The 53,736-nt window shown below is 71.3% G+C and carries 56 protein-coding genes and 1 pseudogene (1 of these 57 only partly in view); 33 read left to right on the top strand and 24 right to left on the bottom strand.

The features are described 5' to 3' along the window. The 3 genes and pseudogenes from JMJ56_RS13110 to JMJ56_RS13120 all read left to right on the top strand — a co-directional run. Positions 1–209 (top strand): annotated as a pseudogene (locus JMJ56_RS13110) (hypothetical protein); the annotation flags it as partial. A gap of 130 nt (positions 210–339) precedes the next feature. Continuing rightward, positions 340–2,850, top strand: a complete 2,511-nt coding sequence (locus JMJ56_RS13115; protein ID WP_202832226.1) for an FtsK/SpoIIIE family DNA translocase — start codon at positions 340–342, stop codon at positions 2,848–2,850. After that, complete coding sequence (locus JMJ56_RS13120) at positions 2,850–3,446, top strand: DUF4412 domain-containing protein (RefSeq protein WP_202832227.1); 597 nt, start codon at positions 2,850–2,852, stop codon at positions 3,444–3,446. The genes JMJ56_RS13115 and JMJ56_RS13120 overlap by 1 nt, the downstream gene beginning before the upstream one ends. A 15-nt stretch (positions 3,447–3,461) precedes the next feature. On the opposite strand, the gene JMJ56_RS13125 is transcribed toward JMJ56_RS13120, so the two are convergent. Both JMJ56_RS13125 and JMJ56_RS13130 read right to left on the bottom strand, forming a co-directional pair. Next, positions 3,462–3,722 carry a hypothetical protein gene (locus tag JMJ56_RS13125; protein ID WP_202832228.1) on the bottom strand — a complete coding sequence of 87 codons (261 nt, stop codon included), beginning with the start codon at positions 3,720–3,722 and terminating at the stop codon, positions 3,462–3,464. A gap of 6 nt (positions 3,723–3,728) precedes the next feature. Beyond that, on the bottom strand, positions 3,729–4,748 hold the full coding sequence (locus JMJ56_RS13130) for a 1-aminocyclopropane-1-carboxylate deaminase (RefSeq protein WP_202832229.1): 1,020 nt from the start codon (positions 4,746–4,748) through the stop codon (positions 3,729–3,731). Positions 4,749–4,888: 140 nt separating this feature from the next. On the opposite strand from JMJ56_RS13130, the gene JMJ56_RS13135 reads away from it, so the two are divergent. Continuing rightward, positions 4,889–5,368, top strand: coding sequence for an Lrp/AsnC family transcriptional regulator (locus JMJ56_RS13135; RefSeq protein ID WP_202832230.1), 480 nt, complete (start codon positions 4,889–4,891; stop codon positions 5,366–5,368). Here the strand turns inward: JMJ56_RS13135 and JMJ56_RS13140 are convergent. After that, entirely contained in the window at positions 5,328–6,323 is a 996-nt protein-coding gene (locus JMJ56_RS13140) for a hypothetical protein (protein WP_202832231.1), read from the bottom strand. The genes JMJ56_RS13135 and JMJ56_RS13140 overlap by 41 nt on opposite strands. Before the next feature lie 132 nt (positions 6,324–6,455). On the opposite strand from JMJ56_RS13140, the gene JMJ56_RS13145 reads away from it, so the two are divergent. From JMJ56_RS13145 to JMJ56_RS13170, 6 genes are all read left to right on the top strand, one after another. Beyond that, on the top strand, positions 6,456–7,097 hold the full coding sequence (locus tag JMJ56_RS13145; RefSeq protein ID WP_202832464.1) for a LolA family protein: 642 nt from the start codon (positions 6,456–6,458) through the stop codon (positions 7,095–7,097). A gap of 69 nt (positions 7,098–7,166) precedes the next feature. Then, on the top strand, positions 7,167–7,940 hold the full coding sequence (locus tag JMJ56_RS13150; protein WP_202832232.1) for a gamma-glutamyl-gamma-aminobutyrate hydrolase family protein: 774 nt from the start codon (positions 7,167–7,169) through the stop codon (positions 7,938–7,940). Positions 7,941–8,296: 356 nt separating this feature from the next. Beyond that, complete coding sequence (locus JMJ56_RS13155; RefSeq protein WP_202832233.1) at positions 8,297–8,983, top strand: fumarylacetoacetate hydrolase family protein; 687 nt, start codon at positions 8,297–8,299, stop codon at positions 8,981–8,983. A gap of 93 nt (positions 8,984–9,076) precedes the next feature. Continuing rightward, positions 9,077–9,904: an exodeoxyribonuclease III gene (locus tag JMJ56_RS13160; RefSeq protein WP_202832465.1), complete on the top strand. Its 828-nt coding sequence runs from the start codon at positions 9,077–9,079 to the stop codon at positions 9,902–9,904. A 1-nt stretch (position 9,905) separates the two neighbouring features. After that, the gene (gene tsaB, locus JMJ56_RS13165; RefSeq protein WP_202832234.1) at positions 9,906–10,562 is read left to right on the top strand and encodes a tRNA (adenosine(37)-N6)-threonylcarbamoyltransferase complex dimerization subunit type 1 TsaB; all 657 of its coding nucleotides are present in this window, start codon (positions 9,906–9,908) and stop codon (positions 10,560–10,562) included. Further along, positions 10,559–10,987 (top strand): GNAT family N-acetyltransferase, encoded by a 429-nt coding sequence (locus JMJ56_RS13170; protein WP_202832235.1) that lies wholly within the window; start codon positions 10,559–10,561, stop codon positions 10,985–10,987. The genes tsaB and JMJ56_RS13170 overlap by 4 nt, the downstream gene beginning before the upstream one ends. On the opposite strand, the gene JMJ56_RS13175 is transcribed toward JMJ56_RS13170, so the two are convergent. Beyond that, entirely contained in the window at positions 10,974–11,249 is a 276-nt protein-coding gene (locus JMJ56_RS13175; protein WP_202832236.1) for a sulfurtransferase TusA family protein, read from the bottom strand. The genes JMJ56_RS13170 and JMJ56_RS13175 overlap by 14 nt on opposite strands. Positions 11,250–11,319: 70 nt before the next feature. On the opposite strand from JMJ56_RS13175, the gene JMJ56_RS13180 reads away from it, so the two are divergent. From JMJ56_RS13180 to JMJ56_RS13190, 3 genes are all read left to right on the top strand, one after another. Beyond that, positions 11,320–11,790, top strand: a complete 471-nt coding sequence (locus JMJ56_RS13180; RefSeq protein ID WP_202832237.1) for a MucR family transcriptional regulator — start codon at positions 11,320–11,322, stop codon at positions 11,788–11,790. Positions 11,791–11,945: 155 nt separating this feature from the next. Beyond that, entirely contained in the window at positions 11,946–12,440 is a 495-nt protein-coding gene (locus JMJ56_RS13185) for a Fur family transcriptional regulator (RefSeq protein WP_202832238.1), read from the top strand. Further along, positions 12,437–13,276: a GNAT family N-acetyltransferase gene (locus JMJ56_RS13190; RefSeq protein ID WP_202832239.1), complete on the top strand. Its 840-nt coding sequence runs from the start codon at positions 12,437–12,439 to the stop codon at positions 13,274–13,276. Before JMJ56_RS13185 ends, JMJ56_RS13190 begins: the two co-directional genes overlap by 4 nt. 40 nt (positions 13,277–13,316) lie before the next feature. Here JMJ56_RS13190 and JMJ56_RS13195 read toward each other — a convergent pair whose 3' ends face one another. From JMJ56_RS13195 to JMJ56_RS13235, 9 genes are all read right to left on the bottom strand, one after another. Continuing rightward, on the bottom strand, positions 13,317–14,633 hold the full coding sequence (locus tag JMJ56_RS13195; RefSeq protein ID WP_202832240.1) for an ABC transporter substrate-binding protein: 1,317 nt from the start codon (positions 14,631–14,633) through the stop codon (positions 13,317–13,319). A 112-nt stretch (positions 14,634–14,745) separates the two neighbouring features. Further along, positions 14,746–14,958, bottom strand: coding sequence for a hypothetical protein (locus JMJ56_RS13200; protein ID WP_202832241.1), 213 nt, complete (start codon positions 14,956–14,958; stop codon positions 14,746–14,748). 59 nt (positions 14,959–15,017) lie between these two features. Beyond that, positions 15,018–15,791 (bottom strand): ABC transporter ATP-binding protein, encoded by a 774-nt coding sequence (locus tag JMJ56_RS13205; protein ID WP_202832466.1) that lies wholly within the window; start codon positions 15,789–15,791, stop codon positions 15,018–15,020. A gap of 65 nt (positions 15,792–15,856) precedes the next feature. Beyond that, complete coding sequence (locus JMJ56_RS13210; protein ID WP_202832242.1) at positions 15,857–16,645, bottom strand: MlaE family ABC transporter permease; 789 nt, start codon at positions 16,643–16,645, stop codon at positions 15,857–15,859. Next, a complete protein-coding gene (gene alr / locus JMJ56_RS13215; RefSeq protein WP_202832243.1) occupies positions 16,645–17,721 on the bottom strand; it encodes an alanine racemase in 1,077 nt (358 codons plus the stop codon). Before alr ends, JMJ56_RS13210 begins: the two co-directional genes overlap by 1 nt. After that, positions 17,708–19,234, bottom strand: a complete 1,527-nt coding sequence (locus JMJ56_RS13220) for a replicative DNA helicase (RefSeq protein ID WP_202832244.1) — start codon at positions 19,232–19,234, stop codon at positions 17,708–17,710. Before JMJ56_RS13220 ends, alr begins: the two co-directional genes overlap by 14 nt. Before the next feature lie 104 nt (positions 19,235–19,338). After that, on the bottom strand, positions 19,339–19,899 hold the full coding sequence (locus tag JMJ56_RS13225; RefSeq protein ID WP_202832245.1) for a family 16 glycosylhydrolase: 561 nt from the start codon (positions 19,897–19,899) through the stop codon (positions 19,339–19,341). Between the two features lie 195 nt (positions 19,900–20,094). Further along, positions 20,095–21,333 carry an SAM-dependent methyltransferase gene (locus JMJ56_RS13230; RefSeq protein ID WP_202832246.1) on the bottom strand — a complete coding sequence of 413 codons (1,239 nt, stop codon included), beginning with the start codon at positions 21,331–21,333 and terminating at the stop codon, positions 20,095–20,097. Between the two features lie 80 nt (positions 21,334–21,413). Beyond that, positions 21,414–22,547 (bottom strand): MFS transporter, encoded by a 1,134-nt coding sequence (locus JMJ56_RS13235; RefSeq protein WP_202832247.1) that lies wholly within the window; start codon positions 22,545–22,547, stop codon positions 21,414–21,416. A 120-nt stretch (positions 22,548–22,667) separates the two neighbouring features. Here JMJ56_RS13235 and JMJ56_RS13240 point away from each other — a divergent pair, with 120 nt between their 5' ends. From JMJ56_RS13240 to JMJ56_RS13260, 5 genes are all read left to right on the top strand, one after another. Further along, positions 22,668–25,571, top strand: coding sequence for a helicase-related protein (locus tag JMJ56_RS13240; protein WP_202832248.1), 2,904 nt, complete (start codon positions 22,668–22,670; stop codon positions 25,569–25,571). A 3-nt stretch (positions 25,572–25,574) separates the two neighbouring features. Continuing rightward, positions 25,575–25,877 carry an RNA-binding S4 domain-containing protein gene (locus tag JMJ56_RS13245; RefSeq protein WP_043361097.1) on the top strand — a complete coding sequence of 101 codons (303 nt, stop codon included), beginning with the start codon at positions 25,575–25,577 and terminating at the stop codon, positions 25,875–25,877. Positions 25,878–26,054: 177 nt separating this feature from the next. Further along, a complete protein-coding gene (fdxA, locus tag JMJ56_RS13250; RefSeq protein ID WP_043361096.1) occupies positions 26,055–26,387 on the top strand; it encodes a ferredoxin FdxA in 333 nt (110 codons plus the stop codon). Between the two features lie 274 nt (positions 26,388–26,661). Then, positions 26,662–27,471: a CarD family transcriptional regulator gene (locus JMJ56_RS13255; RefSeq protein ID WP_202832249.1), complete on the top strand. Its 810-nt coding sequence runs from the start codon at positions 26,662–26,664 to the stop codon at positions 27,469–27,471. Beyond that, complete coding sequence (locus tag JMJ56_RS13260) at positions 27,471–28,412, top strand: ketopantoate reductase family protein (RefSeq protein ID WP_202832250.1); 942 nt, start codon at positions 27,471–27,473, stop codon at positions 28,410–28,412. Before JMJ56_RS13255 ends, JMJ56_RS13260 begins: the two co-directional genes overlap by 1 nt. Here the strand turns inward: JMJ56_RS13260 and JMJ56_RS13265 are convergent. The 4 genes from JMJ56_RS13265 to JMJ56_RS13280 form a co-directional block, all read right to left on the bottom strand. Beyond that, positions 28,392–29,588 (bottom strand): MFS transporter, encoded by a 1,197-nt coding sequence (locus JMJ56_RS13265; RefSeq protein ID WP_202832251.1) that lies wholly within the window; start codon positions 29,586–29,588, stop codon positions 28,392–28,394. The genes JMJ56_RS13260 and JMJ56_RS13265 overlap by 21 nt on opposite strands. 43 nt (positions 29,589–29,631) lie before the next feature. Continuing rightward, positions 29,632–30,321, bottom strand: a complete 690-nt coding sequence (locus JMJ56_RS13270) for a DJ-1/PfpI family protein (RefSeq protein WP_202832252.1) — start codon at positions 30,319–30,321, stop codon at positions 29,632–29,634. A 114-nt stretch (positions 30,322–30,435) separates the two neighbouring features. Then, positions 30,436–30,999: a TIGR04282 family arsenosugar biosynthesis glycosyltransferase gene (locus JMJ56_RS13275; protein ID WP_202832253.1), complete on the bottom strand. Its 564-nt coding sequence runs from the start codon at positions 30,997–30,999 to the stop codon at positions 30,436–30,438. After that, positions 30,996–31,661, bottom strand: a complete 666-nt coding sequence (locus JMJ56_RS13280; protein ID WP_328702372.1) for a TIGR04283 family arsenosugar biosynthesis glycosyltransferase — start codon at positions 31,659–31,661, stop codon at positions 30,996–30,998. The genes JMJ56_RS13275 and JMJ56_RS13280 overlap by 4 nt, the downstream gene beginning before the upstream one ends. Positions 31,662–31,744: 83 nt before the next feature. Between JMJ56_RS13280 and JMJ56_RS13285 the strand changes: the two genes are divergently transcribed. Continuing rightward, positions 31,745–32,863: a PA0069 family radical SAM protein gene (locus tag JMJ56_RS13285; RefSeq protein ID WP_202832255.1), complete on the top strand. Its 1,119-nt coding sequence runs from the start codon at positions 31,745–31,747 to the stop codon at positions 32,861–32,863. A gap of 42 nt (positions 32,864–32,905) precedes the next feature. Here the strand turns inward: JMJ56_RS13285 and JMJ56_RS13290 are convergent, their stop codons facing one another. Further along, positions 32,906–33,292 carry a cupin domain-containing protein gene (locus JMJ56_RS13290; RefSeq protein WP_202832256.1) on the bottom strand — a complete coding sequence of 129 codons (387 nt, stop codon included), beginning with the start codon at positions 33,290–33,292 and terminating at the stop codon, positions 32,906–32,908. A gap of 87 nt (positions 33,293–33,379) precedes the next feature. Here JMJ56_RS13290 and JMJ56_RS13295 point away from each other — a divergent pair, with 87 nt between their 5' ends. From JMJ56_RS13295 to JMJ56_RS13305, 3 genes are all read left to right on the top strand, one after another. After that, complete coding sequence (locus JMJ56_RS13295; protein WP_202832257.1) at positions 33,380–33,775, top strand: cupin domain-containing protein; 396 nt, start codon at positions 33,380–33,382, stop codon at positions 33,773–33,775. Next, entirely contained in the window at positions 33,726–34,391 is a 666-nt protein-coding gene (locus tag JMJ56_RS13300) for a ribonuclease HII (RefSeq protein WP_407927911.1), read from the top strand. Before JMJ56_RS13295 ends, JMJ56_RS13300 begins: the two co-directional genes overlap by 50 nt. Positions 34,392–34,474: 83 nt before the next feature. Then, positions 34,475–35,563, top strand: coding sequence for a site-specific DNA-methyltransferase (locus JMJ56_RS13305; protein ID WP_328702373.1), 1,089 nt, complete (start codon positions 34,475–34,477; stop codon positions 35,561–35,563). 13 nt (positions 35,564–35,576) lie between these two features. Here JMJ56_RS13305 and JMJ56_RS33835 read toward each other — a convergent pair whose 3' ends face one another. Further along, positions 35,577–35,759 (bottom strand): hypothetical protein, encoded by a 183-nt coding sequence (locus JMJ56_RS33835; RefSeq protein ID WP_236037732.1) that lies wholly within the window; start codon positions 35,757–35,759, stop codon positions 35,577–35,579. Between the two features lie 30 nt (positions 35,760–35,789). Further along, positions 35,790–36,080 carry a methyl-accepting chemotaxis protein gene (locus JMJ56_RS33840; protein WP_328702374.1) on the bottom strand — a complete coding sequence of 97 codons (291 nt, stop codon included), beginning with the start codon at positions 36,078–36,080 and terminating at the stop codon, positions 35,790–35,792. A 77-nt stretch (positions 36,081–36,157) separates the two neighbouring features. On the opposite strand from JMJ56_RS33840, the gene JMJ56_RS13315 reads away from it, so the two are divergent. Continuing rightward, complete coding sequence (locus tag JMJ56_RS13315; protein WP_202832259.1) at positions 36,158–37,384, top strand: M20/M25/M40 family metallo-hydrolase; 1,227 nt, start codon at positions 36,158–36,160, stop codon at positions 37,382–37,384. 7 nt (positions 37,385–37,391) lie between these two features. Here the strand turns inward: JMJ56_RS13315 and JMJ56_RS13320 are convergent, their stop codons facing one another. Then, positions 37,392–38,450, bottom strand: a complete 1,059-nt coding sequence (locus tag JMJ56_RS13320) for an A/G-specific adenine glycosylase (protein ID WP_202832260.1) — start codon at positions 38,448–38,450, stop codon at positions 37,392–37,394. Between JMJ56_RS13320 and JMJ56_RS13325 the strand changes: the two genes are divergently transcribed. The 3 genes from JMJ56_RS13325 to JMJ56_RS13335 all read left to right on the top strand — a co-directional run bounded on the left by JMJ56_RS13325 (position 38,451) and on the right by JMJ56_RS13335 (position 44,159). Further along, positions 38,451–38,915, top strand: a complete 465-nt coding sequence (locus JMJ56_RS13325) for a DUF721 domain-containing protein (protein ID WP_202832261.1) — start codon at positions 38,451–38,453, stop codon at positions 38,913–38,915. It begins immediately after the preceding gene. A gap of 19 nt (positions 38,916–38,934) precedes the next feature. After that, complete coding sequence (locus JMJ56_RS13330; protein ID WP_202832262.1) at positions 38,935–39,543, top strand: DsbA family protein; 609 nt, start codon at positions 38,935–38,937, stop codon at positions 39,541–39,543. An 86-nt stretch (positions 39,544–39,629) separates the two neighbouring features. Further along, a complete protein-coding gene (locus JMJ56_RS13335) occupies positions 39,630–44,159 on the top strand; it encodes an AAA family ATPase (RefSeq protein WP_456318790.1) in 4,530 nt (1,509 codons plus the stop codon). Positions 44,160–44,163: 4 nt separating this feature from the next. Here the strand turns inward: JMJ56_RS13335 and JMJ56_RS13340 are convergent, their stop codons facing one another. Further along, complete coding sequence (locus JMJ56_RS13340) at positions 44,164–45,240, bottom strand: sensor histidine kinase (RefSeq protein WP_202832264.1); 1,077 nt, start codon at positions 45,238–45,240, stop codon at positions 44,164–44,166. A 118-nt stretch (positions 45,241–45,358) separates the two neighbouring features. Between JMJ56_RS13340 and JMJ56_RS13345 the strand changes: the two genes are divergently transcribed. The 7 genes from JMJ56_RS13345 to JMJ56_RS13375 all read left to right on the top strand — a co-directional run bounded on the left by JMJ56_RS13345 (position 45,359) and on the right by JMJ56_RS13375 (position 51,573). Further along, positions 45,359–47,224, top strand: a complete 1,866-nt coding sequence (locus JMJ56_RS13345) for an ABC transporter ATP-binding protein (RefSeq protein ID WP_202832265.1) — start codon at positions 45,359–45,361, stop codon at positions 47,222–47,224. A gap of 134 nt (positions 47,225–47,358) precedes the next feature. Further along, positions 47,359–47,655 carry an AtpZ/AtpI family protein gene (locus JMJ56_RS13350; protein WP_043338289.1) on the top strand — a complete coding sequence of 99 codons (297 nt, stop codon included), beginning with the start codon at positions 47,359–47,361 and terminating at the stop codon, positions 47,653–47,655. 19 nt (positions 47,656–47,674) lie between these two features. Beyond that, positions 47,675–48,433 (top strand): F0F1 ATP synthase subunit A, encoded by a 759-nt coding sequence (locus JMJ56_RS13355; protein WP_043361064.1) that lies wholly within the window; start codon positions 47,675–47,677, stop codon positions 48,431–48,433. A gap of 53 nt (positions 48,434–48,486) precedes the next feature. Continuing rightward, positions 48,487–48,711 carry an ATP synthase subunit C family protein gene (locus tag JMJ56_RS13360; protein WP_043338292.1) on the top strand — a complete coding sequence of 75 codons (225 nt, stop codon included), beginning with the start codon at positions 48,487–48,489 and terminating at the stop codon, positions 48,709–48,711. 59 nt (positions 48,712–48,770) lie between these two features. Further along, a complete protein-coding gene (locus tag JMJ56_RS13365) occupies positions 48,771–49,373 on the top strand; it encodes a F0F1 ATP synthase subunit B family protein (RefSeq protein ID WP_202832266.1) in 603 nt (200 codons plus the stop codon). Then, positions 49,373–49,879 carry a F0F1 ATP synthase subunit B family protein gene (locus JMJ56_RS13370; RefSeq protein WP_202832267.1) on the top strand — a complete coding sequence of 169 codons (507 nt, stop codon included), beginning with the start codon at positions 49,373–49,375 and terminating at the stop codon, positions 49,877–49,879. The genes JMJ56_RS13365 and JMJ56_RS13370 overlap by 1 nt, the downstream gene beginning before the upstream one ends. A gap of 119 nt (positions 49,880–49,998) precedes the next feature. After that, a complete protein-coding gene (locus JMJ56_RS13375; RefSeq protein WP_202832268.1) occupies positions 49,999–51,573 on the top strand; it encodes an ABC transporter substrate-binding protein in 1,575 nt (524 codons plus the stop codon). Between the two features lie 41 nt (positions 51,574–51,614). On the opposite strand, the gene JMJ56_RS13380 is transcribed toward JMJ56_RS13375, so the two are convergent. Continuing rightward, positions 51,615–52,691, bottom strand: a complete 1,077-nt coding sequence (locus JMJ56_RS13380) for a TRAP transporter substrate-binding protein (RefSeq protein WP_202832269.1) — start codon at positions 52,689–52,691, stop codon at positions 51,615–51,617. Positions 52,692–52,834: 143 nt separating this feature from the next. After that, positions 52,835–53,736 carry the 3' portion of a TRAP transporter substrate-binding protein gene (locus JMJ56_RS13385; protein WP_202832270.1) on the bottom strand. Its footprint extends 190 nt past the window's final position, so only the last 902 of its 1,092 coding nucleotides appear in the window; its start codon lies beyond the right edge, outside the window; it ends in the stop codon at positions 52,835–52,837.

Genomic DNA, 53,736 nt, shown 5'->3' on the forward strand with positions numbered 1-53,736 from the left:
TCGAGCGCAACCCGCTTTTCGGCACGCCCGACTACCTCTGGTACTCGATCGGCGTGTCGCGCGAGATCTATGCCGGCTTGACCGCCTCGGTCGCCTGGTACGGCACGGATATCAGCAAGCGCGACTGCATCCCCGTCGCCGACCGCGCCTCCGGCGGCCAGCGTGCCTGCGACGGCCGGGTGCTCTTCACCCTCAGCCGGGTCTTCTGATCCCGGGCTGAACGGGGACAGACAGGGGCGCCGGCCGCAGGGTCGGCGCCCTTTGTCGTGGATTCCGTGGCCGGGCAAGCATTTGCACGCTATCCTTGGGTCTCGTTCTGAAAACCGGACCCCGCGACCTATGCCCGCGCCCCGCATCTCCGCTGCCGACCGCCCCGCCCCTTCCGCCCGCCTCCGCCGCTTCGCCTCGCCGGCGGTGAAGGCGGCGATGCGTCGTCGCCTCTTCGAACTGCTGGCCCTGGTTGCCGCCCTGGCCGGGCTCGGCCTGCTGGTGGCGCTGGCGAGCTACGACCCGGCCGACCCCTCCCTCTCAACCGCCACCACGCGGGTGCCGACCAACCTGGCCGGTCCGGCCGGCGCCACGGTGTCGGACCTGCTGATGCAGGGCTTCGGCTGGGCCGGGGCGCTGCCGGGCCTCGCCCTGCTCGGCTGGGCCTGGCGGCTCGGCAGCCATCGCGGCCTCGGCCTCTTCCCGGCGCGGCTGGCGGCGCTGCTGGCCGCCATGCCGCTGCTCGCGGCCCTGCTGACGCTGGCGCCCTTCCCCGCCGGCATTCCGGTCGAATCCGGGGCCGGCGGGGCGGCAGGCGCCATGGTCCACGGCGCCGTCACCCACCACGCCGCCGCCCTGTTCGGGCCGTTCGGCGGGGTGATCGGCGATGTCGCGCTCGTCGCCCTGGCGCTCGCCCTCTCCGCCGCCGCCCTTGGTCTCTCGCCGGGCGAATGGGTGGGCCTCGGGCGCGCAGCGCGGACCGGCGCGGGCGGCGTCGCCCGATTCGGCGCGGCCGGCCTCTCCCGCGCGGGCGGGGCCGGGGCGCGGCAGGCGCGTAGCCTGCTCGGCCGGATCGGCGGCGGCATCGTCAGCCTCTTTCGCTTCCGCCGGCGCCGTCCAGCCGTCTCGCCGCCGGACGACCTGGCCCGCGTCCTCCGCGCCGCCGATGCCGCGGCCGAGGCGCCGCGCGCCCCCCGCCGCGAGCCGCGCCTGGCCGAAGACCGGGCCGAGCCCATGGCCGGCCCGCCGCCCGTCGTCAGCAAGCCGCCCAAGGTCGCTGCCCCGCCCGCGCCGCCGAAGCGCAACGAGGCGGTGCGCCAGCCCCAGCTCGACCTGCAGGACAGCCCCTGGCGCCTGCCGCCGCTCTCCCTGTTGCAGGAGCCGCCCGCCAAGCGCACCGGCCGCCCCTCGGAGGAAGCACTGCAGGCCAATGCCCGCCTGCTGGAGCAGGTGCTGGAGGATTACGGCGTGCGCGGGCGCATCGCCGCCATCAATCCCGGCCCGGTCGTCACGCTCTACGAGCTGGAGCCGGCGCCGGGCACCAAGTCCGCCCGCGTCATCGGCCTCGCCGACGATATCGCCCGCAACATGCATGTCACGGCCGTCCGCATCGCCACCGTCCCCGGCCGCAACGTCATCGGCATCGAGCTGCCGAACGCCAAGCGCGAGACGGTCTATTTCAGCGAGTCGATGGCCGCCGAGGAATGGGTGCGCCACCCCGGCCGCCTGCCGCTGGCCCTCGGCAAGGATATCGGCGGCAACCCGGTCATCGCCGACCTCGCCCGCATGCCGCACCTGCTGATCGCCGGCACCACCGGCTCGGGCAAGTCGGTTGCCATCAACACCATGATCCTGTCGCTGCTCTGGCGCTTCAGCCCGGAGGAGTGCCGCTTCATCATGATCGACCCGAAGATGCTGGAGCTGTCGGTCTATGACCGCATCCCGCATCTCCTGGCGCCGGTGGTGACGGAGCCACCCAAGGCGATCGGTGCGCTGAAGTGGACGGTGCGCGAGATGGAGAAGCGCTACCGCGCCATGTCCCAGCTCGGCGTCCGCAATATCGGCGGCTACAATGAGAAGGTGGTCGAGGCCCGCCGCCGCGGCGAGGTGCTGACGCGCAAGGTGCAGACCGGCTTCGACCCGGAGACCGGCAAGCCCGTCTTCGACGAGCAGCCCCTGGCGCTCGCCCCCCTGCCGATGATCGTGGTCGTCATCGACGAGATGGCCGACCTGATGATCGTCGCCGGCAAGGAGATCGAGGCCGCGGTGCAGCGGCTCGCGCAGATGGCCCGCGCCGCCGGCATCCACGTCATCATGGCGACGCAGCGCCCCTCGGTCGATGTCATCACCGGCACCATCAAGGCCAACTTCCCGACGCGCATCTCCTTCCAGGTGACCAGCAAGATCGACAGCCGCACCATCCTCGGCGAGCAGGGCGCAGAGCAGCTGCTCGGCCAGGGCGACATGCTGCACATGGCGGGCGGCGGCCGCGTCGCCCGCGTCCACGGCCCCTTCGTCTCCGACACCGAGGTCGAGAAGGTGGTGGAGTTCCTGCGCGAGCAGGGCGAGCCGGCCTATATCGAGGAAGTGACCGAGAGCGAGGAGGAGCTGGAGGGCGGCGAGGGCCTGTCGCTGTCCGGCATCGCCGCAGGCAGCGACAGCGAAAAGGGGCTGTTCGACCAGGCTGTCGCGCTCGTCAGCCGCGAGGGGAAGGCCAGCACTTCGTTCATTCAGCGGCACCTCAACATCGGCTACAACCGCGCCGCCAAGCTCATCGAACAGATGGAAAAAGAGGGCGTCGTCGGTCCCGCCAATCACGTTGGCAAGCGGGAGGTGCTGACACGCCGTACCGAGGAGGATTGATGCGCAGCTTCCTGATTGCGGCCCTGGTCGCCACCCTCGCCGCGGCCCCGGCCATGGCGCAGGAGCGCCCGCCACTGATGCCGACCCGCGATGTCAGCGTCACCTACCGCGTCGCCGGCGGCCCGGCCGGGCAGGAGATGCGCATGGCCTGGCGCGTCGCCGACCAGAAGCTCCGCGTCGACATGCCGGGCGGCATGGGCTGGTCGGTAATGGACCAGCGCGCGAAGACCATGTTCGTCGTCATGGAGCAGCAGCGCATGATCATGCAGATGCCGCTCAACAACGGCCCGGGCGGCGTCAGCATCCCGACCCAGCCGCCGGAGACGGCGAAGTTCACCCGGGGCGGCACGGCGACCGTCGCCGGGCAGAGCTGCACCCTCTGGCGCTACGAGAACCAGGGCGCGACGGGCGAGTCCTGCATGACCGCCGACGGCGTCATGCTGCGCAGCACCGGCACGGTGAACGGCCAGACGGCCTCCATGGAAGCCACCGAAGTGAATTACGGCCCGCAGGACGCCGCCCGCTTCACTGCGCCCACCGGCTATCAGCAGATGCAGATGCCGGCCGGCGCCCCCGGCGGCCCGCCCGCCCGCTGACCCCACGGGCCCGCGTCAGGGAAAAGACGTGGGCCCCTCCCCCAGCCCGGGCGCGGCGAGGCGCAGCACCCGGCAGAGCGGCCCCGCTGCCACGCCGGCGAAGCCCTTCGCCGCCTCCAGGCTGGCGAAGCGCAAGCCGGCGACGCCACCCCCGCCCGCCGCCTCGGCACCGAGGAAGAGCAGTTCCGCCCGCCCCTGCAGCAGCAGGGGCCGTACCCGGTCCAGCCAGGCGGCTTGGCCGCCCGGCGCCCACTCGCAGAGCACCAAGGCCGCCATGGCGCCTCAGCCGTTGCGGTAGGTGTAGCTGTAGCCGTTGAGCGCCGGGGCGCCGCCGAGATGCGCGTAGAGCACCCGCGACCCGGCGGGGAAGAAGCCCCGCTTCACCAGGTCGATCATCCCCTGCATCGACTTCCCCTCGTAGACCGGGTCGGTGATCATCGCCTCGGTGCGCGCCGCGAAGCGGATCGCCTCGTTGGTCTCGGCGCTGGGGACGCCGTAGGCCGGATAGGCATAGTCCTCGAGGATGACGATCTCCTCCTCGCGCACCGGGCGGCCGAGCTCGACCAGCTCCGCCGTGTGGTCGGCGATCTGGCGCACCTGCGCCCGCGTCGCCGCCGGCGTGCCCGAGGCATCGATGCCGATGACCCGCTCCCCACGCCCATCCGCCGCGAAGCCGACGATCATGCCCGCCTGTGTGGAGCCGGTGACGACGCAGACGATGATGTAGTCGAAGCGGAAGCCGAGCTCCGCCTCCTGCGCACGGACCTCCTCGGCGAAGCCGACATAGCCGAGCCCGCCATACTTGTGGACCGAGGCGCCGGCCGGGATGCCGTAGGGCTTGCCGCCGGCATCCTTCACCGACTGGATCGCATCCTCCCAGCTGCGGCGGATGCCGATGTCAAAGCCGTCCGGCACGATGCGGCTGTCGGCGCCCATCAGCCGGGTCAGCAGGATGTTGCCGACGCGGTCATAGACGGCATCCTCGTGCGGCACCCAGCTCTCCTGCACGACGACGCATTTCATGCCGAGCTTGGCCGCGGTCGCTGCCACCATGCGCGTGTGGTTGGACTGCACGCCGCCGATCGAGACCAGCGTGTCGGCATTCGAGGCGATGGCGTCGGGGACGATGTACTCCAGCTTGCGGAGCTTGTTGCCGCCCATGGCGAGACCGGAATTGCAGTCGTCGCGCTTGGCCCAGATCTCGATCCCGCCGCCCAGCGCCTGCGTCATGCGCGGCAGGAATTCGATCGGCGTCGGGCCGAAGGTCAGCTTGTACTTCTCAAACTTGTCCAGGCGCAGCATCGCACTTTCCTCGTCCTTGCCGGAGCGGGATGCTTAGCAGGGGCGGCATGAACGGGGTGTTCTAACTCAGCCCGCGAGTGGCATGCTCATGCCGCGCGCAGCACCCTTGTTGAACGGACCGGACAGGAATGGCCGACAGGATGAAAGCATCTTCCACCAGCCCCGAGCTCGACCGGATCGACCGCCGCATCCTCCAGCACCTCCAGCGCGACGGCCGCATGACCAATGCCGACCTCGCCCAGTCCGTCCATGTCAGTGCCGCGACCTGCTACCGCCGCACTCAGCGCCTGTTCGAGGAGGGATATATCCGCAGCGTCCGTGCCGAGATCGCGCCGGCCCGGATCGGCCGCGGCGCGCTGGTGATGGTCGGCGTGGTGCTCGACCGCTCCACGCCCGACAGCTTCGCCGCCTTCGAAGCCGCGATCCGCAAGCTGCCCGTGGTGCTGGACTGCCACCTGGTCGCCGGCGACTTCGACTACTTCTTGAAGATCCGGGTGCGCGACATGGCCGATTTCAACAAGCTGCACGGCGAGCAGCTGATCGCCCTGCCCGGCGTCCGGCAGACGCGGACCTTCTTCGTCATGAAGGAAGTGGTGGACAACGGCCCGCTGCCGTTCTGACCAGCTGCAGCCAGGCGAGCAGCAGCCTGGCACGGCGCCGCTCCTCAGCCAGTTCCCCGGACCGCAGCGGAGCGAAGGCGAGGCGCGGGCTGGCCCCTTCCACCGCCGCCCAGGCCGCGCCGAAGTGCCGCGGCCGCAAGCAGGCCGCCAAGGCGCCGGCGGGCAGGCCGAGCCGCCCGGCCAGGCGGCGCAGCGCCGCATCCTCCGGCAGCACCGTGCCGATCCCATCCTCCCAGAGCTGCCGCAGCGCCGCCCGCACCCGCACCCGCCGGCGGAAGGCTTCCAGCCGCTCCAACCGCGGCGGCGCCGCCAGGCCGGCAACCATCGCGCCGGGCATCAGCCGGACCCTTGCATCCCGCCGTCGCAGCCCGGCCAGCAAGGCGAGCGGCCCATCCGCCTCCACCCCGTCCAGCAGCCTCGCCCGCAGCGAGAGATTGCCGATGACCTCGGCATCGAGTCCCAGCCAGCCCGGCCCCTCCCCGAGGTCGAGCCGTGCCGCGATCTCGGCCAGCAGCATGGCATGGTCCCGCTCCGCCGACCGTGGCCCGATGGGCCGAAGCGGTCCGGCCACCACCTCCGCCCCGGCCGAGAGACCGGCGGCATGGGCCGCGAGCCAACCCGGCTGCGGCAGCGCCGCCGCATCGGCCAGCAGGACCGCGCCCTCAGGCCCGACCCACTCCGCCGCATGGTCCACCCCTTCGCGCCAGAGGCCGCCCCCGGCCTGCCGCAGCGCGAAGGCGGGCGTGCCGGGCACCTCCCCCCGCGCCAGCGGTCGGTCACGCGGCAGCAGCATGACGCCGACGCCGCCCTCCGCCGGCCGCATCGCGTCCGCCAGCCGCTGCGTGCCGAGCAGCTGCAGCCAGGCCGGCATGGCGGCGGCCGTGCCGGTCAGCAGGATGGCGAGCCGCGGCCGGGCGAGGCGCGGACGGGCCGGGGCATGCAGGGTGTCGAACATTGCGGGGACCGAAGCGCCAGAACCCCGGCATTGTGGCCTGCCGGCACCCTGCGCGGACATCACGCTATCGATACGGACTGTCACGGTCCGGTGGGGCTTTCCCCGCCGGCGTATCCGGTCCACATGCCGGGGATGGATCGCCGCACCCTGCTCGCCCTGCCCCTGGCCTTGTCGCCCGCTTGGGCCACCGCCCCGGTCTGGGCCCAGTCCCCCGTCCTCACCGACCGCGACCGCGCGGATGTCGCCCGCGTCGAGGCCTGGCTCGGCGCGCTGCGGACGATGAAGGCGCGCTTCCTGCAGATCGCGCAGAACGGCGCCGCCGCCGAGGGCACCGCCTGGATCCAGCGGCCCGGCCGCATGCGCTTCGAATACGACCCGCCCGAGCCCCTGCTGCTGGTCGCCAGCTATGGCCAGTTCTTCTACTTCGACCGCCAGCTCAAGCAGGCGACGACGCTGCCGCTCTCCTCGACGCCGCTCGGCATCCTGCTGCGCGACGAGGTGCGCCTCTCGGGCGATGTCACCGTCGGCCGCGTCGAGCGCGGTGGCGGGCTGCTGCGCGTCACCGTCTTCCGCACCGGCCGCGCCGCCGAAGGCCGCATCACGCTCGTCTTCAACGACAACCCGGTGGAGCTGCGGCAATGGGCCGTGGTCGATGCCCAGGCGCAGGAGACGCGGGTGACGCTCTCCCAGGCGGAGTACGGCGGCCGCTTCCCGGCCATCCTCTTCGACTTCAACGATCCGCGTTTCCGCGAGGAACTCGGCATCCCGCAATGACGAAATTGAGTCCATTCGCGCAATCGTCGTCTTGATCCGGACGCATTCGCGCGCGACCTTGCAGGAGTGATGAAGCCCCTCATCGGAATCTCCTGCTGCGTAAAGGCGTTCGGCATCTTCGCCACGCCCAACCACGCCGCCTCCGACAGCTATGTCCGCGTGACGCTCGGCCCCGTCGGCGGCATCCCTGTCCTGCTTCCCGCCGCCGGCGAGGCCCTGGTGCCGGAGATCCTGCCGAGGCTCGACGGGCTGATCCTCACCGGCAGCCGCTCCAATGTGTGTCCCGACTTCTACGAGGGCCCGCCCCATGCGGAGGGCACGCCGGAAGACATCGCCCGCGACTCGACCACGCTGCCGCTGATCCGTGCCGCCATTGCCGCCGGCCTACCGGTGCTCGCCATCTGCCGCGGCTTCCAGGAGTTGAACGTCGCGCTCGGCGGCAGCCTCGACCAGCGCATCCAGGACCTGCCTGGCCGCATCGACCATTCGACGCCGTCGGACCAGAAATACGGCCGCATCCGCACGGCGAAGGCGCATAACGTCCGCCTCGCCCCGGGCAGCCTGCTTGCGGAGGTGGGCGGCGGCACCGAGATCCCGGTGAACTCTCTGCACAACCAGGGCATTGCCCGCCTTGCCCCGCGCCTGGTCGCCGAGGGCTGGGCACCGGACGGCACCGTCGAGGCCGTCCGCGTCCGCGATGCCATCGGCTTCGCCTATGGCGTGCAGTGGCATCCTGAATACGATTGGGAGACGGATGCGGTCAGCTACGGTCTTCTCGAAAATTTTGGCAGGGCAGCAGAAGCCTGGGCGGCCCGGCGGCGTTGGCCTCAGGCTGCGGAGTAGAGCGCCATCACGCCTGCGTGATACCAGCCGCACGGGACAGTCGCATGGCTGGCTCGCGTAAACGCCTTTTGCGTATGGCTCCGTCTTTCGCTAATCTCTCCAGGCTGGCTGCCTAAAAAAGGCCAGCGGTGAAGTCCGGTTTCCCCTTCCGGCTCGCCCGACCATTCCGATCGGAACTAGCGTACCGGCGCCCGGACACCCCCCTGTCCGGGCGCCATTTTTATTGGTTCCATCAACTTACAGGCGATTCCTTTCCGGGTCCATGAGGATCATCACGCAAGTGGCGGCTTCCTGGGCCCGGCCTGCGCTGCTATGCCCCCGGGGAAGGATTGTCGATCCGAGGAGGCTTCCAGGGCATGTCCGACTACGTCATCACGCCGCCGGTGGTGGCCGCCGTCCCGATCAAGGGCAGCAGCCAAATGTTCCCGGTCCGCCGCATCTTCTGCGTCGGCCGCAATTACGCCGAGCACGCCATCGAGATGGGCAGCGACCCGACCCGCGAGCCGCCCTTCTACTTCGCCAAGCCGGCCGACGCCTTGGTGGTGAACGAGGCGGACATGCCCTACCCGCCGATGACGAAGCAGCTGCACCACGAGATGGAGCTGGTCGTCGCCATCGGCTCGGCCGGCGCCGATATCGGCGTCGAGGACGCGCTGAAGCATGTTTGGGGCTATTGCGCCGGCCTCGACATGACCCGCCGCGACCTTCAGAACGAGGCGAAGAAGACCGGCCGCCCCTGGGACATGGGCAAGGGCTTCGACAATTCCGCCCCGATGGGCGCGCTGGTGCCGGCCCGCGGCATCGACGTCTCCAAGGGGAAGATCGAGCTGCGGGTGAACGGCAAGGTCACCCAGACCTCCGACCTGTCGAAGCTGATCTGGTCGGTGCCGGAGGTGATCTCCAACCTCTCCCACCTCATCCGCCTCGCCCCCGGCGACCTCATCATGACCGGGACGCCGGAAGGCGTTGCCGCCGTCCAGAAGGGTGACCTGCTGGAGGGCTTCGTCGAGGGCGTCGGCGAGGTGCGGACGCGCATCGTCTAGTATTCGGCACGCCTTCCCCGGCAGCGCGCGGAAGGTCACGGGGCAGGGCCCGGCGCTATTGTGGGCCCCGTCCCGCCCGTCTATCCCTCGGCCATGCCGAACGCAGCCCCTGGCCGGACCCTCCGCATCGCCACCTGGAACATCAATTCAGTTCGCCTGCGGCGTCCGTTGCTGGCCGGGCTGATCGCGGCGCTCGACCCGGACGTTCTCTGCCTCCAGGAGACCAAGTGCCCGGACGAGTTCTTCCCGCTGGAGGAGCTGCGGGCGGTCGGCTTCCCGCACATCGCCCATCGCGGGATGAAGGGCTACAACGGCGTCGCGGTGCTGTCCCGCATCCCTTTCGAGGTCCGTGCCGACGACCCGAATTGGTGCGCGAAGGGCGATTGCCGGCATCTCGGCGTCGCCCTCGATGTCCCGGGCGGTCCGGTCGAGCTGCATGATTTCTATGTCCCCGCCGGCGGCGACACGCCCGACCGCGAGGCCAACGCAAAGTTCGCCCATAAGCTCGACTTCGTCGCCGAGGCCACGGCCTGGACCCGGGCACGCGGTCCCGCCCGCCGCAGTGTTCTTGTCGGCGACCTCAACATCGCCCCGCTCGAGCATGACGTCTGGAGCCACAAGCAGATGTTGGGCGTCGTCTCCCACACGCCCGTCGAGGTCGAGGCGCTGACCGGCTGGCAAGCGGCCGGCGACTGGCACGATGCCCTCCGCCACTTCGTTCCGCCGGAGCAGAAGCTCTATACGTGGTGGTCCTACCGGGCCAAGGACTGGGAGGCCTCCGACCGTGGCCGCCGGCTCGACCATGTCTGGGTCAGCCAGGACCTGGCCGGCGCGCTGACCCGCCATCAAGTGCTGAAGCCCGCCCGCGGATGGACCCAGGCGAGCGACCATGTGCCGGTGATGGTCGAGCTCGCCCTCTGACATGGCGCTGATCCTCGCCCTCGACGCCGCGCTGGCCGGCTGCTCCGCCGCCCTGGTCGATGGCGACCGGGTGCTGGCCGCTCGCGCCGCGCAGGGCGACCGCGGCCATGCGGCCCTCCTTCCGCCGATGGCCGAGGCGGTGCTGCGCGAAGCCGGCCTTGCCGCCACCGCCCTCGATGCCGTCGCCGCCGTGGTCGGGCCGGGGGGCTTCACCGGCCTCCGCGCCGCCCTCGCGCTCGCCGAGGGCCTCGCCCTCGGCATCGGCCGTCCAGCCATCGGCGTCACCACCGGCGAGGCGCTGGCTGCCGCCCTCCCCTTCGGCCCCCGCGCCGTCTGGTCGGCGATCGACAACCGCCGCGGCAGGGTGATGCTGGAGCGCTTCCCCCCCGGCAGCCTCCAGGCCGAAGGCCCGCCGGAGGTGGTCGCCGAGACGGACCTTCCCCGCCCTGCCTTCCCCGTGGCGCTGGCCGGCGATGCCGCGCCCGCCATCGCCGCCCGGCTCGCGGCGCAAGGCCTCGACGCGCTGCTGAGCGCCTCGCGCCTCCCCTCCGCCATCGCCGCCGCCCGGGTCGCTGCGCTCCGCCTGGCCGGCGCCCTGCCGCCGCTTGCCGCCCGCCCGCTCTATGTCGAGCCCCCGGCGGTGCGCCGCCCGGGATGAGGGCCGCCCGGCCGGAGGATGCGCCGGCGCTGGCCGCCCTGCACGCCCTGGCCTTCCCCCCCGCCGAAGCCTGGGGGCCGGATGCAATGCGGCTGATGCTGGAGATGCCCGGCGCCTTCGGCGTCTGGTGCCAAGCGGAGGGGCTGGTCCTCGCCCGCGCCGCCGCCGGCGAAGCCGAGATCCTGACCCTCGCCGTCGCTCCCGCCGCCCGCCGCCGCGGCCTCGGTGCCGCCCTGCTCGGTGCTGCCATGCAGGGGGCGGTCCTCCGTGGCGCCGCCGAGATGTTCCTCGAAGTCGCCGCCGCCAATGAAGCGGCACTTGCCCTTTATGCTGCCGCCGGCTTCGACGGCGTCGGCCGCCGTCGCCGTTACTATGCGAATGGCGAGGATGCGCTGGTGCTGCGCCGCAGCCTCAGCCCTTCCTGAGCAGCAGCAGCACCGTCCCGTCCCCGGCCTCTGCCTCGGCCAGCACCGCATGGCCCTGTTCGGAGGCGGTTTTCGGGATGCTGCGCCGCGGTTCCTCGCCGCGCAAGCGCACCAGAAGGGTTTCGCCAGAAGCCATCTTGTCCAGCGCCAACCGAGTGCGAACGAAGGTCATCGGGCAAGTCTCCGCTGTGATGTCGATCTGACGGTCACCGGTCAGTTCTTTGGCGCTTACAAAACTCAAGGTTTCTTGCCCTTCAATCATCCGAAACGGATTGCGAAACGGCCTCGACAGGTACTATAGGGCGGAGACTTCAAACAGGAAGACGTGCCAGATGGCTGAAGAATCCCCCTCGACCGAACTGCTTGGACTGACCGCCGAAATCGTTGCGGCGCATGTGTCCAACAATCCGGTCGCCTTGGCTGATCTGCCGAACCTGATCCAGGAAGTATACAAGACGCTGGCCTCAGTCGGTCAGCCGATGGTGAAGCCGCAACCCGATCGTCCGCAGCCCGCCGTTCCGGTCAAGAAGTCGATCACCCCCGAATACCTGATCTGCCTCGAAGACGGTAAGAAGCTGAAGATGCTGAAGCGGCATCTGCAGACCTCTTACAATCTCACGCCGGAGCAATACCGGGAGCGTTGGGGGCTCGGGTCGGATTATCCGATGGTTGCGCCGAATTATGCCAAGCATCGCTCCTCTCTCGCCAAGAAGATCGGCCTCGGCACCAAGCCGCGCGGCCGTCCGCCGCGGGCCGGCCGGCGCGAGGCCGCTGCCCCCGCCGCGGCCGCCAAGACGGCCTGAGGCTCCAGGGGAAAGCAGCCTGGAAGTAGCCTCCGAGGCTCGCGGGCCAGGGGCGGCACCAAGGGCTGCGTCCGCCATGGTCGCGGACGCGGCATCGGTCTATGGTCGCCCTTCCGATCCCAGCGACCCCAGAGGAAGGGCAACTCGCCAGCCGCATGGATACGCCCGCTTCCGCCGACCGTGAGGGCATCTCCCGCATCGAGAGGATGTGCATCGAGCGCGGCCTCAAGATGACCGGGCAGCGCCGGCTCATTGCCCGCGTGCTCTCGGAGAGCGAGGACCACCCCGATGTGGAGGAGCTGTACCGCCGCGCCGTGGCGCAGGACAGCCGCATCTCCATCGCCACCGTCTACCGCACCGTCCGCCTGCTGGAGGAGAAGGGCATCCTCGAGCGGCGCGACTTCGGCGGCGGCCGCGCCCGCTACGACCAAGCCGATCGCGGCCAGCACTACCACCTGATCGACGTCGATACCGGCAAGGTGATTGAATTCGCCGATCCCAGGCACCGGGAGATCGCCCAGGAGATCGCCGCCCGCCTCGGCTTCGAGCTGGTGGACCACCGGCTGGAGCTGTTCGGCCGCCGCTTCCCCGAGGGCCAGGCGCCTGCCACGCCGCGCCGCCCCGGCAAGCCGCAGGACGACGAGGCATGAGCAGCCCCCCGCTCGCCGTCGCCCCGCCCCCGGCCGATACCGGCTTCGGCGAGCTGCGCGCCGGCAATCTCGGCGTCCGCATCGCCGAGACGGCGGAGGAGGTGGATGCTGCCCAAGCCCTGCGCTTCCGCGTCTTCTACGAGGAGATGGGTGCCCATCCCGATGCCGAGACGCTGGCCGCCGCCCGCGACCGCGACGCCTTCGACGCCGTTGCCGACCATCTGCTGGTCATCGACCACGACCTCGGCGAGGGCCCGGCCTCGGTCGTCGGCACCTACCGGCTGATCCGGCGCGAGGCGGCGCGGGCCGTGGGTGGCTTCTATTCGGCGGCGGAATACGACATCGCCCCGCTGGTCGCCTTGCCCGGCCCGATCCTCGAGCTCGGGCGCTCCTGCGTCGGCGCCAACCATCGCACGCGGGGCACCTTGCAGCTGCTCTGGCGCGGCATCGCAGCCTATGTCTTCCGCCATCGGATCGACGTGATGTTCGGCTGCGCCAGCCTGCCGGGGACCGACCTCGATGCGCTGGCCCCGGCGTTGACCTATCTCCACGCCCATCACCTGGCGCCGCCGGCGCTCCGGCCCCGGGCGCTTCCCGAGCGCTACGTGCCGATGGGCCGGCTGCCCCCGTCCGGGCTCGACACCCGCGCAGTGCAGAACGACCTGCCGCCGCTCATCAAAGGATATCTCCGCCTCGGCGGCTTCGTCGGAGACGGCGCGGTGCTCGACCCGCAGTTCAACACCACCGATGTCTGCATCGTCGTGAAGACCGAGCTCATCACCGACAAGTACTCGAAGCATTACGAGCGGAAGCTCGGCCCCGGCATCTTCGACTGACCAAGGCGGGGGGCTTGCCCCCCGCCCGCCGCGGCCATCCTCAGCGATAATGCCGCCTTGCCCGGCGCTCCGCCTCTCGCGCCGCGGCCTCCGGCGTCGCCTGGCCGGAGGCGACGGAGGCGCACATCTGGATCAGCACGTAATCCGCGGCCACCGCGCCGGAGGCCAGGCTGATTGGCCCGCGATACCCGCTCCAGAAGGGCGTGTTCATCGTATCGGCAAAGACGGCGAGCTTCGGGTCGGAGGACCAGACGCCGCTCTGCCGGTAGGCATTCAGCGGATGCGCCCAGTAGCCGAGGCAGCCCAACAGCCAGGGGTCGTACTGCTCCGCCTCCATCATGAAGGCGAGGAAGGCCTTGGCCGCATTCGGGTAGCGCGTGTGCCGGAAGACCATGGCGTTCATCACCGTCGTCGAATGCGGCGGCGCGGCGGCCAAGCCTTTCGGCATCGGCGCATGGTTCATGTCATCGGCGATGGCCCGCGTGTTCGGGTCGTTCTTCACGCTGAAGTAGAGCGAGATGCCATTGGCCGTCAGCCAGATGTCCTGCGAGGAGAAGGCCCGGTTGTTGGAGATGTCCGACCAGGACAGCGTGCCGGTGATGAAGGTCGGGAACAGCTCCTTGAGGTAGGTCAGCGCCGCCACCGTTTCCCGGCTGTTGATGGCGACCTTCCCCTCCTCGTCGACCAGCATCCCGCCATGCGACCAGATCAGCCATTGCGCGAAGCCGTTGCCGTCGCCCACCGCATTGCCGAGGGCGAAGCCCGGTGGCTTGCCCGCTTGACGCAGCGCCTGGCAAAGCTTGAGGAAGCCGGCATGATCCTCCGGCATGCCGTCGAAACCGGCTTCCCTGATGGCCGAGATGCGGTAGTTGGCAGGCCCGATATTCCCGCCGATCGGCAGGCCGAGCCAGGTCTGCGACCGGTCCTTCTTGCCGTATTTCTCGGCGAGGAAGGTCCATCCGCCGTAGCGCTGCCCGAGATACTCGGCGATGTCGGAGACCTCGACCACCTTGTCCGCATAGATGTGCGGGTCGTCGCCCCAGCCGATGACGACGTCCGGCCCGGTGCCGGTATTGGCGACGACCGCGGTCTGCGGCCGGATGTCCTCCCAGCCGACGAAATCGATCCGGACGGGGATGTTGTACCGGTCTTGGAAGGCCTGGGCGTTGCGCCGGAAGATCACCTCGTCGGGCTCGACGAAGCGCGAGGGGCGGATGATGCGGAGGTTGGCCCCCGGCTCCGGCGGCAGCCGCGGCGGTGTCACGTCGCGTCGCGGGATGGCGGACTGGGCGAAGGCCGGGCCGGCGAGCGCCGCGGCGCCGAGGGCGAGCGTCGCCCTGCGGGTCAGATCGTGCATGTTTTGTTCCTCCCAAGCGAAGCCTTGGCCGTGGCGACGCCTGGGGCGGCGCCCAGCTTGGCGAGGATGCGCCAGGCTGGGCGCGGAAAGCGAGGAAAAGCGGCAGCGGCGCTCAGGCTGGCGTGTCGACGAAGCCGCGATAGACGGTGAGCACGGTGTCGTCGACCACCATGCCGCGGTCGAGGAAGCGGTGCAGGATCTTGGCGTCGACCTTGCGGCCGCTCGACTTCATCCGCGCGGCGAGGTCGTGGATGCTGAGGCCGTGCCGGGCGACATAGGCTTGCAGGTCGGCCTTCACCTGCTCGCGCTCGGTGGGTGTCATCATGGGCGTCCTCCCGTGTTGGGAGGAGTGAACGCCCGAGAGCGAGCCGGTGTCCAGCGGAGCTAGCGGCGCAGCTCCATCTGGATCGGCCCTTCCCGCAGGCCGTTGGCGAACTGGTCGACCATCGCATTGCCGCTATGGCCGAGATTGCCGGCCGGCCCTGTCCAGACGATCCGGCCCTTGTGGATCATCGCCGCCGTCTCGCCGATGCGCCGCGCGCTCGCCATGTCATGGGTGATGGAGACCGCCGTCGCGCCGAGGCGCTTCACGCAATCGACGATCAGCCCGTCGATGACGGCGCCCATGATCGGGTCGAGCCCCGTGGTCGGCTCGTCGAAGAAGATGATGTCGGGCTGGGCGGCGATGGCGCGGGCCAGTGCCACGCGCTTCTGCATGCCCCCCGAGAGCTCCGCCGGCGAGAGGTCGCCGACCGTCTCGGCCAGCCCCACCTGCGCCAGCACCTCGGCCGCCCGGTCGCGCGCCTTGGCACGGGTGATGCGGTTCTGCGCCAGCAGCTTGAAGCAGACATTCTCCCAGACGGGGAGGCTGTCGAAGAGCGCGCCGTTCTGGAACAGCATGCCGATGCGGTCGCCGAGCGCCTCGCGCTCCCGCCGCGGCAGCTTCAGCACGTCGACGCCGTCGATTTCGATGATGCCCTCGTCCGGCGTGATCAGCCCGAGGATGCATTTGATGGTCACCGACTTGCCGGAGCCGGAGCCGCCGAGGATGACGACGCCCTGCCCCGCCGCCACGTCAAGGTCGACGCCGTCCAGCACGCGCTTCGGCCCGAAGGCCTTCCTCACGCCGCGCATGCGGATCTTCGGAGTGTTGACCATGGTGGACCGGTTCAGGCCTTCGGTGCCCGGCTCCGCCTGCATCCTGCGGTCATCGGATCCGTAGCTCATTGCGCGAAGAAGATCTCGGTCAGCACGTAGTCGAGCGCCAGGATGAGGATGGAGGAGGCAACCACCGCCGCCGTCGTCGCCCCGCCCACGCCCTGCGCGCCGCCCTTGCTGCGGTAGCCGCACCAGGTCCCCATCAGCGCGATGATGAAGCCGAAGGCCGCCGCCTTGACCAGCCCCGAGATCACATCCCCCGTCTGGAGGAAGTCGAAGGTCGATTTCAAGTAGGCGGCCGAGACGAAGCCGAGCTTCAGCGTGCCGATCAGCCAGCCGCCCATCACGCCGAGCACGTCGGCGACGAGCACCAGCAGCGGCAGTGCCAGCGTCGCCGCCAGCAGCCGCGGCGCCACAAGGTACTTCATCGGGTTGGTCGAGAGCGTGGTCAGCGCATCGATCTGGTCGGTGACGCGCATGGTGCCGATCTCGGCGGCGAAGCTGGCGCCGATGCGGCCAGCGACCATCAGCGCCGCCAGCACCGGCCCGAGTTCGCGCACCAGCGAGATGACGACGACGCTGGCGATGGCGCTCTGCGCGTTGAAGCGGGCGAAGCCGGTATAGCTTTGCAGGGCGAGGACCATGCCGGTGAAGACCGCGGTCAGCGCCACGACCGGCAGCGAGAACCAGGCAACCTCGACGAAGGCGTGCCAGAACAGCCGCCCGTAGAAGGGCGGCCGCACCAGATGGCTCACCCCTTCGAGCGCGAAGAGGGCGACATCGCCGACCGCCCGGCAAGCGCCGAGCGTCGCGCGGCCGATGGCCGCCAGCGGATCGAGCAGGATAGCCGCCATCAGGCGCCGATGTACTCGCGGCGATAGCGGACGCCGAGCGAGGTCAGGATCTCGTAGCCGATGGTGCCGGCCGCCGCCGCCAGGTCATCCGGCGTCTGGCCAGGGCCGATCAGCCCGATCCGGTCGCCCGGCGCAGGCAGCGGCACATCCGTCACATCGAAGGTAATCAGATCCATGGACACCCGGCCAACCAGGGGCACGGACCGGCCGGCAAGGATGCCGGTGGCCTGCCCTGAGAGGGCGCGAAGGTAGCCATCCGCATAGCCGGCGGCAACCGTGGCAATCCGGGAGGGGCGCGGCGCCACCCAACTCGCCCCATAACCCACCGCCGCCCCGGCCGGAATCTCCCGCACCTGCAGGATTGGCGCCTCCAGCCTGGCGGCCTGCTGCATCGGGTTGGGCCGCCCCGGGGTGGGGTTGATGCCGTAGAGGGCGCAGCCCGGCCGCCCAAGCTCGCTGGCGAAATCCGGCCCGAGGAAGAGCCCGGAGGAATTGGCGAAGCTCCGCGGCACCGCCGGCAACCGCGCGCAGGCCGCCCCGAAGCGCCGGGCCTGCTCCGAATTCAGCGGATGCTCCGGCACATCGGCGCAGGCCAGGTGCGTCATCACATAGCGGAGGTCGAGCCCGGCCAGCAGCCCGTGGTCTCCCGCCACCCGCTCAAGCTCCACGACATCGAGGCCGAGCCGCGCCATCCCCGTATCGACATGCAGGAGGGCAGGCAGCGCCCGCCCTGCCTGCCGCGCCGCCGCCGTCCAGGCCGCCACATCCGGCAGCCCGTTCAGCACCGGCACCAGACCCTCGGCCCCGGCGATGCCGGGCGGGAAGCCGTTCAGCACGGCGATCATCGGCCCGGGCCCCACCGCCTCGCGCACCGCCACGCCCTCGGACAGGTGGGCGACGAAGAAATGCCGGCACCCGGCGGCGAGCAACGCACGAGCCACCGGCACCGCGCCGAGCCCATAGCCATCCGCCTTCACCGCCGCGCCGACAGCCCCCGGCGCCATGGCGGCGAGCTGCCGCCAATTCGCCGACACTGCGCCGAGGTCGACGGTGAGGACGCCCTCAGTACCCGTCATGGCCGATATGCGCCTGGTCCAGGTCGCCGAAGCGAGTGAACTCTGCCTCGAAGAAGAGCGGGATCGTCCCGGTCGGACCATGGCGCTGCTTGGCGATGATGAGGTCGGCGCGGTTGTGGACGCGCTCCATCTCCTGCTGCCACTTCGCGGTGGCCTCACCGAAGTCATCCGCCTTCTCGAAGCCGACATCCTTCGGCTGCCGCTGCTGCAGGTAGTACTCGTCCCGGTAGACGAACATGACCATGTCGGCGTCCTGCTCGATCGAGCCGGATTCGCGGAGGTCGGAGAGCTGCGGCCGTTTGTCCTCCCGCTGCTCGACGGCGCGGGAGAGCTGGGACAGCGCCATCACCGGCACCGACAGCTCTTTCGCAATAGCTTTGAGCCCCTGGGTGATCATCGAGATCTCCAGCACCCGGCTCTCCGGCCGCGTCCCCGCCGCCGGGCGCATGAGCTGGAGGTAGTCGACGACGATGAACTCCAGCCCGCGCGTCCGCTTCAGCCGGCGGCAACGTGTGCGGAGCGCGGAGATGGTGATGGCCGGCGTGTCGTCGATGACCAGCGGCAGGGTCGCCAGCTCGCGGCTCACCTCGACGAAGCGGTCGAAGTCGCGCTGGGAGATGTCGCCGCGGCGGATCTTGTCGCCCGAAATGCGGGAGGCCTCGGAGAGCAGACGAGTCGCCAGCTGGTCGGCGCTCATCTCGAGCGAGAAGATGGCGACCGTGCCGCGCGGCTGCACATCCGGCCCCTTCTCGCGCGCCTCGCGGACCAGGGCCTGGGCGGCGCCGAAGGCGACCTTGGTGGCGAGCGCCGTCTTGCCCATGCCGGGCCGCCCGGCGAGGATCAGCAGGTCCGAGCCGTGCAGGCCGCCGGTCTTGGCGTCGAGGTCGCGCAGGCCGGAGGAGAGACCGGAGACGCCGCCCGGCGTCGAGAAAGCCCTTTCGGCGGCCAGCACCGCGTCCGTCAGCGCCCGCTCGAAGGTGACGAAGCCACCCTCGGAGCCGCCATCCTTGGCAAGGTCGAAGAGGCGCTGCTCGGCCGCCTCAAGCTGGGCCTTGGCGTCCAGCTCGGCCTCGGCGCCATAGGCGCGGTTCACCACCTCCTCGCCCACATCGACGAGCTGTCGGCGCAGCCAGGCGTCGTGGATCATCCGGCCATATTCGCCGGCATTGATGATGCCGATCATGGCGGAGAGGAGCTGGGCGAGGTAGGCCGGGCCGCCCACCTCGTCGAGCAGGCCGGAATGTTCGAATTCGGGCCTGAGGGTTACGACATCGGCAAGCTGCCCCGCCTCGATCCGCCGCTGGATGGCGCGGAAGATCCGCCCGTTCACCGCATCGGCGAAGTGCTCGGGCGCGAGGAATTCGGAAACCCGTTCATAGGCCTTGTTGTTGGCCAGAAGCGCGCCGAGCAGCGCCTGTTCCGCCTGGAGGTTGGAAGGCGGCAGCCTCTGCGAGAGGCCCAGCAGGCCGCCATCGAGGCCGGCGAATGGGGCGGACGGGTCCATGGTGTTCATGACGCCAGTCTAGCCCAGTCGGCCGCCTGTGGATCATGGGGATGGCTGTGGATAACGGGGGCAACCTTGCCGATTGCCCCCAGCGTGGCTTCCGTGCCGTTCGCTCAACCGATCCAAGTGTCGGTGTAGCTGACCTCGTAGACCGTGAGCGAGGTGTTGGAATTGTTGTTCAGCATGCCGAAGACGGCATCCACGCCACCGTGCTCGAAGTCCTTGCCGACATTCTTGGTGATGGTGCCATAGGTATGGCCATCGACCTTGAAGACGAGCTTCCCCGGCGTCCAGTCGAGCGAGTACTTGTGCGGCTTGCTCTCGTCGAGGCCGTCATAGGTCACGGTGCGGTAACCGTCGCCGCCGGTGCCGGTCTTGTGGTGCGCGGTGCCGTAGGCCCGGCCATTGTAGATCTCGGCGAGATCCATCTCGGTGCCCGGCCACTTGTCGTTGCCCGGCCAGAGCATGACCGCGGAACCCGCCTGGTTGCCCTTCAGCGCCGCGACGACCTCGTAATGCCCGTAGCCGTTGCCGGCGCTCGCGCCGGAGGGCCACTGCATCATGCCCGCATAGCCGGTGAGCGTGACCTGTCCGGCAACGCTCGCATCGATCTTGCCCCAGGCGTGATTGAGCTTGCCGACGCCATGAGAAAAGGTTTCGTAAAAGTTAGCCAAGACTCCGACCCTCCGTCACTTCAATGAGACAACTCAAACGAGTTCGTGAACACGAAAAGGTGTTACGGCGTATTTCATCGGAAGGTCAACCAAAACAATGCTGCTGACAAAACAAGTCGTTGTTGATCGGGATCGTTGTGCAACCCGTGCTCGTCCGCAACGGCAGGGGCCGTTCTCCTCTTGGTCTTGCCTGGATCAGGCGGAAACCCGCCCTCCGGCCGCTGCGCGCTCACTGTCGGCGATGTAGTCCCGCGTCAGCGGCACCGCCCCGACGCTCGGCGAGAGCTGGAGCTGCCAGTTCATGTGGTCCGAGCGCCGGAAGGCCAGCTCCGCGCCCGCCAGGTAGAACTCGAACATCCGGCAGAAGCGCTCGTCATGGAGCGAGAGGATCGCGTCCCGGTTCGCCGCGAAACGCCGCCGCCAATGCCGGATCGTCTCGGCATAGTGCAGCCGCAGGATTTCGATATCCGTCACCCAGAGGCCGGAGCGCTCGACCGTCGGCAACACCTCCGACAGCGCGGGGGAATAGCCGCCGGGGAAGATGTACTTTGCCAACCATGGATTGGTGGCCCCCGGACCGCTCGACCGCCCAATGGCATGGACCAGCGCCACGCCGTCCGGCTTCAGCACCTGCTTCACGCTGCGGAAGAATCCGCGGAAATGATCGATCCCCACATGCTCGAACATGCCGACGGAAACCACCCGGTCGACCGGTCGGCCGAGGAATTCCGGCAGCCTCCGGTAGTCCAGAAGCTCGAACCGCACCCGGTCCGCCAACCCTGCCTCTTGGGCCCGCTGCCGCGCGACGCCGAGTTGTTCCTCGCTCAGCGTGATGCCGGTGACGCGCGCCCCCCAGTCCCGCGCCAGCGTCAGCGCCATGCCGCCCCAGCCGCAGCCGATATCGACCACCTCGAGCCCCGGCTCGGTCAGCCGCAGCTTGGCCGCGACATGCCGCTTCTTGGCCGCCTGCGCCTCCTCCAGCGTCTCCTGGCCCGTGGCGAAATAGGCGCAGGAGTATTGCCGGTCGCGGTCGAGGAAGAGCGCATAGAGCCGCCCGTTGAGGTCGTAGTGATGCGCCACGTTGCGCCGCGACCGCCCCGCCGGGTTGAGCTGGTCGAGATGCCGCCGCAGCCGCCGCAGCTGGTAGTTCAGCGTCTCCATCGGGTGCCGGTCACCGGCCCAGAGATTGTCTGCCATCAGGTCGAGCATCTCGAGGAGGGAGCAATCCAGCGGCTCCGCCTCGCCGTCCATATAAAGCTCGCCCAGCGCGAGGCCTGGATTCGCCACCATGCGCCATTCGGCGCGAGCGCTGCGAAGCCACAGTCCGGCCTTGGGCTCCCTGCCATCGCCGTACTCCTGGGTACGGCCGGAGGGATAGCGAACGGTCAATGTCCCGCTCTGGATCATGCGGGTCAGGATGGTGTGCAACAGCATGGAATGCCGCACTCCGTCATCAGCCGGTAGCATTGGCAGTCTGTCGCCGATGGCGGCCCTCGTCCAGCGGCAGCGGCGCGTCAGGACGACCGTCGCCGCAGCACCAGACGCAACTTCACGGCAAGGGGCAGTGCGATGGCGCACAGCCCGGCCATCGCCCAGAAGCCGCCCCCCCCGTAGGCGGCATAGAGCGGCCCGCACAGATAGGTGAGTATCCCCGAGGCCAGCCCGACGCCGAGCGAGGCATGCAGCGTCTGCGCCGTCGCCGCCTGGCCCGGCGGCAGCCCACCCAGCACCCGCATGGCGCCGAGATGCATGGCTCCGAAGGTCAGCGCATGCAGCAGCTGCACCGCAGCCAGCGCCGGCAGCCAGCTTGTGTACGCCGTCACGCTCCAGCGCAGCACGCCCGCCGAGGCCGCCAGCAAGGCCATCCCGCCGGGGCCCAGCCGCTCCACCAGCCGCCGGCCCCAGAGGAAGAGCAGCACCTCCACCACCACCCCCTCGCCCCAGAGCAGGCCGATGACGCCGGAGGAGAGCCCCGCCGCCTGCCAATGCAGCGTGGCGAAGCCATAGTAGAGCGCATGGCTCCCCTGGATCAGCGCCGAGAGCGGCAGCAGCCAGCGGAAGGCCGGGTCGCGGAAGGGCGCCTCGAAGCCGCTGCGCCCGCCGCCCGTCGCCTCCAGCCGCGGCAGCCCCCGCGCCGCCAGCGTCGTCAGCAGGTAGCAGAGCGAGGCGATCCAGATCACCGCCTCTGCCCCCACCGCCTGCACGGCGAAGCCTGCCAGCACCGCCGCCGCGATGTAGCTGGCCGACCCTGCCGACCTGGCCCGCCCATAGTCGAAGCCCATCCGCCGCGCCGCTCCGAGACAGAGCGCATCCGAGAGCGGCACCACCGGCGCGCTCACCAGCGCATGCAGCATGGCGACGGCGACGAGGGCCCCGAAGCCTGATGCCCAGGCGAAGCCGGTCACCATGCAGGCGGCGAGCCCCGCCGCCAGGACGAGGATGCTCCGCGCATCGCCCAGGCCATCCGCCCCCCGCCCCACCGCCGGCGCCGCCAGCAGCCGAACCGCGGAGGAGACCGCCAGCACGGCGGCGATCTGCCCGGGCGTCAGCCCATGCCCGGCCAGCACGGCGGGCAGGAAGGGCTGCAACGCGCCCACGGTCGCGAATTGCGTGGCATAGAGCAGCGCGAACCGCAGCGGTGCGCTCATGAGGCGGGGTGAATCGGCAGGGATGACAGCACGGTGCCGAGTAGCCCGGCCTTGCATGAGGTTGCAATCCGCCGCCATCCGGCCCATGCATGGCGCCGCATGTCGGATACCCATCCCCCAATGTTCGAAGCCAGGGTCCGTGCGGTGCTTGGCCCGACCAACACCGGCAAGACGCATCTGGCGATCACCCGCCTGCTGGCGCACAGCAGCGGCATCATCGGCTTCCCGCTGCGCCTGCTGGCGCGCGAGAATTATGACCGCATGGTCGCCGCCAAGGGGGAGCGATACGTCGCGCTCATCACCGGCGAGGAGAAGATCGTCCCGCCCGAGGCGAAATGGTTCGCCTGCACGGTGGAGGCGATGCCGCTCGACCGCCGTGTGGAGTTCCTCGCCGTCGACGAGATTCAGCTCTGCGCCGACCCGGACCGCGGCCATGTCTTCACCGACCGGCTGCTGAATGCGCGCGGCATGGTCGAGACCATGTTCCTCGGCGCCGAGACCATCCGGCCGCTGCTCCAGCGCCTGATCCCCCAGGCCGAGATCGAGACGCGCCCGCGCCTCTCCCAGCTCACCCATGCCGGCCCGCAGAAGCTGACCCGCCTGCCCCCGCGCAGCGCCGTCGTCGCCTTCTCCGCCGGCGAGGTCTATGCGATCGCGGAGGCCATCCGCCGCCGCCGCGGTGGCTGCGCCGTGGTCATGGGCCGGCTCTCACCGCGCACCCGCAATGCCCAGGTCGCCCTGTACCAGAACCGCGAGGTTGATTTCCTGGTGGCGACGGACGCCATCGGCATGGGCCTCAACATGGATGTGGACCATGTGGCCTTCGCTTCCCTGCAGAAATTCGACGGCCACAAGCCGCGCCAGCTCACAGCACAAGAGGCTGCGCAGATCGCCGGCCGCGCCGGCCGCGGCATGCGCGACGGGACCTTCGGCGTGACCGGCGACTGCCCGCCGCTGCCGGACGAGATCGTCCACAAGATCGAGACCCATAATTTCGAGCCGCTGCAGACGCTGGCCTGGCGCAACAGCGAACTCGACTTCACCAGCGTCGACGCCCTGCTCGACAGCCTTGCCGCGCCGGCGCCGCAGCCGGGCCTCGCCAAGGGCAACGACGCGACGGACCACATCACCCTCTCCATGCTGGCGCGGGAGGATGAGGTAAGGGCGCTCGCCACCAGCCGCGCCCGGGTGCGGCTGCTCTGGGAAGCCTGCCAGATCCCGGACTTCCGCAAGCTCTCCGACGACAGCCACGCCGCCCTGTGCAGCCGGGTCTTCCGCCACCTCGCCGAGGACGGCGTGCTGCCCGACGAATGGGCGCTCGGCCAGATCGCCCAGTGCAGCAGCATCGAGGGCGACCTCGACACGCTGATGGCCCGCCTCGCCAGCATCCGCGTCTGGGCCTATGTCGCCGCCCGCGCCGACTGGCTGAAGGATGCGGCGACGATCCAGGCGGAGGCCCGCAAGGCCGAGGATGCGGTGAGCGACGCGCTGCACGAGCGCCTCACCGCCCGCTTCGTCGACCGCCGCGCCGCCCATCTCATCCGCCGCCTCGACGACACCGAGGAGGAGCTGCTCTCCGCCGTCACCCGCAGCGGCGAGGTGGTGGTCGAGGGCCATCCGGTCGGCAAGGTCGAGGGCTTCCTCTTCCACCCCGAGGCCGAGGCGGAGACGGAGGAGCAGCGCAAGCTCATCCTCCGTGCCGCCCGCCGCGCCCTGAAGGAGGAGATGCCGCGCCGGGTCGCCGCCCTCGAGGTGGCCAAGGACGACGCCTTCGCCCTCACGGCCGGCCACCGCATCACCTGGAACAACGGCGCCGGCATCGCCGAGGTCGCCCGCCTCCGCCCCGGCTCCGAGCCCTCGAAGCCGCTGGTCGAGCCGCTGCCGAGCGAGTTCCTCGACGGTGCCCAGCGCGAGCGCGTCCGCGCTCGCCTCGCCAAGTTCGTGGAAGGCCTGATCGCCAAGGAGCTCGGCATCCTGGCGACGATCGAAGCCAAGGCCGAGGCAGAGGGCGCGCTGCGCGGCCCGGCCTTCCTGCTGCGCGAGCAGCTCGGCCTCGCCCTCGGCGGGACGGAAGGCAATATCAGCCCGGACCTGCGGCAGAAGCTGAAGGCAATCGGCGTGCGCGCCGGCCGCTTCGCCCTTTTCGTGCCGGAGGCGCTGAAGCCGCGCGCCATGGCGCTGCGCGCCCAGCTCTGGGCCATGTCGCGCAACATCGACACCCCGGGCCTGCCCGCGCCCGGCCTCGTCGCCCTGCAGAAGCCTGAGCCGGGGATGGCGACGCCGCCGATCTGGGCCGATTGGCCGCCGGGCTTCGCCGCGACCATCGGCTGGATTGAGGCCGGGCCGGTACTGCTCCGCCTCGACGTGGCGGAGCGCATCGCCGCCGAGCTCGGCTACCTGACCCGCCGCGCCCCTGCCCCGCCGCCGCCCGACCTCGCCAGCCGCCTCGGGGTGAAGGCGGATACGCTCGGCGTGACGCTGACCGCGCTCGGCTTCCGCCTCATGGAGCCGCAGGCCCTGGAGGAGGGGCAGTACGGCCCGCCGACGCCGCTCCGCATCGCCCAGCCGCGGCCGCAGCACCATGCCCGGGGCGGCGAACGCCGGCCTCAGGGGCCGCAGCCTCAAGGCCAGCCCCATCAAGGCCAGCGCGACCGCCGCCCGCCGCAGCAGGCTCGGCCGCAGCCGCCCGCCCTGCCGGAGGGGATGTTCGGCCCGCCGGTGCCGGCCGAGCTGCTGCGCGGCCCGCGGCCGCAGCATCACGGCAAGCCGCAGCATCACCAGGGCCGGCCGCCGTACCAGGGCAAGGGCCCACCTCAGCATCGCGGCCCGCGGCCCGAGGGCCGGCCGGAGCATCGCCAGGAGGGCCGGCCCGAGGGACGGCCTGAAGGCCGCCTTGACCAGCAGCGCCCGCGCCATGACGGCCCGCCACGCGGCCCGCGCCCGTCGCAGCCGCCGCGCAAGCCGGAGCCGCGGATCAACCCCGACTCGCCCTTCGCCATCCTGGCGCAGCTCAAGCTGCGTTAGGCCGTGGCGGAGGCTGAGGACCAGGACTGGCAGCGGCTCGACAAATGGCTCTGGTGCGCGCGGGTGGCGAAGTCCCGCGCCGCCTGCGCCCGCATCGTCGAGACCGGGGGCGTCCGGGTGAACCGCCAGCCGACCGACAAGCCGCATTACAAGCTCCGCCCGGGCGACGTGCTGACCTTCGCCCTCGGCAGCGCCGAGCGCGGCGTGGTGCGGATCTGGCGCGTGCTGGCGCTGGGCGACCGGCGCGGGCCGGCGAGCGAGGCGCGGCTGCTCTTTGAAGACATGTCAGGCGACTCTTCGGCCTGACCGCTTGCCAGCCGGGCCGTGCCGGTCCATGTCTCCGCCTCGCCGCATGGACTGCGCCAGGGCGTGCTTCGCGATCACTGGATTGCCGAGCAGACCCCGGCTTAATGTTGTGTCGCATGATTCACGCCTCCGGCCGTTCCAGCCTCTGGCGATCATGCTCTTGGGGACCGATCCGCCGTGACTTATGTCGTCATCGAAAATTGCATCAAGTGCAAGTTCATGGACTGCGTGGAGGTTTGCCCGGTCGACTGCTTCTATGTCGGCGAGAACATGCTGGTCATCCATCCTGATGAGTGCATCGACTGTGGCGTCTGCGAGCCGGAGTGCCCGGCCGAGGCCATCGTTCCCGACAGCGACGACCGCGCCGCCCCGTATGCCGAGCTGAACCGCAGCTATGCCGCGGAGTGGCCGAACATCACCCGCAAGGGCGAGCCGCCGGCCGATGCCGACGAGTGGAAGGACAAGCCCGGCAAGCGGGAGCTGTTCAGCGCCAATCCCGGCAAGCCCTGAGGTCCGGCGCGTCTCACGATTGCGACGGCGCTCTCTGGCTGGACACCTGGGTGACATCCCAGGGAAATAATGCTATGCTTTCGGGATGACGGCGAAACCGCCCCGGTTCGTCCGAGCCTCGCAGGCGCCCAGGATGGCCCTGTCCGCAGGGCTTCGGTCCGGCCGATGAATCGGGCCGGTCCTGAGCCGATGACAAGTCCTGGCGATAGCCCCATCTGTGCGCCCTTCTCTGGCGCCGCGTGGCGTCGCCGGTGACGCAGGAGAGTTACCCGGAATGAAGCAACCCGCCCGCGCCAAGCCATCGGCCCCGAAGGCCGAGACGGGCCGCCCATCGGGCTCCGCGGCGCGCCCGGACGAGACGAAGCCCGCACGCGCGGTCGCCGCCTCGGTCGCCAAGTCGCCCGCCAAGCACGCCTCCGACAAGCCCGCCCCCGGCAAGCCCGAAGCCGAGGCCCCGCAGGGCATGGCCGAGGCCCAGGCCGCCGCCCCGTTGCCCCCGCCCCTGCCGACCTATTCGAGCGGGGCGCCGCCCAGCGGCCCGGTGCCGATGCGCCGCGACACCCACCCCTCCATCCCGCCCCGGCAGCCCTCGAAGCCCGTCGACTTCAAGGCCGGCGACCATGTCGTCTACCCGACCCACGGGGTCGGCACCGTCCAGGGCATCGAGGCAATGTCCGCCGCCGGGCTGACGCTCCAGGTCATCGTCGTCACCTTCGACGAGAACCGGATGACGCTGCGCGTGCCGGTCAACAAGGCCGCCTCCTCCGGCCTCCGCAAGCTGGCCGCGCCCGACTCGATGCAGGAGGCGCTGGACACGCTAAAGGGCCGCGCCCGCATCAAGCGCACCATGTGGTCCCGCCGCGCTCAGGAATACGAGGCGAAGATCAACAGCGGCGACCCGGTCGCCATCGCCGAGGTGGTGCGCGACCTGCACCGCAATGCCGGGCAGCCCGACCAGTCTTTCTCGGAGCGGCAAATTTACGAGCAGGCGATGGACCGTCTGGCCGCCGAGCTGGCCGCCATCGACCGCACCGACAAGGCCGCGGCGACTACCAAGCTGCTGGACCATCTGAAGGCCGGCTGATGCGCATCCTCTGCCTCGGCGCCGGCGCCCTCGGCGGCTATTTCGGTGGCCGCCTGGCCCAGGCCGGGGCAGATGTCAGCTTCCTCGTCCGCCCCGCCCGCCAGGGGCGGCTGGCGGCGGAGGGCCTCGTCATCGAGAGCCCCTTCGGCAATGCCCGCCTTCCCGTCCGCACGCTGACGGCGGCGGAGCCCGGCTTCGACCTCGTTCTGCTCACCTGCAAGGCCTATGACCTCGATGCCGCCATCGAGGCGATCCGCCCCGCCATGGGTCCGGCGACGGCCGTCCTTCCCGTGCTCAACGGCCTTTCCCACATTGCCCGCCTGCAACGGGAGTTCGGCGAGGGCCAGGTCCTTGGCGGCCTCGCCAAGATCCAGGCGACGCTGACCCCGGCCGGGGTCGTGAAGCAGTTGAGCGACTGGCGCTGGCTCACCTTCGGCGAGCTGGACGGCAGCGCCTCCGCCCGCACCCAGGCCCTGGCCGCCCTCGCCGCGCCGGCCGAGGGCATGGTTGCCGAGGCCGTTCCCGACATCATGGCGCGCATGTGGGAGAAGCTGGTGCATCTCGGCACCACCGCCCTCGGCACCGTGCTGATGCGCGCCAATACCGGCGAGATCGCCCGCGCGCCCGGCGGCGCCGCGCTGATGCACCGCATCCTGGAGCGCAACGCCGCCATCGCCGCCGCCAACGGCTACCCCGTGCGCCCCGGCTTCATGGAGGAGTTCCGCCGCCTCTTCGCCGACCCCGCCGGCGGCTACGCGGCTTCGATGCTGCGCGACCTCGAAGCCGGCGGGCGGATCGAGGCCGATCACATCCTCGGCTTCCTGCTCCAGGCGGCGCAGGCGGCCGGCCTTCCGCACGAGCTGCACGAGGCGGCCTACATCCACGCCAAGGCCTTCGAGCAGCGCCGCGACGCCGGCCGCCTACCGGCGCGCCAGGCGTAGCCCCAGCACCAGGATCGCCACAGCCGCCACCGCCAGGGCCGGTGCCACGCCGGCCCCTGCCATCGCCAACCCCATCACCACCGGCCCCAGCGACTGGCCGGCGAAGAAATGGAAGGCGTGCAGCGCGACCGCCGAGCCCCGCGCCTCCGGCGCCAGCTCCGTCACCCGCGTCTGGATGCTGTTGTGGATCATGTAGAAGCCCGTCCCCAGCGCCAGCCCCGCGGCGATGAAGGCCGCCACCGCCGGCGCCAGGGCGAAACCGACCAGCGCCAGCGCCGCCAGCCCTGCCCCCAGCATCACCATCCGCCCCTGGCCGAGCCGCGCCAGCAGCGGCCGCGCCACCATCGCATAGACGACGCCGCCCAGGCCGAAGGCGGCGACGGTCATCCCCGCTTCGGCCGTCGCCCCGAGCGAGCCGCCGAGCCCACGCCCCTCCAGCATCGGCGCGAAATAGGGAAAGGTGCCGAAGACCAGCACCCCCTCGATCGCCACCGCGGCATAGAGCAGCCGCGCCTGGGGCAGCGCCAGGATTCCCCTGTACCGCCGGATCGCCCGCGCCGCGTCGAAACGCGCCCGCGGCTCCGGCACCCGGCTGAGCGGAATGGCCAGCATCACCAGCGCCGCCGCCGCCGCCAGCCCGGCGCAGAGCAGCATCACCCCGCGCCAGCCGATCACCCCGCCCAGCGCCCCGGCCACCGCCCCGCCGGCGATCTGCCCGACGATGGAGAAGACCAGCAGCCGGCTCAGCGCCACCTGCCGCCCCTCGATCGGCACCGCGTCGCCGACGGCGGCGAGCGTCAGCGGCATGATCCCGCCCGCCGCCATCCCGGCCAACGCCCGGAGCGCCAGCAGCACGCCGAGGCTCGGCGCCAGGGGCGCCAGCAGGCAGAACAGGGTCAGGCAGCAAAGTCCTACTTGGATGATCCGCCGCTTCCCCACCGCGTCGCCGACCGGGCCGAGGATCGGCTGGATCAGCGCGAAAGGCAGCGCATAGGCCGAGGCGAGCAGCGCAGCCTCCCGCACCGGCGCCCCGAACTCGCCGGCGAGCGTCGTGACGAAGGGGTCAAGCACGCGCCCGCCGAAGGCCCCAGCGAAGCAGGAAATGCCGAGCAGCAGGATCAGCCGCCGCACATCGGTCCTGGGCTCGGCGGCGGGCGGGATCTGATCGAAGGCCATTCGCCCGAGTGTGCGCTGCACCGCAGCATCGGGCAACAGGCCGTCAGGCGGTGAGCCGCGCCGCCACCCGCTGCACCAGCGCCTCGCGCTCCGCCCGCATCCCTGCCCCGCGGGCCCGCGCCGCCTCCAGCACCGAGGAGGGCGCCGTCTCCGGCCGCCCGGCGTTGAAGGGCGGTGCCGGCGCATATTCGATCTGCAGCTGGATCGCCTGCGCCACATCCGGCCCGGCGATCTCGGCGGCGATGGTCAGCGCGAAATCCACCCCCGCCGTCACGCCGCCGCCGGTGACGAGGTTGCCGTCCTGCACCACCCGCGCCTCCACCGGCACGGCGCCGAAGGCGGCGAGGAAGTCATGGCTCGCCCAATGCGTCGTCGCCCGCCGCCCCTTCAACAGCCCCGCCGCCCCCAGCACCAGCGCCCCGGTGCAGACCGAAGTGAGGTAGCGGAGCCCTGGCGCCTGCGCCCGCAGGAAGCCGAGCACTGCCTCATCCTCCATCAGCGCCGCCACGCCGGGCCCGCCGGGGATGCAGAGGATATCGAGCTGCGGGCAGTCCGCCATCGCCGTATCCGCCAGCATGGTGAGGCCGGTATCGGCGCGGACCGGCCCCGCCTCCTTCCAGATGAGGCGAACCTCGGCGCCCGGCAGCCGGCTCATCACCTCATAGGGCCCGGTGAAGTCGAGCTGCGTGAGCTTCGGGAATAACAGGAAGCCGATGGAAAGCGCTGCGGTCATGGCTGATCCTCCCGCCGCATCCTGCCACGCTCCCGCTCCGGCGATAGCCCCTGCCGGGCCGCGCCAGGGAGCGCCTCGGCAAGGCCGGCGGCATCCGCCAGGGGTGCCTCGGGGTCACCGCCCCAGCCCCCGCAGATCGGCCGCATGATCCACGTCGCGCAGCCGGCGCAGCAGGGCCACCCGATGGCGGGGGAAATTGGCCAGCGTATCCGCCAGCGCATGCTCGGTGGACCAGCGCACCCGGGCGAAGGGATGCTCCGGCCGCCGCGGCCCGAAGCCGACCAGCCAGTAGCCGCCATCCTCCGAGGGGCCGAAGACCGCGTCCGCCCGCCCCAGCGTCCGGAACGCGGCGGCGATATCGGCCGGGCCGATCGCCGGGATGTCGCTGCCGATCAGCACCGCCCGCCGGTGCCGCCCGAGCGCGCGGGCCATCCTCTCCCCAAGATCGCCCCCACCTTGCGGATGCAGCGCCACCCCCGCCCGCCAGCGCGCCCGGTCCGGCGTCGCGGCCAGCAGGAAGCGCCAGCGCCGGTCATGCCCGAGCCGCCGGACCAGCCGCGCCACCTGGCCGCGGTGGAAGCGGAGCGCCGTCAGGTCGCCCACCTCCCGCGCCAGCCGCCGCTTCACGGTGCCGAGCCGCGGCGCGCGGGCGAACAGGATCAGCGTATCTCCCTTCATCCATAGAGCCTTCGGATCGCCCCCGGCGGCACACCGAGGAACCAGAGCGAGAGGCAGAGCAGATTGCGGGCCGAGCGGCGCCGCCATCCTTCCCGCCGCCAGCGCGCCGCCGAGGTCAGCGCCTCGGCCGCCATCGGCGCCAGCCGCCGCCGCCCGAGCCGCCGCACCAGGTCCACATCCTCCATCAGCGGGATCGATCGGAAGCCGCCGACCTGCTCGTAAAGCATCCGGTGGATCAGCAGCCCCTGGTCGCCATAGGGCAGGGCGAGCACCCGACAGCGCCAGGCAACCTGCCGCTCCAGCCGCCGCGCCTCGGGCGAGGGATCGTCGAGGGCGAAGCGGAAGTAGTGCGCCCGCGCCGGGTCGCGCATCGCCGCCCCCACCGCCTCGCGCCAGCCAGGGCCGGGCCTGGTATCGGCATGGAGGAAGAGCAGCCACTCTCCGGTGGCCGCCACCGCCCCGGCCGCAAGCTGCCCTCCCCGCCCGCGCGGCGCGGCGATCACCCGAGCTCCGGCCGCCCGCGCCACCCCGGCCGTCGCATCGGTGCTGCCGCCATCCACCACCACCACCGGCAGTCCGGCGCAGGCCGACAGCACCGCGCCGAGGCCGGCCGCCGCATTTAGCGCCGGGATGATGACGGTCAGGCTTTGTTCCAAGGGCACTTTAACCAAGCGTTCCCACGATGTTCTTGACAGCTCCATCCAGCCTTGGCAGGGTTCCGCAGAACAGAGAAGGAACGGTCGCCATGCCGGACGGATCGTCTGTTTCCGCCCTCCTGCCGGGCGCGCGCAAGGGCCGCGGCGCCCTCTCCAACCCGCCCGTCCGCTTCGAGAGCACGGCGCGGGAAGCCTTCGATGATGGCTGGGACAGCCTGGCCGACCTCGCGGAGCTGCCGCCTCTGCCCACCACGCTGCTGCGCGAGCGGTCGCGGAGCGCGCTGACCTACAACGACAGCCCCGACATCGGCTTCGACCGTTCCATCAACAGCTACCGCGGCTGCGAGCATGGCTGCGTCTACTGTTATGCCCGGCCGAGCCATGCCCATATCGGCTACTCCCCCGGCCTCGACTTCGAGACGAAGCTGCTCTTCAAGCCCGATCTGCCGGCGCTGCTTGAGAAGGAGCTGCGCCGCCCCGGCTATGTGGCGAGGCCCGTCGCGCTCGGCGCCAATACCGACCCCTACCAGCCGGTGGAACGGACCCTGCTGCTGACCCGCCAAGTGCTGGAAGTGCTGGAGCGCTTCTCCCATCCCGTCACCATCGTCACCAAGTCGGCCGGCGTGCTGCGTGACCTCGACATCCTCGGGCGCATGGCGCAGCGCAACCTCGTCCATGTCTGCCTCTCGGTGACGACGCTCGACCCGGCCCTCGCCCGGCGGATGGAGCCGCGCGCCGCCACGCCGTTGCGGCGCCTCCAGGCCATCCACGCGCTGGCCCAGGCAGGCATCCCGGCCGGCGTGCTGGCCGCGCCGATGATCCCCGGCCTCAACGATGCGGAGCTGGAGCGCATTTTGTCCGAAAGCTGCAAGGCCGGCGCCACCCGTGCGGGCTATGTGCTGCTGCGCCTGCCGCTTGAGATCCGGGCGATGTTCGAGGAATGGGTGCGCAGCCACTTCCCCGACCGTGCCGCCCGCATCCTCGCCCTGATCCGCGAGACGCGGGCGGGGGCGATGTACGACAGCCGCTTCGGCACCCGTCAGACCGGCACCGGCCCCTATGCCGACATGCTGGCAAACCGCTTTCACCTGGCAGCGCGCAAGCTCGGCTTCGGCAATAGCCGCGTCGTCTCCCAGGCCCTGGACTGCAGCCAGTTCGCCCCGCCGCCGGAGACCCCCGCTCCGGCGCGGCAGTTGGAGCTGCTGTAGAGGGTGGCCGGGCCAGATTCCCCCGGCCCGGCCACCCGCCCCCTACTCGTCGGCCGTGAAGAATTTCTGCCCGGCGGCGAAGACATTCGGCCTGAGGAAGATGCCTAGGATCAGTGCCCCCTCCGGCCCCGCCCAGGCGACATGGGTGTTGCCCTGCGGCCGCCAGACGAACTGGCCGGGGAGGCACTCGCCCTCCTCGTCGACGAAGCGGCCTTCGAGCACATAGGTCTGCTCGATCGCCGTGTGCTCGTGCAGCGGCACCTCGGCGCCCGGCTCGAGCTTCAGCAGCAGCGTGCACATGCCCGACGGGTCGCTGTAGAGCGTCTTGGAGCGGATGCCGGGGAAGGCGCTCTCCTCCCAGGGCATGCTGGCAGGGTCGAGGAAGACCGAGGGCGGCGAGGGCTCAGGCGCGAGCAGGCGTTGGCGCATGGGAACGCTCCCTTGTTGGTTGTGGAAAGCCTATGCCCCCGGGCGGCCCTTCGCTAGCATCCGTGCGTCTGGGGAAGGAACGGACGGATGCGCTCTCGTCGGGGATTCATGGGCTGCGCCCTGTGCGCGGCGGTCGGCCTGGTGGCGACCAGGGCCGAGGCCCAGACCGGCGGCGTCAGCCGCACCATGCTCGGCACCATCGACTATCCTGGCGACGGCAAGGTCTCCATCCTGATGACGGTGGAACTCGCGCCCAATGCCGTCATCGCCCGCCACACCCATCCGGGCGTCGAATCCTCGGTGGTGATGGAGGGCGAGGTGATGCTGGAGGTCGAGGGCCAGCCTGCCCGCACCTACAAGGCAGGCGAGGGCTTCCAGGTGCCGCCCGGCGTGCCGCATGCCGGCAGGAACGGGCCGGCGACCTCGAAGCTCGCTGCCACCTACATCGTCGAGAAGGACAAGCCCCTCGCCTCCCCGGCCTGACTTCGCGCTGGAGGCCGCGGCGGGCGGCCGCGTCGCCGGCATCGACGAGGCCGGACGCGGCCCGCTGGCCGGGCCGGTGCTGGCCGCCGCCGTGGTCTTCCCGCGCGGCGTGCCGCCGGCGCTGGCTGCGCTGCTCGACGACAGCAAGCGCCTCACCGCCGCCGCCCGTGCGGCGGCGTTCGCGGCGCTGCGGGAGGCCGCGGCACGTGGCGAGGCGGAGTGCGCCATCGGCGCCGCCTCCGCCGCCGAGATCGGCAGGCTGAACATCCTGCGCGCCACCCACCTCGCCATGGCCCGCGCGGTCATGCGCCTCGGCGTGCCGCCTGCGCTCGCCCTGGTCGACGGCAACCGCGCGCCGCCGCTGCCCTGCCCGGTGCGCTGCGTCATCGGTGGCGACGGGCTGAGCTTCTCCATCGCCGCCGCCTCCATCCTCGCCAAGGTGGTGCGCGACCGCGCCATGGCCCGGCTCGACCCCCGCTGGCCGGCCTATGGCTTCGCCCGCCATGCCGGCTACCCGACGGAGCGCCATCGTGCCGCACTCGCCGAGCATGGTCCCTCGCCGCATCACCGCCGGGGATTTGCGCCCGTCGACCAGGCGGCGCTTCGCTTCGGTTGACCCGGGGAGTCCACCCGGCGATTGTGGTCGCTCGCCGATTCGGTGCGGGAAGGGTTGTGGGCCCAGTCTTGGGGGAGGCTATCTTGGGGACCGGGCTCGATCTTGCCCTCGACCACATCCTGGTCGGGGATTGCATCGAACAGATGCAAATGCTGCCGCCAGCCTCCGTGCACGCGATTTTCGCCGACCCGCCATATAACCTCCAGTTGAAGGGCCACCTGCGCCGGCCCGATGACAGCTTGGTCGACGGCGTCGATGACGAGTGGGACCGCTTCGCCGACCTCGCCACCTACGATGCCTTCACCCGCGCCTGGCTCAAGGAGGCGCGGCGTGTGCTGCGGAAGGACGGCACGATCTGGGTGATCGGCAGCTACCACAACATTTTCCGCCTCGGCGTCGCGCTGCAGGATCTCGGCTTCTGGGTGCTGAACGACGTCATCTGGCGCAAGGCGAACCCGATGCCGAATTTCCGCGGCCGGCGCTTCACCAATGCGCATGAGACGCTGATCTGGGCGGCGCGCGGCGAGGAGAGCCGCTACCGCTTCAACTACGCCGCCATGAAGTCGCTCAACGAGGAGGTGCAGATGCGGAGCGACTGGTTCATCCCGCTCTGCACCGGGCAGGAGCGGCTGCGGGATGAGAAGGGGTCGAAGCTCCATCCGACGCAGAAGCCAGAGGCGCTGCTGCACCGGGTCATCCTCTCCTGCACCAATCCGGGGGAGGTGATCCTCGACCCATTCCTCGGCACCGGGACGACAGCGGCCGTCGCCCGGCGCCTTGGCCGGCGTTATGTCGGCATCGAGCGCGACCCCACCTATGCCGCGGCCGCCCGCGCCCGGATCGAGGCCGTCGAGCCCCTGTCGGAGACCGCCGCCCTGACCATGGCCGGCAAGCGTGAGCAGCCGCGCATCCCCTTCGGCACGCTGGTGGAGCGCGGTTTGGTGCCGGCCGGTTCGCTGCTGGTGGACCGGGCGCGGCGCTGGCAGGCGACGGTGACGGCGGATGGCGCGATCCGCTGCGGCCGGGCGCATGGCTCCATCCATCAGGTGGGGGCAGCGGTGCAAGAGGCGCCGAGCTGCAATGGCTGGGCCTTCTGGCATGTCGAGCTGCCGGGCGGGCGGCTCCGGCTGCTGGACGAGATCAGGACGGAGTTGCTCGGCCGCCAGGGCTGACCCCCGGCGGCGCTCAGGCCGCCCGCACCGAGGCCAGGGAGCCGTCCACCGTCTGCCGCAACTCCGCCGCCTGGCGGGTCAGGCCGCCTGAGGTCTGCCGCAGCTCCGCCGTCGCGCTGACGGCGCGGTCCACCCCGTCCAGCACGCCGTGCATCTGGCGGCTGACCTCCTCGCTCCCGGCCGCCGCCTCGGCCACCGCGCGGCCGATCTCCTGCGCCGCCGCCTGCTACTCGGCCGCTGCCGCCACCTGGCCGGCGATGCCGTTCAGCGCATCGATGGTGCCGGCGATGCCGCAGATCGCCTCGACCACCCGTGCGGTCTCCGCCTGCATGGCGACAATCTGCGGGCCGATCGCTTCGGTTGCCTTCGCGGTCTGGGCCGCCAGCGCCTTCACCTCCCCGACGATGACGGCGAAGCCCTTCCCGGCCTCCCCGGCCCGCGCCGCCTCTCCCCGTTCCCATTCGCCGTAGACGATGTTGCCGCCGACCGCGATGCCGACCAGGGCGACGACCGCCATGGCGCCGCCGATCGTGCAGAAAGCGTAAAGCCGCCGCGCCGCTTGACCGGCCCGGCCGGCGGCGGGATGAGGTAGGCATGAGCCAGACCGCCGCATCCGCCGCCATCGCCGCCATCCTCGCCGACCCGCGCTTCCAGGCCGCTGTCGCGGTGATGGAGCGGGAGCATGGCCGCACCGTCGAGGACATCATCCGCCTGACCGAGATCCCCTCGCCGCCCTTCAAGGAGGAGCAGCGGGCCGCCGCCTATCTCGGGATGCTGCGCGAGCATGGGCTCGAGGAGGTGGAGCAGGATGCGGTCGGCAACGTCATGGGCCGCAGGCGAGGCACGGGCAACGGCACCACCGTGGTTGTCGCCGCGCATCTCGACACCGTCTTCCCTGAGGGGACGGATGTGCGGGTCAGGCGCGAAGGGACCAGGCTCTTCGCCCCCGGCGTCGGCGACGACACGCGGAGTCTTGCCGTCAACCTCGCTTTCCTCCGCGCCATGGATGCGGCCGGCATCCGCACGCGGTCGGATATCCTGTTCCTCGGGGATGTAGGGGAGGAAGGGCTCGGCGACCTGCGTGGGGTGCGGCATTTCTTCACCGAAGGGCGGCACCGCGACCGGGTCGGCGCCTTCTTCACCGTGGACAGCCCGGAAGTCGACCGCATCGTGACGGGGGGCATCGGCAGCAAGCGCTACCGCATCGCCTTCCGCGGCCCCGGCGGGCACAGCTTCGCCGCCTTCGGGCTGGTGAACCCGGCCTATGCGATGGCGCGGGCCTCGCTGACGCTGGCTGGACTCACCGCGCCGAGCGACCCGCAGACGACGCATTGCGTCAGCGTGCTCGGCGGCGGGACCTCGGTGAACGCCATCCCGAACGAGGTGTGGATGGAGGTCGACCTCCGCTCGCAATCGGCTGGCGAGTTGGCGCGGCTGGAGCGGGAGTTCCTCGCCGGCGTCGAGGCGGCCGTCGCGGCGGAGAATGCGGCACGCTCGACGCGGGAGGGGCCGGTGACGGCGGAGGTGACGCCGATCGGCGACCGGCCGGCCGGGCACACGGCGCCGGGAGCAGCGATCGTGCAGCTTGCCGTCGCCGCCGTCGCCGCCCATGGCTATGCGCCGCAGCAGGAATATTCCTCGACGGATGCGAACATCCCGATGAGCCTCGGCATCCCGGCGGTGAAGATCGGCTCCGGCGGCCGTGGCGGGCGGGCGCACTCGCTGGAGGAGTGGATCGACGTGGAGCCGGGCGAGAGTCTGCGCGGCATGTCGGCAAGCCTGGCCGCGATCTTGGCGGTGGCGGGGATGGAGCCGGGCTGAGCGGCCCTCAGCCGGCGAGGGCCAGCAGGCGCCGCATCACCGTCGGCAGGACGGCGGCGGCCTCCATCCGGTCGCGGGCCTCCATGCCTTCGGGCGGGTCGAGGTGGGGAACGGTCGCGGCGTAGAGCCGCATCTCCAGCTCGAAATGGGTGAAGCCGTGGCGCGCGATGCCGGGCAGGCGGCGCCAGGCCAGGCCGGGGATGGGCGCATGGGGCAGCGCTTCCGCCTCGGTCCAGGCTTCGTCGCGCCAGGGGGTGCCGGGGAGTTCCAGCATGCCGCCGAGCAGGCCGCGGGGCGGGCGGCGGCGGAGGAGGAGGTGGCCCGCGGTGTCGGTCAGCAGGAAATGCGCGCCGTGGCGGAGCGGGCGGGCGCGTTTCGGCACCTTGCGGGGGAGGTCGGCCTGGATGCCGCGTTGCTGCGCCAGGCACTCGCCGCGCCATGGGCACAATGCACAGGCCGGCGCCTTCGGCGTGCAGATGGTGGCGCCGAGGTCGAAGAGGGCCTGGGCGAAGTCACCGGGACGGGCGCGGGCAGCCTCGTCGGCCATGAAGCCCTGCGCCGCGGCCGAGAGCCGGGGCTTGGCGGCGGGGAGCGGCGTCTCCTCGGCCAGGAGGCGGGCGACCACACGCTCCACATTGCCGTCGGCCGGCACCACGGGTTCGTCGAAGGCGATGGCGGCGACGGCGGCGGCGGTATAGGCGCCGATGCCCGGCAGGGCGCGCAGGGCCTCGGCCGTGCGGGGGAAGCTGCCCATCGCCGCGACGGCCCGGGCGCAGGCATGCAGGTTGCGGGCGCGGGCGTAGTAGCCGAGGCCGGCCCATTCTTCCATCACCGCTGCCTCCGGCGCGGCGGCTAGGGCCTCGATGGTGGGGAAGCGGGCGAGGAATCGCTCGAATCGTGGGCCGACGGCGGCCACCGTCGTCTGTTGCAGCATGACCTCGGAGAGCCAGACGCGGTAGGGATCGGGCCGGCCGCCATCGCTGCGGCGGAAGGGAAGCGTCCGGCGGTGGCGGTCGTACCAGGCAAGCAGCGCGGTGCCGGGAGGCAGAGGAACGGGTAATGGCATATGGCCAAGGATAGCGAAGATCGGCGATTCGTCTGGGGGCCGCGGCCGCTCGGGACACTCATTCCGCATCTGACGCGCCCGGTCTTCCGCAAGAAGAGCCCGGCCGGCGCGCTGCTGATGGCGGACTGGGCGGAGATCGTCGGGCCGAGCCTCGCCGCCGTCACCAGCCCGAAGCGGGTGACGGCGGGGACGCTGACCATCGGCTGCGTCGGGCCTGTGGCGATGGAGCTGAGCCATCTGGCGCCGCAGCTCATCGAACGGATCAATGCCCAGCTTGGAAAGCCAGTCGTGGAGCGGCTGCGCTTCGTCCAGCAGGCCGCCAGCGCCGCGCCGGCGCGGCCCCGGCCGATGCCGGAGGCGCCGCTGCCGGAGCGGGTGGAGGCGGGGCTCGGTAACCTTCCGGCAGGGGATTTGCGCGAGGCGCTGGCAAAGCTTGCCCGGGGCGTCTATCGAAACCGCGGATGACACGAAGCCTGGAGGCCGCATGCCCCTCTCCCGCCGCCTGATCCTGGCGATGCCGGCCCTTGCCGCCGCGCCTGCCCTCGCCCAGCCCGCCGATCCGCGGCTGGCCGATCGCGGCACCGGCCGGCCGGATGCGCCGGTGACGGTGACCGAGTTCTACTCGCTCACCTGCTCTCATTGCGCCGCCTTCCACCAGAACACCTTCCCCATGGTGAAGCGCGACCTGATCGAGACCGGCGCGCTGCGGCTGGTCTGGGTGGATTTCCCGCTCGACCAGCTGGCGCTGGCCGGCGCCTGCGTCGCCCGCAGCCTGCCGCCGGAGCGGTATGAGGGCTTCATCAGCGCGCTGCTCGCCAACCAGGACCGATGGGCCTTCACCCGCGGTGACCCGCGCGAGGAGCTGGCGAAGATGGCCGCGCTCGCCGGGATGAGCCGCGGCAAGTACGACGAGGTGCTGGCGGATGACGGGCTGAAGCGCGCCATCCTGACGCAGCGGCAGGCGGCCGAGCAGCAGTTCAACATCTCGGCCACGCCGAGCTTTTCCTTCCGCGGCCGCAAGACGGTCAACCAGTCGGGCGACATGCCCTTCGACAGGTTCAAGCAGCTGGTCGAGGAAGCGAGGCGCGGTTGAGCGAGGAGGGCCAGGCGGAGCAGACCGGGGCGGCTGAGGAAGCAGCGGAGCCGCGGCGCGATGCGCCGCGGGCGACGCTCGCCCGGTTGCGCATCGCCGGCTTCAAGAGCTTCGCCGAAGCGACGCTGGTCGAGGTGCTGCCGGGGCTGACGGGCATCGTCGGGCCGAATGGCTGTGGCAAGTCCAACGTCGTCGAGGCGCTGCGCTGGGCGATGGGCGAGACCTCCGCCCGTTCCATGCGCGGCGGCGAGATGGAGGACGTGATCTTCGCCGGCACGGCGACCCGGCCGGGGCGGAACCTGGCCGAGGTCTCGCTCTACCTGGAGGAGGCTGCCGGCCTCGCCCCGCCGCCCCATGCGGATGCGCCGGACCTCGAGATCATCCGCCGCATCGCGCGCGGCGACGGCTCCTCCTTCCGGATCAACGGCCGGGAGGTGCGGGCCCGCGACGTGCAGACCATGTTCGCCGATATCGGCTCGGGCGCCCGCGCCTCGGCCATGGTGAGCCAGGGGCGCGTCTCGGCGATGATCGGCGCCAAGCCGGAGGAGCGGCGGCAGGTGCTGGAGGAGGCGGCCGGCATCAGCGGCCTCCGCGCCCGGCGTCACGAGGCGGAGCTGAAGCTGCGCCAGGCGGAGACGAACCTCGGCCGGGCTGAGGACCTGATGGGCCAGCTGGAGACGCAGCGGCAGTCGCTCCAGAGACAGGCGAGGCAGGCCAACCGCTACCGCAACCTCTCCGGTCTGGTGCGCGGGGCGGAAGCGGAGTGGCTCGCCCTGCTGCGGGCGCGGGCGCAGGCGGCGCTGGCCCTGGCCTCGGCGGAATTTGCCCGGGCCTCGGCGGCGACCAAGTCCGCGGAGGCAGAGGCCGAAGCAGCGGCGCTCCGCAGTTTCGCGGCCGAGAAGGGCGTGCCGGCGCCGCGCGAGGCGGAGGCGGCGGCGCGCACCGCGCTGGAGCGCCGGCGCGTCGAGGCCGAGGGGCTGGATGCCGAGGAACGCCGGGCGCGCGAGGCGCTGGCGGCGGCCGAGGCGCGGCTCGGGCAGATCACCCGCGACCTCGCCCATGCCGAGGCGGTGGAGGGCGATGCGCTGGCGGCCGAGGCGCGGCTGGCGCGGGAGGATGCGTCGCTGGCCGAGGCCGAGGCGAGCCTGCCCGCCCGGCTGGAGGGCGCTGCCGCAGCGCTGGCCGAGGCGACGGAGGCGGCGCGGGCCGCCGAGCGCGCGGCCAATGCGGCGACGGAGGATGCCGCCGCCATCGCCGCCCGCGTCAACTCGGCCGGGATGGAACTGGCGGCCAGCACGGAGCGGGCACGGCGGCTCGGCGCGCAGCGGGATGCGCTGGCGGCGGAGCATCACGCCGCCCTGGCGGCCTGCATCCCGCCGGAGCGGCTGGCAGCGGCGGAGGCGGAGGCCGGCGAGGCGGCTGGCCGGCTGAATGCGGCACGCACCGCCCTCGCCGAGGCGGAGACGGCCCGCGCGGCGGCGCAGGATGCCCATGCGGCGGCCCGGCGCGAGACGGTGGCGGCCGAGGCGGAAGCTGCCCGCGCCCGCACGGCGCTCGCCGAGGCGGAGCAGCGGGCGGCGCGCATCGCTGCCCAGCATGCTCGGCTCTCGGCCGATCATGGCGCGGCGCTCGCCCAACGCATCGCCCCCGGGCGGCTGGCCGAGGGCGAGGCCGCCATCGCCGCCGCCGAGGCCATGCTGGCCGAGGCCCGGACGCGGCTGGAAACGGCCGAAGCGGCTCGCGTCGCCGCGCAGGAGGCCCATGCCACGGCCCGGCGCCGCATGGCGGAGGCCCGCAGCGGGCGCGACCGGGCGCAGGCCGAACAGACCTCGGCGGCACAGCGCGCGGCCCAGGCGCTGGCCCAGCATGGCCGGCTGCTGGCCGAGCGGGATGCCGCCCACGCCGCCACCGTCCCGCCCGAGGCACTGGCCGCGGCACAATCGGCGGCGGCCGGGGCCGAGGCGGCGCTGGCTGCCGCCCTGGCCACGGTCGGTGAGGCCGAGGCCGGGCGCACCACCGCGTCTGGCCGGCAGGCCGAGGCCCGCAGCGTTGCCGCGGCGGCCGAGGCGGATCGTGCCCGCGCCGGGGCCGAGGTCGAGGCGCTGAGCGAAACGCTGGCCGCCGGTGAGGCCGGGGGCAGCGGGGCGCCGCCGGTGCTCGATGCCATCACCGTCCCGCCAGGGCTGGAAGCGGCGCTCGGCGCCGCGCTCGGCGAGGCACTGGACAGCCCGGCCGATCCGCAGGCAGCGCGGCACTGGCGGGCCCTGCCGCCGCTCGGCGCCGCGCCTGCCTTGCCGGCGGGGCTCATCCGGCTCTCGGCCCTGGTCGAGGCGCCACCGGTCCTGGCGCGGGCCCTGTCGCAGATCGGCCTGTTGCCCGACGGAGCGGATGGCGCCGCGGTGCAGGCCGGCCTCGCCCCCGGCCAGGCCGTGGTGGCGCGGGATGGCGCGGCCTGGCGCTGGGACGGGCATACGGCGCGAGCCGATGCGCCGAACCCCGGCGCTGTGCGCCTGCAACAGCGGAACCGCCTTGCCGCCGCCAAGGCACGGCTGGCGGAGGCGACGGAAGCAGCAGCGGCGGCGGCCGGGGCGAGAGCAGAAGCGGAAGCAGCGGAGGCAGCTTCCGCCCGGGCCGAGGCCGAGGCGCGCGAGGCCCGGCGGTTGGCCGAGGCGCATCTAGCCGCGGCCAGGGCGGAGGCCAGCCGGCTCGCGGCCGCAGCGGCCGAGGCGGACAGCCGGCTCGGCGCGCTGGAACCGCAGCTCGCCCGCCTCGCCGAGGCGTTGGCGGAGGCGGAAGCAGCCGCGGCGGCCGCGGCCGCCGCGCTCGCCGCCCTGCCCGCCCCGGAACAGGCGGCAGCGGAGGTCCAGGCCGCCGCACGGGCCGAGAGCGAGGCCAGCGCCGCCGAGGCGGCGGCACGGCGCCAGCGGGCCGAGGCGGAGACGGGATTGCAGCGCGCGCGCAGCGCTTCGGCGCAGCTCGCCGCTGCGGCGACGCAGGCGGAAAGCCGGATCGGCGCGGTGGCGCCGCAGCTCGAACGCCTCGGGGCGGAGCGGGCGGAGGCCGAGGCGGCGCTGGCCGCGCTGCGCGAGATGCAGGCCGGGCTGCCCGATCTCGACGGGCTGCGGCGCGCGGCCGAGGCGGCGAGGCAGGGCGAAGCGGCGGCGGTGGCGGCCGAGGCGGCGGCGCGTCAGGCCCGCAGCGGGGCGGAAGCCGCGCTCCAGGCTGCGCGGGAGGAGGCGGCCCGTCTGGCCGCCGCCGCCGCCCAGGCCGAGAGCCAAGCCACCGCCCTCGCCCCGCAGTTGGAGCGCATCGCCGCCGATGCCGCCGAGGCGGAGGCGGCGCTGGAGCGGGCGCGGGCGGCACAGGCTGCGCTGCCGGACCTCGCCGGCATCCGCCAAGGCGTGGATACGGCGCGCGGTGCGCTGTCGGCGGCACGCGGCCAGGAAGGCGCGGCGCTCGAGGCCCAGGCCGGGTTGCGGGTGGAGCGGGAGCGACTGGCGACACGCCGGGCCGCCATCGCCGCCGAGGGCGCCGACTGGGCCGGACGGCGGGCCGATGCCGCCGGCCGATTGAAAGAGTTGCGGCAGCGCGCCGCCGAGGCGCGGACAACGCGGGACGACCTTGCCGAGCTGCCGGAGGCCGCGGCGGCAGGGCGGCGCCAGGCCGGCGCCGTGCTGGCCGAGGCCGAGGCGGCGCATGCCATGGCCGCCGCCGCCCTCGTAGCGGCCGAGGCGGAGCGGCAGGCGGCCGGCGAGGCTCGGCGCGGCGCGGATGCCGCCTTCGCCGCCGCCCGCGAAGCCCAGCTTCGCGCCGAAGGCACCGCCAGCCAGGCCGAGGCCGCGGCGGCGGCCGTCGAGGAGCGCGTCGCCGAGCGCCTGGGCGAGGGCGCCGAACTGCCGGTGCCGGAGGAGCTCTCCGATGCCGCCGAGGACCGGGCGCGGCGCAAGCTCGAGCGCCTGGCGCGGGAGCGCGAGGACATGGGGCCGGTCAACCTCCGCGCCGATGTGGAGATGGAGGAGATCGAGGCCCGCATCGCCACCATCACCCGCGAGCGGGAGGAGATCGGCACCGCCATCGCCAAGCTGCGCGGCTCGATCGGCGCGCTGAACCGCGAGGGGCGGGAGCGGCTGCGGACGATCTTCGACCGGGTGAACACCGAGTTCCAGAGCCTGTTCGGCCGCCTCTTCGGCGGCGGGCGGGCGCATCTGGCGCTGGTCGGCTCGGAGGATGCGCTGGAGGCGGGGCTCGAGATCTATGCAGAGCCGCCGGGGAAGAAGCTCTCGGCCCTCTCGCTGCTCTCCGGCGGCGAGCAGGCGCTGACGGCGCTCTCGCTCATCTTTGCGGTGTTCCGCTGCCAGCCCGCGCCGGTCTGCGTGCTCGACGAGGTGGACGCGCCGCTCGACGACGCCAATGTCGAGCGGCTCTGCGACCTCCTGGAGGCGATGGCGGCCGAGAGCGGCACGCGCTTCCTCATCGTCACCCACCATCCGCTGACCATGGCGCGGATGCACCGGCTCTATGGCGTGACGATGCAGGAACGCGGGGTGAGCCGGCTGCTCAGCGTCGATCTCGGCCGGGCGGTGGAAATGGTCGAGGGGCAGCAGGCGGCGGAATAGGCCGTCAGCCCCGGCCCCCGGCCGCCGCGGCCGGGAAGCGCAGCTCGACATGGGTGCCGGCGCCGCCAGGTCCCGGGCCGCGGTTGAAGCTGCCGCGAAGCTGCGCCGCCATGCCGCGCAGCAGACGCGTCCCGAGGCCCGTGCCGAGCGGCCGGGCGCGGTTGCCGTTCGTCTGTTCCTCCGGCGAGGTGCCGGTGCCGTCATCCTCGATGGTGAGATGGAATTCGCCGTCGATCCGGCTGAAGCGCACCTGCACGCGGCCGGGGCGGTCGTCGGGGAAGGCGTATTTCAGGGCGTTGGTGACGCATTCGTTCAGCACCAGCCCGACCAGGATCGCGCGCTCCGAATCGAGCGGGTGGGGCTCCGCCTCGGCGGTGAGGACGATGGGGCGCAGGCCTTCGGTCGCATGGGTGCGGGCCAGTTCCATCGCCAGCCCCTCGACGAAGGCGCGGCTGTCGACCACGGTCGGGTCGTCCTCGTGAATCGCCTCCTGCGCCAGCAGGGTATGGACGCGGGCGAGCGCCCGGGCATGCTCGGCCGCCTCGCGCAGCCCATCCTGGGCGGCGGAGGAAGGGGCGGCACGGGCGCGCAGCAGCAGCAGGGCGACCAGGGATTGCAGGTCGTTCCGGCTTCGGTGGCGGAATTCCTGCAGCAGCAGCCGGCGCTGGGAGTCGGTGCGGGCCAGCGCTGCGTGGGCGTCCCGCAACCGCAGCAGCGTTGTCTGGAAGCCGCCGATCACCAAGCTGATGAAGCCGCTGATGATGACGAAGAGACTGAGCCCCCAGAACTGGCGAGGGTCGCCCACCTGGAAGCTCTCCAGTGGCGGCAGGTAGGCCCAGCAGAGCCAGAGCGACGAGAGCAGCGTGGCCAGGAGCCCGGCCGCGGCGCCGAACAGCGTGGCGCTGACCACCACGCCGAGGATCGGCATCAGGAAGACATTCGTGGTGGGCAGCAGCGCATCCATTGCCTGCCGGGCGGCGAAGCCCAAGGCGACGGTAACGGCGGTCAGCAGGAAGCGCAGCCAGGCCGGCAGGGATTGCGCCCGGCCGCTGGTACCCATGAAAGCCGAAAAGGAGATCATTGCGTCAGCAACGGTCTCAGGCACTGGGAGACGCCTCACCACGCGGTTTCGTGAAGCCCAAGCGGCGCTGGCCGCTCCGCGGCTTGACCTCGAGCGCCTGCGGGCGCGTTGTGGCCGTATGCCCTTCCGCTTCTTCGAGCGCCTGGTCGACCCGGTCGCGCCCCCCGGCTCACCCGCCGCGCGGATCCTCGGCACCACGGTGCCCGAGGGGCCGCCGCCCCGCAGCCTCACCGGCTTCTACTGGCATTTCATCGGCCAGGCGCGGGCCCTCTTCGCTGCCCTGTTCCTGGCCGGGCTGCTGGTGGCGCTGATGGATGCGGCGATCCCGGCAATTATCGGCCGGCTGGTGGCGCTGCTGACCAGCCATGCGCCGGACCGGCTCTGGGCGGAGGCCTGGCCCACGCTGCTTGGCATGGCGGCGCTGGTGCTCGTCGGGCGGCCCTGTGCGGTGCTGTTGCAGAACCTCATCACCCAGCAAGGCATCAACGGCAATTTCACCTCGCTGGTGCGCTGGCAGAGCCATTGGGGGGTGGTGCGCCAGGGGTTGCCCTTCTTCCAGGAGGATTTCTCGGGCCGCATCTCCAACCGGGTGATGCAGGCGGGGCCGGCGCTGCGCGAGAGCGTGGTGCAGGTGGTGAATGCCGTCTGGTACATCCTGGTCTATGGCACGGCGGCGCTCGGCCTGCTCGGCGATGCGGACTGGCGGCTGGCCCTGCCGATCGCGGTCTGGTTCTGCGCCTATGCCGCGCTGCTGCGCTTTCTGGTGCCCAGGATGCGAGACCGGTCGCGCGAGGCGAGCGCGCAGCGCAGCCAGCTCACCGGCCGGATCGTTGACAGCTATACGAATATCCAGACGGTGAAGCTCTTCGCCCGGGCGGAGCAGGAGGATGCCTTCGTCCGCGAGGGGCTGCTCGGGCTGAACGCGGCCTTCCAGCGGCAGATGCGGCTCGTGACCCTGAACGGCTTCCTGCTCGGGACGCTGAACGCCTGCATGCTGACGGCGACGGCGGCGACGGGCATCTGGCTCTGGAGCCACGGGCAGATCGGCCTCGCCGCGGTGGCGACGGCGCTGCCGATGGCCTGGCAGATCGCCAATATCTCCGGCTGGGTGGCCTTCAACGTTACCGCCATCTTCGAGAACCTGGGCGTGGTGCAGGAGGCGATGAACTCCATCGCCGTGCCGCCGACGGCGGCAGACCCGCCCGGTGCCGTGCCGCTGCGGGTGCCGCGGGGGGAGATCCGCTTCGAGGGGGTGCGCTTCGCCTATGGGCGGGAGGTGGGGGTGATCCAGGGGCTCGACCTCGCCATCAAGCCGGGGGAGCGCGTCGGGCTGGTCGGGCATTCGGGGGCGGGGAAGTCGACGCTCGTGAACCTGATGCTCGGCTTCTTCCGCCCGGAGGGCGGGCGCATCCTGATCGATGGCCAGGACATTGCGGGGGTGACACAGGAGAGCCTCCGGGCCGCCATCGGCGTCGTGACCCAGGACACCGCGCTGCTGCACCGCTCGATCCGCGAGAATATCCGCTACGGGCGGCCGGAGGCGGGGATGGCGGAGGTGGAGGCGGCCGCCGGCCGGGCGGCGGCGGCGGAGTTCATCGCCGGGCTCGAGGATTGGCGGGGGCGGGCCGGCTATGACGCCCATGTGGGCGAGCGGGGGGTGAAGCTCTCGGGCGGGCAGCGTCAGCGCATCGCCATCGCCCGCGTGCTGCTGAAGGATGCGCCGATCCTGGTGCTGGACGAGGCGACGAGCGCCCTCGACTCGGAGGTGGAGGCGGCGATCCAGGACCAGCTGGCCGAGCTGATGGCGGGGAAGACGGTGATCGCCATCGCCCATCGTCTGTCCACCATCGCCCGGATGGACCGGCTGGTGGTGCTGGAGCACGGCCGGATCGCCGAGGAGGGGACGCATGAAGGGCTGCTGCGGCAGGGTGGCGTCTATGCCCGGCTGTGGCGGCAGCAGAGCGGGGCCTTCGAGGCGGTATGATCTGCATGGACGACACATGAATCGGCTGAAAAACGCCCGCCGCTGCCGATAGCGGCGCGCGGTGGATTGACACTCCGCGGGGGGGGCCTTACGAGCCCGGTGCCTTCCGCCGGGGTCCGACGGAGGAGCGAGGGTTGAACGAGCGCGACGACTTCGAGCGGCGACTTCGGGAGGCACGGACCCGCCAGGGTCTCGACAAGCCGGCCGAGGACGCCAAGGGGGGTCTTCCGCCCGGTCCGATGGGGATCGGGTTCCGCGTCGGCGTCGAATTGGTCTCGGCCCTTGTGGTCGGGGTCGGTATCGGGCTGCTGCTGGACCGATGGCTCGGGACGAAGCCCTGGCTTTTCCTACTGTTCTTCGTGGCGGGCGCCGCTGCCGGAATCATGAACATCTACAGGCTGTTCAACCCGCGCAGTGGCCGGAAGATCTGACGCGACGGGAGAGGCAGCAGTGGCCGCTGAAGGCAAAGCTATCGACGCGCTGAGCCAGTTCGAGCTGGTGCCCTTCATGGGCGCCCTCGGCGAGTCCGTGCGCTTCAGCCAGTCCAACGCGCATATGCTGCTGGCCTTCGGCCTCATCACCGCGCTGATGATGTGGGGCACGGCGAAGCGCTCCATCGTCCCCGGCCGGCTCCAGGCGCTGGCCGAGAGCGGCTACGAGTTCGTCCATGGCATCGTGACCGGCCAGGTGGGCGACCAGGGCAAGCGCTACTTCCCCTTCGTCTTCTCGATCTTCATGTTCGTCCTGTTCGGCAACATGATCGGCCTGCTGCCCTACGCCTTCACCTTCACCAGCCACATCGCGGTGACCTTCGCGCTGGCCGCGCTGGTCTTCGTCGTGGTGACGGTGGTGGCGCTGGCCATCCACGGCACGCATTTCTTCAGCTACTTCTTCCCGGAGGGGGCGCCCAAGGCGCTCGCCCCGCTGATCATCCCGATCGAGATCATCTCCTATCTCTCGCGACCGATCAGCCTCTCCGTCCGTCTCTTCGCCAACATGGTCGCCGGCCACGTCATGCTGAAGGTGTTCGCCACCTTCGTCGTGATGATCGGCTCGGCGGCCGGCGTGCTGGGCCTCATCGGCGCGGTGCTGCCCATGGCGATGAACGTCGCCCTGGTCGGGTTCGAGATCCTGGTCGCATTCCTGCAGGCCTATGTCTTCGCCATCCTGACCAGCATCTACCTGCACGACGCGGTGCACCTGCACTAAGCCCCGCCGTCGTTCGGACCCTCCAACCACACCACCCCTGAAGGGACACTCACATGGAAGTCGCTGCCGCCAAGGCCCTCGGGGCCGGTATCGCCGTTATCGCGCTGTTCGGCGTCGGTCTCGGGATCGGCAACATCTTCTCCTCGCTGATCACCAGCGTGGCCCGCAACCCGGCCGCCCGCGACGCCGTCTTCCCGATCGGCATCCTGGGCTTCGCCCTAACGGAAGCGGTGGCGCTCTTCGCCCTGCTGATCGCCTTCCTCATCCTCTTCACCTGAGCATCGCTGAGAGGGGTGGCCGCCGGCCGCCCTTCTTCCGGCATGCAAGGGAGACGAGCATGAAGAAGACCATCCGGATCGCGACCCTGCTCTCGCTCGCCACCCTGCCCGCCATGGCGCAGGTGGCGTCCGAGCATCCGGGCGCGACCAGCAGCGCCGGCATGCCGCAGCTCGACTTCGGCAATCCCTGGACGATCGCCCAGGTCGTCTGGATGCTGATCATCTTTGGCGCCCTCTACTACGTGATGGCGCGCTATGCGCTGCCGCAGGTGGAGAGCGTGCTGGAGGCGCGGCGGGCGCGGATCGAGGGCGACCTCGAGAGCGCGCAGGCGGCGAAGCAGCGGGCCGATGCGGCAATGGCCGAGCATCAGGCCGCGACCGCCAAGGCACGGACCGAGGCTCAGGCTGCAGTCGGCGCCGCCACGCAGAAGGCGCAGGCCGAGGCCGCGGCACGGGCCGAGGCGCTCAACGCCAAGCTTGCCTCGCAGATCGAGGCGGCCGAGCGGCAGATCGCTTCGGCGCGGGACAATGCCATGGGCGCGCTGCGCCAGGTGGCGACGGATACCGCGGATGCGCTGGTCACCCGGCTCATCGGCCGGAGCGACAGCGCCGCGGTCGCCGCGGCGGTCGAGCGTGAACTCGCGGCGCGGGGGCGGGCCTGATGGATCACCACTACGAACACTTCTGGCTCGACCCGAAATTCTGGGTCGCGGTTTCCTTCGTCATCTTCTTCCTGCTCGTCGGGCGGATGGCCTGGGCGCGCATCACCGGGATGCTGGATGCGAAGGCGGACCGCGTGCGGGCCGAGCTCGCCGAAGCTTCCCGCCTGCGGGTCGAGGCGGAGGCGCTGCTGAAGCAGGCTGAGGCCGACCGCGCTTCGGCGCTGAAGGAGGCGCAGGATCTGCTGGCCCGCGCCCAGGCCGAGGCGCAACGCGTCGGCGAGGCATCGGCGGCGGAGGCCGAGGCCTCCGCCAAGCGGCGCGAGCGGATGGCGCTCGACCGCATCGCCGCGGCGGAAGCCGGGGCGGTGGCCGAGGTGCGCGGCGCGGCGACGGATATTGCCGTGGCGGCGGCGCGCAACGTCATCGCCGAGCGGATCGACGCCAAGGCGGATGCGGCGCTAATCGACGACGCGGTCGCGGGGCTGCCGGCGCGGCTGCGCGCCTGACGCTGCTTCACCTCCTGCGATTGTTGCGGATGGAGGCCGAAAGGCCTCCGTTCTGCTTTTCGGGCACCGCGCTCCGGGCTAGGCTCCCGCCGTCGATCTCGCTGGGAGACCAAGCAACAATGCGTCGTTTCGCCCTGGCTGCCGCCCTGCTCTGCGGCACCGCCCTCTGCGCCCAGGCCCAGACCTTCCGCTGGGCCAATGACGGCGACGTCAACTCGATGGACCCCTACACCAGGCAGGAAACCTTCCTGCTGTCCTTCGGCTCCAATTTCTACGAGCCGCTGGTGCGGCGGAACCAGCAGATGCAGCCCGAGCCGGCGCTGGCCGAGCGCTGGGAGCAGCCTTCGCCGACCGTCTGGCGCTTCCACCTCCGCCAGGGCGTGAAGTTCAGCGACGGCACGCCCTTCACCGCCGACGACGTGGTCTTCAGCGCCCAGCGCGCCCGTGCCCCCGGCTCCAACGTCCAGTCCGTGCTGGCCTCGGTGAAGGAGATCCGCAAGGTCGACGACCACACGGTGGAGTTCGAGACGCACCAGCCGAACCCCATTCTGATCCAGGAGATCACCAACTGGGGCATGTTCTCCCGCGCCTGGTCCGAGAAGAACAACGCAACGCGCCCGGCCGACCTCACCTCGCGCGAGGAGAATTTCGCCACCCGCAACGCCATGGGCACCGGCCCCTTCCTGCTGGTGAGCCGCGAGCCCGACCGCCGCACCGTGCTGCAGCCGAACCCCAACTGGTGGGACAAGCCGGTCCACAACCTTCAGCGCGTCGAGCTCAACATCATCGCCAATGACGCGACACGCGTTGCGGCGCTGCTGTCGAACGAGGTGGACTTCCTCTACACCGTGCCGCCCCAGGACGTGACGCGCATCTCCAGCACCCAGGGCGTGCGCATCATCCAGGGGCCGGAGCTGCGCACTGTCTTTCTGGGCCTGGACCAGATGCGGCCGCAGCTGCTGAAGTCCGATGTGCAGGGCAAGAACCCCTTCCAGGATGTGCGGGTGCGCCGCGCCATGCTGCTGGCGATCGACATGAACGCCATACAGCGCACCGTCATGCGTGGCCAGTCGCGGCCCTCGAACCTGCTCTACGGGCCGGGCGTGAACGGCTTCGTCGAGGCGGACGACGTGCGCCCGGCGGTCAATGTCAACGAGGCGAAGCGGCTGTTGACCGAGGCCGGCTACCCGAACGGCTTCGGCGTGACGCTGGACTGCCCGAACGACCGCTACGTCAACGACGAGGCGATCTGCACGGCTGCCGTCTCCATGCTCGCCCGCATCGGCATCCGGGTAACGCTGAACGCCCAGACCCGCGCCCGCTTCTTCGCCGAGGTGAACGCGCCGCGCTACAACACCAGCTTCTACATGCTGGGCTGGACGCCTACGACCTCGGATGCGCACAACTCGCTCTACAGCCTGGCGGGCTCGCGCAACGGCACGCGCGGCGTGTTCAACAACGGCGGCTACTCCAATGCCCAGTTCGACACCCTGGTCGACCAGATCGCGGTGGAAACGGACCCGGCCAAGCGCCAGGCGATGATCAGCCAGGCGAGCAAGATCCTGCAGGACGATGTCGCCTACATCCCGCTGCACCAGCAGCAGATCGTCTGGGCGGCGCGGCAGGGCGTCGAGGTGCCGCAGACGGCGGACAACTACATCCAGCTCCGCTTCGTGCGGATGCCGGCGCGATAGGCCAGGACGGGCCCGGGGAGGCTTCTCCCCGGGCCTTCTTTTTAGCTCCGCTCCACGATGGCGAGGAAATTGGCGCTGCTGTCCTCCGCCACCCGGAACCAGCTTTGCACGTCACGGCGGAAGCGGTCCCAATGCGTGTGCACCCGCTTGAAGCGCGGGTTGCGGTCGCCGATCTCGGCATAGGTGTCCTGCGTGGCCTTGTGGCAGGCCGCCAGCACCTCCCGCGGATAGGCGCGGAGCTGGGTGCCGCCGGCGACGAGCCGTCTCAAGGCCTGCATGTTCAGCATGTCGTAGCGCGAGAGGCTCCAGACGGTGGTCTCGCCCGTCACCACCTCCAGCACCTGCTGGTACTGCTTCGGCAGGGCCTCCCAAGCGCGGGTGTTGACCATCAGCTCGCTCTGCGAACAGGCCTCCCACCAGCCGGGGTAGTAGTAGTAGGGCGCGACGCGGGAGAGGCCGAGCTTCTCGTCGTCATGCGGCCCGACCCATTCGGCGCCGTCGACCACGCCACGCTCAAGCGCCGGATAGATGTCCGCCGCGCCGAGTTGCTGCGCGACGACGCCGAGCTTGGTCAGCACTGTCCCGGCGATGCCGGCGATGCGGAATTTCAGCCCGTTCAGGTCCTGAACGGTGCGGATCTCCTTCCGCAGCCAGCCGCCCATCTGCGCGCCGGTATTGCTGCAGGGCAGCGCCACCACCCCCTGGTCGCGATAGACCTCCTGCATGATCTCGGCGCCGCCGCCATGGTGGATCCAGGCCAGGTGCTGGCGGGCATTCAGGCCGAAGGGCATCACCGTGCCGAAGCCGAGCGTCGGGTCCTTGCCGATGTAGTAGTAGGCGGCGGTGTAGCCGCACTCCACCGTGCCGCCGCCGACGGCATCCATGACCTGCAAGGCCGGCACCAGCTCGCCGGCGGCGAAGGGGCGGATCTGGAAGGCGCCGCCGGTCAGCTCGGCGACGCGGCGGGAGATCATCTCCTGCACGCCCCAGAGCACGTCGGTCGATTTCGGGAAGCTGCCGGCCGAGCGCCACAGGATTTGCGGCTGAGCGGACGCAAGGTTCGGGGCTGCGAGCACCGGCGCGGCGGCGCCCGCGGCCAGGAGGCCACGGCGGTTCATGTTGGAATTCTCCCTAGCGGTTCTTGCTGGCCGTGCTCGGATGGGCGGCCTGCGGCAAGTCTAGCCAGGGGAAGCGGGACCGGCGAAGACGAAATCGGCGGACGTGGCCTCCGGCCGGGCAGGCCGCCCGGCCGGAGCCTGCTTCAGCGCTGCGCGGTCGTGGCGGCGAGGAAGTTGCCGAGCGAATCCTCGGCGACTCGCAGCCACTGGGTCTGCTCCAGCCGGAAGGCATCCCACTTCTCGTGGATGCGCTTGAAGCGCGGATTCGTCGCGCCGATCTCGGCATAGAGATCCTGGCTCGCCCTGTAGCAGGCGGTCAGCACGTCGCGCGGGAAGCCGCGAAGCTGCGTGCCGGAGGCGATGAGGCGCCGCAGCGCGGCCGGGTTCAGCACGTCGTAGCGCGCCGCCATCCAGTGCCAGCCCTCGGTGCAGGCGGCGTTGAGCACGGCCTTGTACTGCGCCGGCAGGTCATCATAGGCGCGGGCATTGACCATCATGTCGATGGAAGGCGAGTACTCCCACCAGCCGGGGTAATAGTAGTACTGGGCGACGCGGTTGAAGCCGAGCTTCTCGTCGTCATAAGGCCCGACCCATTCGGCGCCGTCGATGACGCCCCGCTCCAGCGCCGGGTAGATGTCCGGCCCGCCGATCTGCTGCGTCACCACGCCGAGCTTGCCAAGCACGTTGCCGCCATAGCCGGCGATGCGGAATTTCAGCCCCTTCAGGTCCTCGACCGACTTGATCTCCTTCCTGAACCAGCCGCCCATCTGCGCCGCGGTATTGCCGGCCGGGATGCCGACGACGCCCTGGTCACGGTAGACCTCGGCATAGAGGTCCCGCCCGCCGCCATGGGTCAGCCAGGCCCAGTGCTGGCGCGTCGAGAGGCCGAACGGGATGCAGGTGACGATCGCCAGCGAGGGATCCTTGCCGAGATAGTAGTAGCCGCTGGTGTAGCCGCATTCGACATTGCCGTTGCCGACCGCGTCGAGCACCTGCAGCGCGGGCACCAGCTCGCCGGGGCCGAAGACCTGGATCTGGAAGGCGC

The sequence above is a fragment of the Belnapia arida genome (assembly GCF_016773205.1).
GTDB lineage: Bacteria > Pseudomonadota > Alphaproteobacteria > Acetobacterales > Acetobacteraceae > Belnapia > Belnapia arida.

Coding starts and splice junctions, on each gene's coding strand:
- JMJ56_RS13115 (WP_202832226.1), top strand. CDS start 340: ATGCCCGCGCCCCGCATCTCCGCTGCCGACCGCCCCGCCCCTTCCGCC.
- JMJ56_RS13120 (WP_202832227.1), top strand. CDS start 2,850: ATGCGCAGCTTCCTGATTGCGGCCCTGGTCGCCACCCTCGCCGCGGCC.
- JMJ56_RS13125 (WP_202832228.1), bottom strand. CDS start 3,722: ATGGCGGCCTTGGTGCTCTGCGAGTGGGCGCCGGGCGGCCAAGCCGCC.
- JMJ56_RS13130 (WP_202832229.1), bottom strand. CDS start 4,748: ATGCTGCGCCTGGACAAGTTTGAGAAGTACAAGCTGACCTTCGGCCCG.
- JMJ56_RS13135 (WP_202832230.1), top strand. CDS start 4,889: ATGAAAGCATCTTCCACCAGCCCCGAGCTCGACCGGATCGACCGCCGC.
- JMJ56_RS13140 (WP_202832231.1), bottom strand. CDS start 6,323: ATGTTCGACACCCTGCATGCCCCGGCCCGTCCGCGCCTCGCCCGGCCG.
- JMJ56_RS13145 (WP_202832464.1), top strand. CDS start 6,456: ATGGATCGCCGCACCCTGCTCGCCCTGCCCCTGGCCTTGTCGCCCGCT.
- JMJ56_RS13150 (WP_202832232.1), top strand. CDS start 7,167: ATGAAGCCCCTCATCGGAATCTCCTGCTGCGTAAAGGCGTTCGGCATC.
- JMJ56_RS13155 (WP_202832233.1), top strand. CDS start 8,297: ATGTCCGACTACGTCATCACGCCGCCGGTGGTGGCCGCCGTCCCGATC.
- JMJ56_RS13160 (WP_202832465.1), top strand. CDS start 9,077: ATGCCGAACGCAGCCCCTGGCCGGACCCTCCGCATCGCCACCTGGAAC.
- tsaB (WP_202832234.1), top strand. CDS start 9,906: ATGGCGCTGATCCTCGCCCTCGACGCCGCGCTGGCCGGCTGCTCCGCC.
- JMJ56_RS13170 (WP_202832235.1), top strand. CDS start 10,559: ATGAGGGCCGCCCGGCCGGAGGATGCGCCGGCGCTGGCCGCCCTGCAC.
- JMJ56_RS13175 (WP_202832236.1), bottom strand. CDS start 11,249: ATGATTGAAGGGCAAGAAACCTTGAGTTTTGTAAGCGCCAAAGAACTG.
- JMJ56_RS13180 (WP_202832237.1), top strand. CDS start 11,320: ATGGCTGAAGAATCCCCCTCGACCGAACTGCTTGGACTGACCGCCGAA.
- JMJ56_RS13185 (WP_202832238.1), top strand. CDS start 11,946: ATGGATACGCCCGCTTCCGCCGACCGTGAGGGCATCTCCCGCATCGAG.
- JMJ56_RS13190 (WP_202832239.1), top strand. CDS start 12,437: ATGAGCAGCCCCCCGCTCGCCGTCGCCCCGCCCCCGGCCGATACCGGC.
- JMJ56_RS13195 (WP_202832240.1), bottom strand. CDS start 14,633: ATGCACGATCTGACCCGCAGGGCGACGCTCGCCCTCGGCGCCGCGGCG.
- JMJ56_RS13200 (WP_202832241.1), bottom strand. CDS start 14,958: ATGATGACACCCACCGAGCGCGAGCAGGTGAAGGCCGACCTGCAAGCC.
- JMJ56_RS13205 (WP_202832466.1), bottom strand. CDS start 15,791: ATGGTCAACACTCCGAAGATCCGCATGCGCGGCGTGAGGAAGGCCTTC.
- JMJ56_RS13210 (WP_202832242.1), bottom strand. CDS start 16,645: ATGGCGGCTATCCTGCTCGATCCGCTGGCGGCCATCGGCCGCGCGACG.
- alr (WP_202832243.1), bottom strand. CDS start 17,721: ATGACGGGTACTGAGGGCGTCCTCACCGTCGACCTCGGCGCAGTGTCG.
- JMJ56_RS13220 (WP_202832244.1), bottom strand. CDS start 19,234: ATGAACACCATGGACCCGTCCGCCCCATTCGCCGGCCTCGATGGCGGC.
- JMJ56_RS13230 (WP_202832246.1), bottom strand. CDS start 21,333: ATGCTGTTGCACACCATCCTGACCCGCATGATCCAGAGCGGGACATTG.
- JMJ56_RS13235 (WP_202832247.1), bottom strand. CDS start 22,547: ATGAGCGCACCGCTGCGGTTCGCGCTGCTCTATGCCACGCAATTCGCG.
- JMJ56_RS13240 (WP_202832248.1), top strand. CDS start 22,668: ATGTTCGAAGCCAGGGTCCGTGCGGTGCTTGGCCCGACCAACACCGGC.
- JMJ56_RS13255 (WP_202832249.1), top strand. CDS start 26,662: ATGAAGCAACCCGCCCGCGCCAAGCCATCGGCCCCGAAGGCCGAGACG.
- JMJ56_RS13260 (WP_202832250.1), top strand. CDS start 27,471: ATGCGCATCCTCTGCCTCGGCGCCGGCGCCCTCGGCGGCTATTTCGGT.
- JMJ56_RS13265 (WP_202832251.1), bottom strand. CDS start 29,588: ATGGCCTTCGATCAGATCCCGCCCGCCGCCGAGCCCAGGACCGATGTG.
- JMJ56_RS13270 (WP_202832252.1), bottom strand. CDS start 30,321: ATGACCGCAGCGCTTTCCATCGGCTTCCTGTTATTCCCGAAGCTCACG.
- JMJ56_RS13275 (WP_202832253.1), bottom strand. CDS start 30,999: ATGAAGGGAGATACGCTGATCCTGTTCGCCCGCGCGCCGCGGCTCGGC.
- JMJ56_RS13285 (WP_202832255.1), top strand. CDS start 31,745: ATGCCGGACGGATCGTCTGTTTCCGCCCTCCTGCCGGGCGCGCGCAAG.
- JMJ56_RS13290 (WP_202832256.1), bottom strand. CDS start 33,292: ATGCGCCAACGCCTGCTCGCGCCTGAGCCCTCGCCGCCCTCGGTCTTC.
- JMJ56_RS13295 (WP_202832257.1), top strand. CDS start 33,380: ATGCGCTCTCGTCGGGGATTCATGGGCTGCGCCCTGTGCGCGGCGGTC.
- JMJ56_RS33840 (WP_328702374.1), bottom strand. CDS start 36,080: ATGGCGGTCGTCGCCCTGGTCGGCATCGCGGTCGGCGGCAACATCGTC.
- JMJ56_RS13315 (WP_202832259.1), top strand. CDS start 36,158: ATGAGCCAGACCGCCGCATCCGCCGCCATCGCCGCCATCCTCGCCGAC.
- JMJ56_RS13320 (WP_202832260.1), bottom strand. CDS start 38,450: ATGCCATTACCCGTTCCTCTGCCTCCCGGCACCGCGCTGCTTGCCTGG.
- JMJ56_RS13325 (WP_202832261.1), top strand. CDS start 38,451: ATGGCCAAGGATAGCGAAGATCGGCGATTCGTCTGGGGGCCGCGGCCG.
- JMJ56_RS13330 (WP_202832262.1), top strand. CDS start 38,935: ATGCCCCTCTCCCGCCGCCTGATCCTGGCGATGCCGGCCCTTGCCGCC.
- JMJ56_RS13340 (WP_202832264.1), bottom strand. CDS start 45,240: ATGATCTCCTTTTCGGCTTTCATGGGTACCAGCGGCCGGGCGCAATCC.
- JMJ56_RS13345 (WP_202832265.1), top strand. CDS start 45,359: ATGCCCTTCCGCTTCTTCGAGCGCCTGGTCGACCCGGTCGCGCCCCCC.
- JMJ56_RS13360 (WP_043338292.1), top strand. CDS start 48,487: ATGGAAGTCGCTGCCGCCAAGGCCCTCGGGGCCGGTATCGCCGTTATC.
- JMJ56_RS13365 (WP_202832266.1), top strand. CDS start 48,771: ATGAAGAAGACCATCCGGATCGCGACCCTGCTCTCGCTCGCCACCCTG.
- JMJ56_RS13370 (WP_202832267.1), top strand. CDS start 49,373: ATGGATCACCACTACGAACACTTCTGGCTCGACCCGAAATTCTGGGTC.
- JMJ56_RS13375 (WP_202832268.1), top strand. CDS start 49,999: ATGCGTCGTTTCGCCCTGGCTGCCGCCCTGCTCTGCGGCACCGCCCTC.
- JMJ56_RS13380 (WP_202832269.1), bottom strand. CDS start 52,691: ATGAACCGCCGTGGCCTCCTGGCCGCGGGCGCCGCCGCGCCGGTGCTC.